This window comes from Mesotoga sp. BH458_6_3_2_1, assembly GCF_003664995.1.
GTDB lineage: Bacteria > Thermotogota > Thermotogae > Petrotogales > Kosmotogaceae > Mesotoga.
In genome coordinates this window covers 57,672-115,342 of sequence record NZ_JFHL01000018.1, presented here as the reverse complement: position 1 = coordinate 115,342, position 57,671 = coordinate 57,672, and the positions used below count along the sequence as shown (strand labels likewise).

Sequence of the window (57,671 nt, the reverse complement as noted above, 5' to 3'; positions counted from 1 at the left end):
TATCACACATTTCGGCGATTACTCCCAGATCGTGCGTAATGATTATCGTGGCTGTGCTGAACTTATCCTTCAGCTCGTTCATTAGCTCCAAAACCTGGGCTTGAATAGTTACGTCAAGCGCTGTCGTGGGTTCGTCAGCAATTAGGAGCTCCGGGCTACAGGCGAGCGCCATAGCAATCATTACTCTCTGCCTCATTCCTCCCGACAGTTGATGAGGAAATTCCGTGACTCTCTTCTTAGGCTCCGGAATCCCGACAAGCCGGAGCATCTCCACGCTCCTCGTCATTGCCTCCTCCTCACTAAGGCCTTCGTGCAGTCTATATACTTCGGAAATCTGCCATCCGATTGTGTAGAGAGGATTCAAAGAAGTCATGGGTTCCTGAAACACCATTGATATCGACTTGCCTCTAATCTTCTGAAGCTCTTCCTTACCGAGCGTCGAAATGTCCTTCCCTCTGAAAGCAATTTTTGTATCTTCACCGAGAAATGCGTTCTTTGGGAGCAACCTCATTATTGAGAAAGCTGTGATTGTCTTGCCACAGCCAGATTCCCCTACGATCCCGAGAGTCTCCCCCTTTGATAGACCAAAGGAGACCCCGTCTAGAGGCGTTATCCTTCCAAGCTGAGTTTTAAAGGAAATCTTCAAGTTGTCAACTTCGAGAATTCTTTCCATGATTTTCAACTCTCACTCACAAATTTGGGATCCAGAGCATCTCTAAGTCCATCTCCAAGAAAGTTCACGTTCAGTACTGTGATGAATATGAAGAAGCCCGGGAAGACGGTAAGCCACCACGGATTTACCCCAGTAGTTGTGCCTAGTATGTAGTTCATTGCTCTCTGAAGCATATTGCCCCAAGACGGCATGGGAGGCTGAATACCAAGTCCTAGATAACTCAGCGATGACTCTGCAAGTATTGCATACGACATGTTAAGTGTCGCAGAGACGATTACTATCGGTATTACGTTGGGAAGAACGTGTCGGAGGATAATTCTGCCGTTTTTCACTCCCATAGCTCTTGCAGACATAACGTACTCCGTTTCTCTTATGGAAAGCACGAGTCCCCTGACTAATCTGGAAACACCCATCCAGCCGAAAACTGTCAGGACTAGAATGATATTCATAATTCCCGAACCGAAAACAAGTGTAAGAGTGATCAGGATCGGGAACATTGGTATAGAAAGCATTACATCGACAAATCTCATTAACAACCTGTCGACAAGGCCTCCGTAGAAGCCCGAAAGTAGTCCAACAACTGTTCCGATTAGGGTGGTTATCACTGCAGAGGCTAACCCGACAAAGAGAGATATTCTTCCGCCGTACATTACTCTAACCAGCACATCATGACCCAGCTCGTCTGTCCCAAAAGGATGGCCCTCTGTCAGCGGCGGCGAGAAGAGATAAGAGAAGTCCATATCTTCGTATCCCACATCGACGAAAAGCGGGCCAAATACGGTGAACAAAATCACACCGACAAGCACAAATGCACCGAACATGGCAAGTTTGTGACTCTTGAACTTTGCCCACACCAACTGCCTGTAACTGTTTATATGAACCGGCCGCGCCTTGTCTTCGATTTCATCTAGTTTCCTTTTGTAGAAGAATTTTGACATGACTAAGCTCCCTTCCTGCCCATCCTGATTCTGGGATCAACCATCACATACAGGAAGTCAGCAACGAGATTTGAAATGAGGGTTATGATAGCCAGGAACATCAGGCAACTGATCGCCAGATTGTAATCGCTCGATATCACTGCATTGTACATAAGTCTACCCATTCCAGGCCAGGAAAAGACAGTCTCGATAATCAATGCTCCGCCGAAGAAGTAAGGAATATCGAGTGCGATTATCGTAATAATCGGTATCATCGCGTTCTTCAAAGCGTGTTTGATGATGACCTTTCTATCGGGAACCCCTTTCGCATACGCAGTTCTAACATAATCCTGATCAAGGACTTCCAGAAGGGATGTTCTTATGTATCGCACCCACGAAGCAACCTGCACTAATCCCAGTACAAAGGCTGGGAGCACGAGGTGCCTAAGTCTATCTACAAAGACATTCCATGAACCGGTGATACCATACGTCGCCATACCAGACACTGGAAGCCAACCAAGACTTACACTGAAGATTATGATCGCAATTAAAGCAAACCAGAATCCCGGCAAAGAGATGCCTATGAAGGCAAAAACAGTTGTTGTGTAGTCGAAAGCCGAATACTTCTTGACTGCCGAGAGGATTCCTATCGGAAGAGCTACTACAAGTCCTATAAGCCAGGCCGTAATCGTTAGAATAAGGGTATTAGGCAGACGAGAAGTTATGAGATCAATTGCTGGCGTTTTGTACATACTGGAATATCCCAAATCTCCGGTCATGACACTCTTCAGCCAGGTGAAGTATTTAACAGGAAGCGGATCGTCGAGATGATAATACTCTCTAAGCTCCCTCATCCTTTCAGGATCGTTAGTCATTACCCTCGGATTCTGCATCCTCATCTGCAAGAGAGGATCGCCGGGCATAGAGTTCATAATTACGAAGATGATTATTGAGATTGCAAAAAATATTGGAATAAGCTCCAGGAACCGTTTCAGGAAATAGACTTTCACGACCTCTAGCTTCTCCTTCTTTGAATGTGATCTGCGACATTAAGTCCTGCGATAAGCTGGACGCTGACCAGGCTCTTTATTGGAATAGTCGTATAATCAAGATTATTCTCGAGATACTCAATCTTTCTCTCAAATGCTTCGTCCACCGTTTTCACGATTGCCGACAGCTTTTCAGATCCGTCATCATTTTCCTTGACCAATCTTCTTAGCATCCCTAGCATCAAGGATTGATAGAACTGGCTGACTATCTTATTATCAAAGACCTCTGCCATGCTTGCCTTTCTCTCAAGAGACTGATCATTCTCAATCCAATTCTTCTGCGCTTGTAGTTGATCGGGATAGGTTTCAAGAACATTCTTGAAGACTCTGTAGAACGGGGAATTTCTGTCTTTAACGCAAGGTTCAACTGCTTTCATCACTTCGCTGACAAACTCAAAGTTCTCGACGGACCTTTGATAGTTGAATCTCTGCGCTTCCTTCCTCGTAATGTCTGCTTCAGACATGTCTTCGACCCTTGCATCATAGTAGTATGGCATCTCGCAAACCAAAGAAAACGTATCGGCTACGGATGAAGCAAAATCATCAGAACTAGTACCGGCTTTGATGACGTCTGCCGGGTCTTTGTCTGGGCCAAGATTCTTCTTTAGGTAATCATACTCTTGAGCCATTCCGAAAAGCTTGAAAATAGCAGGTTCGAGCTGCTCCAAAAAAGGTGCTTCCGGCTCTCCTAGAGAAAGTGGCAAACCAAACAAACCTGGAAGCTTGCTGAAAGTCTCATGGAGTTCTGGGACTGCGTCACTCACATAATAATAGACCCCTCCAAAACCGGAATTGTGAAGAGAGTACATGAACTCGGGCTTCTTATCTTCAATAAGCTTCATAAGCACTTTCGTTTCTGGCAGCGGAGAATGGAAATGAAGCGTCTCATAATCGACGGGGAAAGTCCATTCAACCTGTTCATGACCGGGCGGTCTGTAGAAGTTACCTGCATACTTTCTTATAGAGGAAGAGTCTTTGAACCATCCTTCGTTGAGCTTCGTCCCATCCACATCGATAACTTTTATCAAATGCCAGGTGTAGTCGAACTGATTGCGAAAAACATCATCACTGGCAAGTTTTTCGCTAAGGAAATCCAGCATCATAGCACCTATCGGTTCGTTCGGGTGGGGACAGCCGAATAGTAGAGCATTCTTCTTGCCACTTCCGATTTCCAGAACGTAAATCGGATTTCCGTTACGCGATTTCCCCGCTTCATATACCCTGACTTTCCCTGGATACCTCTTTGCAAGCTCTAAAGACCTTTGGTCCATCTCTTCAACCGTAAAGAATTCCTTGTAGTCAGGAACGGAATCTATTAGCTCGGTATATTTCATGTCAAAACCTCCGAAAAATAGTCTGAAAGAATATGGGGGAGAAGCCTCTGGCTTCTCCCCCAGGAGAGCTTATTACCTATCAATATACCAGTTCTGAATTATCCAACCAAGACCGTTATCGTAGCCCGAGTTGAAGCTCTTGATATACGATTTTGCAAAATGAGGGGTTGGCGCAACAACTAAAGGAAGAACAGGGAGCTCCTCTGTCCAAAGCGCAAAGTGCTTTTCATAGAGTGCAAGCTTCTTCTCTGGATCGAGCTCTCTGGATGCGGCAACTATTAGTTCATCGTTTTCAGCGTTTGCCCAACCGGTATAGTTCATACCACCCCAGTAGTTCTCGTCGGAAGGAATCTGGTCGGTCGTCCAGTAGTTCGCGGCCTCATCGCTGACTCCATAGCCCCAACCGGAGATATGTGCATCGAAATCTCCGTAGGGGAAGATTTCGGTCCAGATTACCAGCGCTGGCATTACATCGATTTCTACTTCCATTCCAATTTGCTTCAACATTCCCTGAATCATCTGGGCCATCATCTGATAATCACCGCTACCGGAAGCAAGAGAAAGACTGAATTTCAAAGTCTTTCCATCCTTTTCGTAAATACCTTTGCTGTTCAGTTTCCAGCCCGCTTCTTCGAGCAAAGCCTTTGCCTTTGAGGGACTGTACTCGTAATGCCTCACAGCCGGATCTTCGAGCGCTTCTCTCATCTGATGCAGATCTGTTATCCACGTATCCACCACTTCAGCCAGTCCGGTGTATACTACATTGCTTATCTGCTCTCTGTTGATACCATAGAGAACGGCCTGCCTCACCCTCTTATCTCCAAAGATCGGATGGGGTTTTGTTGTATCCTCAGGATCTCTCAGGTTAAGATTCAGATTGTCGTAAGCAATGTTCGGTGTATAGAAGACGTTGAACATGTCGGCTCGCTCATTCTCAAGCTGGACCGACTGCTTCAGTGTAAGAGTATATCTTCCGAAATCTATCTCTCCGTTGAGTGTAGAAGCGAAGATTACGTCCATATCAGGAATGATTCGCATAACTATCTCATCAATGTTGGGTCTACCCATATAGAACTCATCAAAAGCTTCCAGAATCACGTATTGGCCCTCGACATACTCTTTGAATTTGTAAGGACCGGTCATGATCGGGTTCTTGTTAGCTTCTTCAACAAAAGCGTCCCAGTTTCCACAATCCTTAGCCTCTTCGTAACTATTCCTGAAAACGTGCTCTGGAAGCTGGAACCACCCGAAGTAATAGGCGTAAACAGAAGAACCCAGCTCTGCATTACTCAGAGGTTCGGGGAGAGTAATAGAGTAAGTGTAATCGTCGATAACCTCCACTTCCGAAACTGAACTCTCGAAGTAGTTAGTCGTAACCGGGGCGCCACTGTTCATGACTTCCCACTGGAACTTCGCATCATGGGCAGTCACAGGCTCTCCATCGTGCCACTTCATTCCCTTTCTCAACTCGTAAGTTATCGTAAGCGAACCGTCTTCATTTATTACCATCAGTCCGTTTTCTAGACTTGGCATTCTCTTCACCATTCTGGGGAAGTAGAAACCGTCCTTATCTGTACCGGTAATACCATCGCCCATGATATTACAGATAGTCCAGGTCAAACCGGCAGAAGTGAATAAAGTGTTGAAACCCGGAGCATCGGCAGGGACGGCTGTCGTTGCTAAACCGCCAGCCACTGGGGGGTTCAAAGCCATGTAGATAGAAACAGCCGCTTCCTTTCTTGTAATGGGGGAATTCGCCTCTATCGCGTGGCCATATCGGAAATCAAGTAGTTGATGATTGCTCCTGTAAGCAACTGTGAGCGCTCCCCAAGCTTCCTTAGGAGCATCCCACTCGTCAAGGGCTGTCGTACAGATTTCATCGTAAGCGGCGGCTTCGGACTTCAGATCAAGAACCTCAACCATCGCAACTGCAAAGTTCGCCCTCGAAACCTCGCCAGTGCCTTCGATAAGTTCTCCCTTACCAGGGAATGCCTTTTCAACTGCAGTTCTGAACTCCGAAAACGTCAATGGAGATTCATCGACGGAAGACAAAATACCTTTCGATTCAATTACTGGTATCGCTTCTTCCGGAAAAACCTGACCTAACAAAAGTGATGAAAAGAAAAAAATCAGCATAAGAACAAAGAGCTTTTTCATCCCGTAACACCTCCAAGAAAGATGATGTGGATCATGAAGATTTTATGCAATTATATACTAGATGCTCATTACAAAGGGCTTAAAGAGGAAATTCACACGTATTGTTACCTTTTCTAACAAGTTTATACCAAATCATTTACCTGGCTGTGAAGAAGAGTTCTTCATAGGCGCTCATAACTTCTTCGGTGTATCTACCACGAACTTTGAAAGTGACTTCATCGATCGTTTTTACTGGCATAACACGGGAAACCGTACTCACAAGGAAAACCTCTTCTGCGTTTAGAAATTCTTGGACGGTGACTCGCTTTTCAATAATCCTGTGACCGAGTTTATTTATGATTTCAATTACCTTCCCCCTGGTAATACCAGGAAGGATATTATCGACATTGGGCGTTAAGAAGATCCCATTATCTACAAGAAAGTAGTTTGAACTACCCCCTTCGGTCACGAATTTCCTTCCATCTTCTTCTCGATACATCAGTGCTTCATATCCTCCATTGGCATAGGCAAAGTTCTTGGCAAGAACGTTCGGTAATAGATTGATCGTCTTGTGTTCACAAAGCCTATGGCGCAAGTCCGGGTAAGTTAGGAGTTTAACGCCTTCCTTCCAGCTGGTTGTGTCAATCTTTCTCAGAGGCAGAGCAAGCATGAAAAATGTACTGGATGTATCCTTTGGAGGGTATCTATGCTCTCTGTGAGGGTCTGTACCCCTCGTCAGCTCTATATATAGCTCACCATCTTCGATTGAATTTCTTTTTATGAGTTCAAGTGCACTTTTCTTCACTTCTTCCGGAGTGAATCGCATCCCTATGTCGAAAAATTCAGCGCTCTTCTTCATTCTCGAGAAGTGCTCTTCAAAAAAGAGAATTCTTCCTTCGATCGTCCTTATAACCTCAAAGAGTCCGTCTGCAAAAGTCAGTCCCCTGTTCTCCAACTGAATAACTCTGCTTTTCTCCTGCACAAAATCACCGTCAAGAAATGCCCACATAGAAACCTCCCCGAGTTTTAGTACCTTCCTGAGACTATTATGCATCAAACAGACCATCAATTTACGGTATGACAGCTGAACAATGTTAGAATATAACGGAACTGTAAGCAGACTTTTCATTTGGAGGTTTTCTAAATGGACAACATTTTGGAGATCTTTCCAGGAGGGGCTTCGGGGTTCTTCGGAAATAAGATATTTGACATTGTTGCGATTTCAGAAGGCCTATTGCTGGTGCAGATAACAAAAACACTTGTAAATGAAGCCGTTAATAAGGCGAGGGAAGCTTCTAAGGAAAGCAATGAAGGTTTTCTTAAGAAGATGGCATCCGTTATGTCCTCTGGCTCAACTTTGCTGGAAAGATATGGTGAAAAGTCAAAGGAAGAGATAATCAACGAGACGCCGGGAAATCTCTCTATTCCAAAAGCGTCACTAAAAAAGGTGAAGATCTCCAGGAAAACGGACTCTTCGCAGGGAAGTGCTTTTTCAGATAGTACGGAAATTAAGATTGTCTGGACAGAAGGCAAAATTAAACTGACCTTCAGTAAGATCTTGAACGTGAAGGAAACAAAGCGGTTTTTCAAAGACACGTTCGGTATATAGTGATTCTCTCAAAGGACAAATCCCGTTCGACTATGGTCTGAGGCAGGAGGTTTACAATGAGAAAAATAATGTTGCTCTTGGCAATTGTGATTGTTCTTGCAGTCACAATGCTCGCCAATAATGTACTTGAATTCCCCAATGCTGATATCTATTACCCGGAGGGGTATGAGAAAGTTGCCGTTTATTTGGGCAACACCTTCGAATCGATACGGCCAAAGGCAATCGAACTTGTCGGCAACGATCCGGGAAGAATAAACATCGTGCTCGCTGACTTTGGGGCAAATACGAATGGGCTGGCTCAAGCTCAGAACCATAAGACGATTCAGGTCTTTGTGTGGCCTGCCGACACAATACTATCGACCAGAATGAATGTATCTAATCTTTACAGACAGCTTCTTATCCACGAATTCACTCATATTGCTCACCTAACTTACACAACGGGTATACCCGCTTTCATCTCTAGAGTGGTCTTAGGAACGGAAATGTTTTCTCCTCAGCAGCTTTCACCGTTTGTGGAGGGAGTTACTTTGTTCGCAGAATCGTCAAATTACTTCTCAGAGGGAAGACTGAACAATCCAATGTGGGGAAGGGAAATGATCTATCAGAACATGAAAGCAAACTCCTTCCCAGGTCTGGACTATGCGTTGTCCGTATCGCGAGAAGACTACCGAGGAGGAGCACTGTATTATAACTATATGGCCAGCTTCTATGACTATCTCGTTAGAAGATTCGGCATAGAATCAGTCAAGGAGTTTCATGGCCAAGTCTCCGGAAGACTTCCAGTTTTCGGACCCATCAACGCCTCAAAAATCGCATTCGGCGAAGCACTGGACGGGCTCTACAATGACTGGAAAGAAGAAGTCGGAATCGAAGCCACAAAGTATGCCACTTTGACCGAGGTGAGAACAGTGGCCAACGGTCAGATATTCGATATGACGAAGACTGAAAATGGCATCGTCTTCTCCTATTCGATTTTCGGTGAAGTAAGTTCATGGAATGGCTCTGTTGAAAGAGGAATTGAAGAATATGTAGATGGCGGCTTTTCCAGGAGACTTTCTGACTTTAACGCTCTGAGCTTAAAATGGCACGAAGGGAACATCTACTTGATGACTTCGGTAACCGAAAGGAATACAACGTCCAGAGAAATTTGGTCTCACCGACCCCCTCTTTCTGTTAGGCTTCTAGACAAAGGGATGATCACTGCCTTTGATATCTACAACGGAAGATTGATCAAAGCACTGTACGACACAAAAACTGAACTATCAACCATATATTTCGATGAGATGCAACTCATAACAGTTCCATGGCTCGTCAAAGATATCGTTGTTCTTGATGATGGAAGTCTGGTTATGCTTATATCAAGGAATGGCATTAACGGAGCCATTGCGACCTTCACTGAGGGAGAATTCAGAGTAATTCTGGACGATCCCTATCTCAAGGGAAGGGGTATTGACTATCACGAGGGAAAGGTAGTCTTTACAGCCGCCTATGAAGAAGGATATATGGATGCTTTCGCTGTGGAGGTAATATCAGGAGAGGTTTTCAGACTAACCGAAGGCGCCAATCTTGAAAAGGCGGTGGTGCTAAATTCTACAGTGTACGGATTCGGACACTCCCGAAGAGAAAAGGGAATGTCTATCTATGTATTCGGTCTTGAAAGCACTCCTTACAGCGTTAAAGAAGTAGAGCCCGATGACTTCGAGCCAGCCTCTGTGGAGTATACAAGCGGCGATTATCTGAAGAAGACCTTCCTTCACTTTCTGAATCCCATTTTAAGAGCTCCGCTTGTATCGTACGATGGAGAAAACTTCTCCCTGGGATTTTTGACCTTACACCTCTCTCATGATTCTAATCACTCTATGACACTAATGCCTTCATTTACATTTGGCACTGAAAAACCTTCCTTCACTGCTGAGTACACCGGCCAGTTGTTTGAAGGAATAAATGCGATGCTGAGAATAAATCTTGGCCTCCCTGAAGTTCCCATTGCTAATGCGGGTCTTTCTGCTGAGCTTTTCCAGATGCCACTCAATCCTTCTACAAGGTTCAGATCACACGCTTATATTGGATTTGACACCTCGGGAGGCATCACCACATCTGTTCCCTTAAGTCTAGGAGGAAATCTCTTCTCGATTTCGCTGGAACCGGGGATAAGACTTTCCGACGGAAAGATCACGCCACTGCTTGTCGTGGATGCTGGATTCTCTCCTACCCTAGGTACATCTGTCGGTCTTGGTGTCGGCTTCTACGATGATTTCTACTGGTATGCGAACGGTGCTCAACTCTTGCATAGGATAGACTGGGGCTGGAGTCCTCTTTTCTTCTTGAAAGAGTTGGGAATTGGTGGTGTGATAAGCGGAACAAACACCAGTCTAGATCATTCCGCTCTTTACCTATTCATAAATGTCGGTTCAACAATAGGTATCGGAGACATTTTCCCCAAGATAGGCATTCAGTACAGTGACTCGCGATTTGGAATCTACTTTGGACTGGATAATCAACCGTAAAGAGAGATTTCCATAAATCAGCCAAAAACTGCTTAAAGGGAGCAGATAAGAAAGGGGAATCTTCCCCTTTCTCTTTCTGGCAGCCACTGATTTTCAGAACTGCGCAACAAGTACTTCCCTCCAAATAGCTTGTAAACAAACTCTTCTGGAAAGACAGGATCAACCCATTCATGCTAGGAGGCACTGGGCCTCTTTTCTCAATTTGCAGAATTCCAGATTCCTATAAGATTCTCCATCTCAATAGCGACAAAGAATTCACCCGTTTGAGTAGAAAACCATAGCAACTATCTCGAGGCTACTCACTACCGACATATGACTCTCAATGAACAACCCGGGTCATCTAGTTAACTTTTGAAAAGAACTCGAAATCTGCCTGCCAGTCCACTTCGCTTAAGCCGCGACTACGGAATGAGGTATAATGCTGTTATCGGAGATAACAAAAAGAAAGGGGGAAATGATTATGAAGATGATGGGATACTCGGCATTTCTTATAAGCGATTCAGGATCAGTCTTCATCGAAGAATCAAAGCACGAAGGGATAACGTTCACTTTTCCTTCCGATCCAGTTTTTGCGAAATACAAGGACCGGCTCATGGCTGTAGTCGAAGTGAAGATGGAATCGTCCAAGTTTTCTCTAACCAAAAGCAAACTCGATCTTAGCTCTGTTAAGCTTCAAGGGGTAAAAGTTGTGGATGACAAGTTCTATGAGGATTCAATTTCCCTTTGGGCCTTCGAATCGAGAACTCTTGGAAAGACTATGAGAGTGGTCTCAGATGGAGAAGCATCAAAGATTCCTGCAAAAAGAGAAACCGATTACGTCGTTCCGATAATCGTTAATACAATAGAGTTCTCTTCGAAGGAAGAGCACGTTGGAAGATTTGTCTTTCCGTTGCCAGATGAATGGTTTGTTCTCTCTGGAGTCCACTTTGGCCAGGATGGCGTGAAGATTCGCAAAGAAAATTCGAAGATAGATTTGGATTCCTTTAGCACCGAGATAATCGTTGGAGAACTGAAACAACACAGAGTCTTCAACGATAACTTGTGGGATCTTTATCAGCTGTACAAGTCTCTAGAGAGCTTTGAAACTAAGAATGAATCGCTCCCAGAACCGCTTGGAGAAGAAATGCCTGTGTCCGATCTCGATCTGGAAGACAGTATTCCAGAGAGTGCGGACCTTTACCTTGCGGGGGACAGAAAAACAACGAACTCCCTCCATCGCGAAGTAGTTATCCAGTCAAGTATAGAAAAGATTGGAACTTTCAGCAAGAAGAAGGGCGTTGTTCTAAGAGTCAAGAACAATTCAGATCTTGGGACAGTTAAAGCAGTGCACATCTCTTTCAGACTATTGGATCCAATGGGTAAAGAGCTCTACGTTGCCGAGAAGGAACTCGATGGACTTAGTGTTGGACCTGGAGAAGCAAAGAAACAAGATTTTACTGACTTTCCGGAATTTACTGATCAACAACTTGAAAGAGTAGCAGTTAATCTGATAAGCATTTCATGGAGTAATGGGCTCAAAACTCTCACTTCTTCTGAATAATTGAAAGATTCCTGAGCTTCCTGTACTCAGCCGCCTGGAGAATTTCCATAACCCTCATGACCTTGCTGTCGTGAGGGTTTGGGGCTTTGCCGGCTTCGATTTCCCGAAGTACTTCATCTAGCTCGTTAAGTTGAAGTCCAAAGGCAGTCTCATCATTGACTCCCGGAATCAGATCGGGACTCGGTGGTTTTTCGATTATCCTCGCCGGGATTTTTAAGTCTCTTGCAAGATCCATTACCTCAGTTTTGAACAAATGTTTTATCGGCTCTATGTCACTTGAATCGTCTCCCCACTTAACATAAAGTCCGCAAAGCCATTCGGTCTTGTTTGTCGTGCCAAGTACAGCGTAACCTCTTTTTTCGGCCTCCAGATACAACGAAACCATCCTGACTCTGTGCTTGGCTCTATAAAAGGCCAGTCCCCTTTTGAATTCTTCATTGCCTCTGTCGGCCAAGTCATCGAGGAATGGATCTGAAGAAAGCTGTTTCCACTTATCCCTTACATACTTTTCCTTAACTGACTGAGGTATTAGAAGGGCCGGCGGTTGGAGTTTATAGCAGCCAACAGAACGGAGAACTGAACTTATGTTCTTGACTTTGAAGTCTATTCCGAGAAAACGAGTTACGAGCTTCGAATCCTCCAGGGTATCCTTCGAAGAGTCGCGCTCGGGCATGAGAAGGCCAAATACGTTTTTCTTGCCCAGGGCGTCGACGGCTAGCTTACCTACCACCGCAGAGTCAATTCCTCCGCTTATACCTATCACAGCCCCTCGATAACCCCACTTCAGAACAGTGCTACTTATGAAATCGACAATTTCTCGCATATGATCACCTATGAAGATTATACTAGACAATTCCTTCGTTCTTGGAAACTGAATATTCGACTCAGAGCGCCGACCGGAAAGTCTCACATCGAAGAGGTTTCAGTTGCCAGAAATGTTAGACTGATTTGATAGAGCAATCTCATATTTGGAGTAGGAGGAGAGAAAGATGAGAAAATTCATGTTTATTCTTGTGTCAATACTAATCGCTGGAACCGTCCTGGCATCGAACCCTCTTAACCTTTATGGAAGGGATGCAGAGGGAAGAAATGGAGTTGTTGCGGCCGCAAAACCCGAAGCCTCAGAAGTCGGAATCAGAATTCTGGAATTGGGCGGTAACGCTGTTGATGCAGCAGTCGCCACAGCCTTTGCATTAGGTGTTCTGGAACCTAACGCTTCAGGTATCGGCGGGGGAGGCTTCATGATAATCAAGCTTGCAGAGATGGAAGAAGCTGTAGTTATTGATTTCAGGGAAACTGCTCCTGAGGCAACAAGCCCCACTTTCTTCAATCTCGACAATAGTAATCGTCCAGTAAACAACGAAAGCCTCATTGGGGGAAAAGCGGTTGGAGTCCCTGGAGAAGTAGCGGGACTTCTTTACGCTCTCGAGAACTTCGGGACTATGTCGAGAGCGGAAATAATACAGCCCGCTATTGAATGGGCAGAAAGAGGTATCCCCGTTACAGCAAACCTCTTTTCAATCATCAACGACAACTACGAGAAACTCATTTTGATGGAGAATGGCGCCGACCTATACTTCCTGTTCGGAGGCATTCCTTACGAAGTTGGAGAGGCAATCATACTGCAAGATCTAGCCGATACCCTTCGTCTAATCGTTGAAAAGGGAGAAAGCGCAATCTATTCGGGAGAAATAGCGGAGAAGATAGTGGCAGAAGTCCAGAAGCGCGGTGGAGTAATGACACTAGATGATCTGTCGAACTATGAAGTGAAGGTCCGTAAGCCGGTCGAAGGTACTTACCGCGGCTTCACCATCCTGTCTGTTCCGCCTGCTAGTTCAGGCGGCACACACGTTATTGAGTTGCTGAATATTCTTGAGAATTTTGATTTGAAATCACTAGGAGACAATACTGCCGAAACCCTTCACATATGGTCGGAAGCCATGAAGCTTGTTTTTGCAGACAGATCGAAGTATATGGCAGATACGGATTTCGTAGAGGTGCCTCTTGAAGGCCTGACCTCCAAAGAATATGCAAAAACACTCTCTGAAAGGATTGATCCTCACAGTTTACTAAACGATGTTGAGGCAGGCAATCCCTGGCCATTCGAAAGTGGAAGCACGACTCATCTATCCGTTATGGATAAAGACGGAAACATGGTGGCAATGACAAAGTCAATAAACTCCTTTTTCGGATCAGGCGTTGTTGTTCCGGGTACTGGAATTCTATTAAATAATCACATGGACGATTTCGTCAAAGCACCTGGCTCTGCAAACTCAGTAGAACCTGGTAAACGGCCTCTCAGTAGCATGAGTCCTACACTAGTTCTTGATCATGAAGGTAGACCATACATGACAATAGGCGCACCGGGTGGGACGAGAATCATCACTACGGTTGCTCAGACGATAAGCAATGTAATAGATCACGGAATGACAATTCAGCAGGCAATCCTTGCGCCGAGGGTATTTCGAACTGAAACGGGACCTTTGTCAATTGAGGGAAGAATATCCATTAACGCCTACAAGAAACTGATTGAAATGGGTCATGAAATCAGTATTCATGATGACTATGATCCTTATTTTGGTGGGGTTCATGCCGTTTTGTTCAACAGGGATATTGGGATACTCTTTGGAGGAGCAGATCCCAGAAGAGACGGCCAGGCTGTCGCATATTAAATTAGTATTTTGGGGATTTTCGAAGGTTCATCGAAGATAATTCGGAGTTTCACTACAGTAATACGATTAGTGAGTGGATCAAAAGCAAACCGCTTATTAAGAGTGTTTTGGACACTTGTTTTTGGAATTAAACAAGATTATAATCTTTTCATAACGTCATAGTAGAGGGGGTGAGCGGTGTGTTGAAGGAGTTTAAGAAGTTTATCAGTCGGGGTAACGTAATCGATCTGGCAGTTGGTATCATTATCGGTGGCGCTTTCCAGGTAATTGTGAAGTCACTGGTTGACGATATTATAATGCCCATTGTAAGCCTGTTCCTTGGGGGTATTGATTTTGCCAATATCTTCATCAGCCTATCCGGAGAAAGCTACGCAACTCTGGCAGAGGCAAAAGAAGCTGGCGCAGCAACTTTAAATATCGGTCTTTTTATCAACGCAATCATAAACTTCATTATTCTTGCCTTCGTAATCTTTATGATTGTCAAACTCATCAACAAGATGAGAGAGAGACAGAAGAAGGAGGAGGCAACGGCAGCACCGACGACCAAGATCTGTCCTTTCTGTCACACATCGATTCCTATCGATGCAGTGAGGTGTCCTAACTGTACATCTGAACTTGGAAAGAAAACTTGAGATAGTAATTAGAACAAGCGGCCTTGCGGCCGCTTTTTTATGTGTTTCCATTCGTGATCGTTTTATGAATCGATTTGCCAAAAAAATCCACCGCTTCAGAAATGGGGAACGCGAAAACTCTTGAGATGATGGTACAATCTTTCTATCTAGATCCGGAGGTTCAAGATGCAGCTTAGAAAAGTTTTCGCGCTTTTGACTGCGCTTTTTATTGTTCTTTGTTTTTCGCTAACCGGGTGCATTAAACCCGAGGTTTACTACTCTCTTTCGGGCCAGGTCATTCCTTACTTTCCAGAAACCTCAGTTCTTGGTAGTTTTCAAAGAACTGCAGCATACTTTCCCATGTTTTCCAGTAAAGACATCGAGCAGGGTTTCATTAGTAACCAATTCGTTGTCCTATTTGATAGAGGGTTTGATTCAGGAATAATCTCAGGCGTTTCTGGAGTAGAGATCCTTGATCATTTCATTTCAAGAGACGGTTCTTTTGGCTATGCCGTTGTGAAGACAAACGATCCATCTTCTCTGTCTGGAATTGAAGGAGTCAAGTCAATCGAACCGGAGAGGATTTTCACTCTTCAATCCGAGGAGAGTGTCCCCAACGACCCGCTGTATTCGGGTCAATGGAACTATCCGATGATCCAGATGCCTCAAGCCTGGACTATTGCTAAGGGTTCTTCCACTGTCGTTGTCGCAGTAATAGACTCTGGTGCTAGGTTGGATCATCCAGATTTGGAAGGTATCTTTCTTCCGGGATACGATCTAATAAACGATGATGATGACCCTACAGATTATGATCCCGTTAAATCCCATGGAACCCATGTTACAGGTACGATTGCCGCGAAAACGAATAATTCTCTGGGGGTTTCAGGGATGACATGGGGAGAGCATTGCACTATCATGCCAATAAAGATTTTCGAAGCTGGGGAAACCACGGCAGGAATACTCGCTAGCAGCATTATCTTCGCAGTAGATCACGGCGCAAAGATAATTAACATGAGCCTGGCGGGTGGGGATGCTGACGTAGTTGCTGCAGCTGTAAAATATGCTAAAGAAAATGAAGTCCTAATGATTGCAGCTTCAGGAAACAAACCATATCAACGTTATCCGGCTTTATATGATGAAGTGATATCAGTTGGCGCGGTCGACAATGATATGCGATGGGCAAGCTACTCGAATTACGGAGTTTATCTCGACCTTGTCGCCCCTGGTGGCTCAAGCAGCGCTCAGATACTAAGTACCGGATACTCGACAGACGAAGGAAACACATACTCATATATGCAAGGAACATCCATGGCGGCGCCACATGTAACGGGGCTTGCAGCTCTCCTGATGGCACAAGGGTACTCAGGCAGAGACTCTTCCGGCGAAGAGATTATCAGGAAGATCCTTCGGGAAACGGCCCTTGATCTAGGAGAACCGGGATGGGATCAGTACTACGGATACGGCCTTATTCAGGCATTCGATGCTCTAAACTTCAATGAAGAGCGGAGACCTCTCTTGATTCAAATCCTCTCCACTTCGGGCCAGGTTCTGAAGGAAGCCGAAGTTGAGGGAAACGGTTCATTCTACGTAAATGGACTCACCGAAAACCACATTAAAATAAGGATCTGGAGAGATTTCAATGGAAATAAAGAGATCGATAAAGGCGACCTCCTGGGCTATTACGGCTTTTCAGGATCCGGTGCAACTACTGCCTGGCACCCGACAATAGATAACGCCGAGACTCTGTCTTTTTTCAGCAGCGGGCATAATGAGCTCGAGACTCCGATCCAGTTCTTTCCAGTCAACGAATCGTCCGGTTATTAGAATCTGAAAAGGGCTCCTCTGAAGGAGCCCTCTCAGTTTTGTCAGACCTTTGTAAGTTCCTTTGCAAGTACTCTTACCGGTGTAGAATTTCCCAGGTTATCAGAGACTGGGCAACGATCTTCCACAGCCTCTACCCATTTCTTGAGTGTCTCTTCATCTACATCTGCGTCGACTTTCATCTCTGCAGTTATCTCCTTGTAACCCGCTCTGTCTTCATACGATTTACCAAACAATCTTGCCGGATTCAACGGACCATAAACCTCGATCTCCAGCTTATCTATCTGGAAGCCCATCTCCTTTGCTACAAGATGTCCGACTACGTTCAAACAGCCGGCTAACGCGGCCAAAACATACTCGACAGGATTCGCACCCTTATCGTCACCACCGAGATTTGGTGGCTCATCAACGATCATAGTGAAATTTCTTGCTCTTACGGCAACTCTCGCCGGACTTTCCGAAACTGCTCTTACTCTGAAATTCGCATCTGGCATATACTTACCTCCTAATTTGTTATATCTTTCACAAATATTCTAACAGGATTGAAGCCCTTCTCAGTTAAGCCGATATAAAGTATCAGTTAAATACTCGCAAGAATGACGGATCAAAGCTGTAGAAAGGCAATCAACAGGGGTCCTTTGTTATTTGCCTCCTGGTTTTGAGCTCATAAACTGAAGTATTGCTCTTTTCGAAACGGAATGGATGGACAAATTACTGTCTGAAGCGAGAGCCATTAAGAAAAAGAACATGAAAGAATGATCTCTCTGCACAAGCCAAAAGACTCTGATTGAATAAAGATCTTAAGCCGAAATTCAACTGCAATCGTGACATCAAGAAATGTTGAATTTGCTCAAAACTCTTCATTTAGCGGTATCCACCGCGATTCACTTTTTCCTTATCTTGTATCCGTCTCGTTCATCTAGAACTTCATACCCCTTTTCGGAAATCATGCCCCTCAGTTCATCTGCCTTCTTCCAGTCCTTGTTTCTTCGAGCCTGGTCCCTCTGATTTGCAAGCTCTTCTACTTCTTCGGGGATTACTTCAGTTTCGATTTCGGAAAGACCTAGCGCAAGGACTCTGTCGAATTCGCCGATCAAAGAGAGTTTTTCGCCAGGGCGGAGATCGTCGCTGTCAACAACCTTCCACAACACAGCGAGTGCCCTAGGTGTATTCAGATCGTCGTTTATTGCTTCATGAAATTCGTTCAAGAGCACTGAATTGGGTTCACTAAAAGGTGCTTCTGATTCTTTCAATTCTCCTATCCTAGTGACAAGCTTCTTCATGGCGCTTTTCGCTCCATCAAGAGCCTCAAGCGTGAAAGCCAACTGCTTCTTGTAGTGAGCTCCCAGAAGGTAGTATCGATACTCTGCAGGATGGTAACCCTTGTCGATCAGCGTCTGCAAAGTAATGAAGTTACCCAAGGACTTAGACATCTTCTCTCCCTCACCAATAACAAGGAATTCCGAATGGAGCCAGTAATTAACCCATTCATGACCGAAAGCGGCCTCGCTCTGGGCAATCTCGTTTGTGTGATGAATTGGAATATGATCTATCCCACCCGTGTGGATATCGAACCTTTCACCAAGGTACTTTGAAGACATCGCAGAACACTCGATATGCCAACCTGGGAAACCTTTACCCCACGGAGAGTCCCACTGCATTGCGTGGCTATCGTACTTGTATCTAGTAAACCACAGGACGAAATCAAAGGGGTTTCTCTTATAGGGATCGCTTTCCACTCTTGAACGCATCTTGTCCTCATCAAGCTTAAGCCTTGCCAGCTTGCCATAGTCCGACAGTTTCGAAGTATCGAAATATACGTTCCCACCAGCAATATATGTGTATCCGTTGGATTCTATCTTGCGTATCATGTCTATCATATCGTCTACGTGCTCGGTTGCTCTGCAGGTAACAGTTGGGAAGATGATCCGCAGTCTCTCGAGATCATTGAAGAAAGCCTTGGTATAGAAGTCAACTATCTCCCATACGGTTTTCCCCTCGCGCCTTGCACCAGCTTCCATCTTGTCCTCGCCTTCATCCTCATCTCCGGTCAAATGGCCCACATCAGTAATATTCATGACATGATTGACCTTGTACCCATTGAAGAGAAACATTCTCTTGAGGGTGTCGGCAAAGACGTACGCCCTCAGGTTGCCAATGTGAGCGAAGTTATAAACTGTGAGTCCACAAGTATATAACCCCACCTCGCATTCTCTTAGTGGCTTGAAGACTTCCTTTCTTCGGGACATTGTGTTCGTAAGTCTAATTTCCATCCTCTGCCTTCCCTCCTTCCCGAAAACTGAGCTATATGTTCATTATAAGATCGTTTCTGGTTTTCATCTCTTCGGTTTTCGGCCCATATGAGATGTAGTCTATCTCGACACCGGTTTCTCTTTCGATAAAAGTCATATACTTCAGGAAGTTTATGTGATCAGTAACGGGCCATCCACTAACAGTTTCGTAAATTGGTTTTGCTCTGAAAAAGTCATATGAAGTGGAAGGCAATTCCTTTACGACTCCATCTACATCATACGCCACACAAACTTTCACTTCATCCAGTCCGTTCAGTACGTCTCCTTTCGTAATAACGAAGCCCGTCAGACCAGACCTGATTTTTGCATATCTCAGAGCTGGAAGATCCAGCCAACCTATCCTTCGTGCTCTACCCGTTGTTGCACCGAATTCCTTTCCTCTTTCCCGAAGAAGCCCACCCACCTCTGTGGACTCTTCTGTTGGAAAGGGGCCGGCTCCTACTCGAGTTGTGTAGGCTTTGAGAACCCCGTAGACACTGTCCAGTTCAAAAGTAGAGAAACCTACCGAGGATACTCCATGAGCCATACACGCCCCCGATGTCACAAAGGGATACGTTCCAAAATCCAGGTCTAGAAGAACACCCTGAGCTCCTTCAAACAAGACGGAAGTACTCCTGAAAACTCTATACATGTCTACCGCACTCGTGAAATTGACGCTGAGCCTTTCAAGTTCAGCTTTAAGACCTTGCAAGTAGACCAACATTTCCTCTATAGAGACGGCGAAATCCCTGTTATACTTGCTTTTCTTCATATGATATATCGCTTCGAGTCTTTCTCTCAAGAGTACCTCGTCAAAGAGAACGAAGAGCTTCAGCCCCTCTCTCGATGCCTTGTCGGTATAAGCAGGTCCTATACCTCTTCCCGTTGTGCCGATCGGTACCTTGCGCATCTCCTCAAGCAACAGGTCTTCCTCTTTGTGCCAAGGAAGAACGATGAAGGCTTCGGGATCAAGATAGAACCTACTGGAGATGCCTGGGAAATCTCTTTCCAGAATTTTCAGTTCCTCAATCAGCTGCCCAACATCTATTACCATTCCTGCACCAAGAAAGCCCTTTGAATCAATCACGGGATTTATTGAGGGCAAAAGATGGTTCACATACTTTTTATCTCCAACATAAATGGTATGACCGGCATTTGCGCCACCGGAAAACCTTACTATCCACTCAAAATCCCTGGAAAAGTAATTGACAACCTTTCCTTTTCCTTCATCGCCCCACTGGGCTCCAACAACGGCCAGTTTTTTCACTCGGTCAACCTCCATTAAGAACTCTTTTAAATACGAAATCAACGTTTCTCAAAAAATACTCAGGACTGAAGAGTCTACTGATCTCTTCTGAATCCATAAGCCCTGCGATTACTTGATTAGTTAGAACCAACTGTTTGAAATCAAGACTTCCATTCCAGCAATCCATTGACAACTCCTGAACCAACCGGTAAGCTTCTTCTCTCGACATACCTCTTTCAATCAGGGCCAACATAATTCTCTGGGAGAAAACAAGATTTCTGGAGGCTTTGAAGTTTTCTCTCATTCTTTCGGGATAGATGACAAGATTGCTCACCAGATAAACAGACTTCTCAGACATATAGTACAGAAGCATTGTCGCATCCGGCAGGACTACTCTCTCGACACTGGAATGGGAGATGTCCCTTTCATGCCAGAGGGCGATATCTTCTAATGAAGCACCTGCGTAACTCCTTATCAAACGTGCCATGCCGGTGAGTCTTTCACATATGATTGGATTCTTTTTGTGAGGCATAGCGGAAGAACCCCTCTGACCTTTCTTAAATGGCTCTTGAACTTCCAAGACCTCCGTTCTCTGGAGATGCCTAAACTCGACAGCCATTCTCTCTATTGAAGACGCCGCAATTGCCAGCGCCGAAAGAAACTCGGCGTGAATGTCCCTCGGGATAATCTGGGAGGAAACAGCGGTCGGCCTCAGGCCAAGCTCGCCCAGAGCCATACTCTCGATCTCCGGCAAGATATTGGCGTAGTTTCCGACGGCTCCACTCAGCTTCCCAACTGAACAACCATCTATAGCTCTGTTCAGGCGAAGGATTGCCCTCTCAATTTCAACAAAGAACGATAGAAACTTCAACCCAAACGAAGTGGGTTCAGCATGTATGCCGTGAGTCCTACCCATACATACTACATTTCTATAGGCAATTGCTTTTTCTTTCAGTGCTCTCGAGAGCTGTTCCAGAGAGCTGACAATAAAACGTCCGGACTTTCTAACGGCCAGTGAAAGAGCGGTGTCCACGACATCGGATGATGTCAATCCAAGATGGAAGAAACGAGCTTCATCCCCCATTCCCTGTGTCACGAACTTTATGAAAGCAATGACATCGTGATCTACTTGTTTCTCAATTTCGGAAATCGCTTCCAAATCGATTCTTGCAGCGGACTTTATCTTTTCAAGTGTCCCTTGAGGTATTCGCCCTGTCTTTTCATAGGCATTGACGACGGCAAGTTCCACTTCGAGCCATCTTTCATACTGGGCTTCCAGTTCCCACAGTTCTTTCAGGGGGGAAAGCGCGTATCTCTCTATCATAATCTACCTCCCATCCAACAGATAATAGTTTACATCAAGGCAACTACCATTGTTTTTCATAAGTGTCATTCTATGAAAAAGGTTATGATCAAGTCGAAGCTGATATGAAGAAAATCGAGAAACATCTTTGTCCAGCTTCTGACGGGATTTGACAAAAGCAGACTGGTTATCATATCCGAAGAACCAACTCAGAATTAGATAGAAATAGTGGAGCTTCTAATGGGAGGCTGTCTCTTAAGGGTCAATAAATCAGCCTAACGGTCCATTCAAACAAGGCGCTGATCTCCTCCCCTTTCGAAACCACGAAGTCAATTATCTGATCTGCTGTTTTTGGTAATCTGAGAAAGTAATTACCAACTCCACTCTGCTCGTATATAGCAATTACACCTCTTGCCTCTCCTCCGATAGCCACTCTTGCAGATGAAAAGCCTCCTATCGAATAGTTCATGGCAATAGCTGCTCCCCCCACTGCGAAATCATAAGAAACCGCAAGGCCCCCGCCTGCCAGATACATAGCAATTGCCAATCCGCCAAATGCAGAGAAAAGACTGGCAGACAATCCACCAAGAGAGAGTAGAAGAGAAAGCGCCACTCCTCCAAAGCTGAATACTCCAATTGAAACTCCGCCAATGGCCAACAATCCGATTGCCACATTCCCGATTGCAATAATCCCTTTTGCGACTCCAAACGGGAGCGTGTTAATGTGTATGATTGGCAGACCGGCAACGGTCATCTTTGAAATAAACTCATAACCGGCGTAGCCTTTGAGACCGTAAGCGCGAGAAACCCTCATGCGAACCTTGGGATAAGTCGACTTCCTTTCTTCAATGAATTCTCTGGCATACGCAGCGGGATCTCCCAGCACTTCAAAAGGGTTCCCTTTACCACTGTCGAAGACCTTGTTCTGGATATCGTAGTTCATCTCTCTTCCAATTCTCTCTTTCATCTCTCTGTCTACACTAATAGTGCTCAATGCGATTCGCAGATACTGAGAGATTCTCTTCTCGCTAATCATCTCTTCCCCCGTTTTCAGGCCCGACAAGATGGAGAGCTTCTGGATCAGTCATACGCCTTCATTATCTCTCTATCCTCTTTCATCAGGTGTTCTGCTTTGGAATACATATTTGACTTTTCCCAGAATGAAAGCTTCTCGTGGGCGGTGAGATACTTCATTGGGATGGGATGAGTCCCGATCACGACAGGAATCTCATAATAGCTCTCGATGAACTCCTTAAATTGACCGAGTCGCGGACAAGGGGGATAGCCCACCACCATTCCCGTAGCAAGATGAATAACCTCGGCTCCGTTCTTCATCATTTCTTGAGGCACGTATTCTACGTTGCCCCCCGGACAGCCCCCGCAATAAGAATAACCGACAAGAACCAATTCTTCTTCGTCAGGATAAATGGAAAAACCACCCACATGTTCTCTCATTGCCCTGAGACATTTTCCTCCCCCACAACTCTGATAGCGACCACAGATAATTATTCCAATTTTCTTCACAAAAACACCCCTCTCTAATGTGAAATACTTATCATCATCATTATAGCAATTCATAATGCTTATACTAATTCGATCATTACTATTGCCTATCGCCAGAAATAGCTGTATAATTCAACGGTTCATTTTTTTGGAGGTCGATATGAAGGATTTCACAAAGCGAATGCTTTCCATTGCGATACCTATAACACTTCAAAATCTCATATCTACCGGCCTCAATCTTGTTGACAATCTTATGATTGGTCAATTAGGTACAACCGCAATAGCTTCCGTGGGTCTGGTGAATCAGGTGGTCTTTATCCTCAATATTCTCACCTTCGGGGTGTCTAGCGGAGCCGGAATATTCGTTTCGCAGTACTGGGGTAAAAAAGACGAAAAGAACATTGAGAAGACGCTTGGGCATATTCTTTACATAACCATGGGAGCCGCCATCGTATTCTTTGTACTGCTATTCTTTTTGCCCGAAAGAGTATTGATGATCTTCACTACCGATACTGAAGTAATAAGAACCGGCGCGACATATGCAAGGCCTGTAGCCTTTTCAACATTTTTGACATCGTTTTCCTTTATTATCGCAATGGCTTTGAGAACAGTGGAAAAGGCCAGAATCCCCATGTATGTGAGTCTTGTCGCTCTGTCGATCAATACAGTGGTGAACTACGTGCTGATTTTTGGTTTTGGGCCGATTCAACCTCTAGGTGTTTATGGAGCATCACTTGCAACTCTCCTGTCAAGATTTGTGGAGTTCGTGATTTTTGTTAATATTGTCTTGCGAAGGAAAACCCCTGTAAGGCTTTCAAAGTTCGCCTTAAAGTTCGAAGCACCGTTTTTCAAAAGGCTTATGAAATACGCTACTCCGGTTATAGTAAATGAATTTTTGTGGAGCCTGGGTATTACAATGTACTCGCTCGTTATGGCAAGAATGGGTACTGAGTTTATAGCTGCCAGGAATATCTCCAGCACCATCGAAAACTTCGGGTTCGTCATTTTTGGTGGATTAGCTTCAGCGACAGTTGTGATGGTAGGAGCAGAACTTGGAAGAAACAATTTCACTCAGGCAAAGTATAACGCGAAGAAGCTGCTTCAGCTCACTGTGATGACCGCAGTGGCAACCGGCCTTATCATCATTCTGCTTTCAAGGATTATTGTGAATTTTTACAATATCGATCAGGGACTTAAGAATATTGTCCTTACAATAATTATCATTGTGGGCATCTCCCAGCCAATCAAAATGTTTAATGCAGTGAACATCGTCGGAGTTCTCCGAAGCGGAGGAGACACCCGAGCAGCTATGCTCATCGAGATTACATCGCTTTGGGGAGTGGGAATTCCTCTTGTGGCCGTCACCGGACTGGTATTGAAATGGCCACTCACTCTCGTCTACATCGCTATGATGGTTGAAGAGCTCTTCAAGGCAATTCTGGGAGTCAGAAGGACTTTGACCTGGAAATGGCTGAAAAACGTTGTTGATTAGTATCATCTGGAATCAAAAAAAGGCCGAAAAACAGTCTCTTCGGCCCTTGATAGACTTGTCACGCAATTTGCTTCTTGCTCAGGTTTCCAAGAACCTAAGAAAGAGCTGAGCGTAAATTCTTGCCACGAGAAGAACATCTTCAATCGATATCCTTTCATTTGGCTGATGGGCAAATTCAACATTTCCGGGCAGCAAAGCTCCGAAAGCCACGGCATTTGGTACTGCTCGGGCGTATGTTCCTCCACCAATAGCTATCGGTTCTTCATCGTGTCCCGTCACTTCCTTATACACCTCTCTGCACATCTTTACCAATTCTGAATCGGGAGATACATAAAGCGGCTTCTGGTGATGGTAGGTTTCGACCCGGAATCCATTGAAAGCCTCTTCAATCTGCGATCTTATCATTGCTTCATTGAAGAAAACCGGATATCTGATGTTAATTACCAGCTTCAGGACTCCGGCTTGAAGCCTGAGAGTTCCGATATTGAGAGTCAATTCACCGGACATCGAATCCCTTCCGGAAATTCCTAACGATTCACCATAGAATTCGTAACCAATCTTGTTTTGTATTGTACTTAAGAGCCTCTTCATTTCAGAATCTTCCAGAGGAAGCTCCGAGAGAAGATCTACTAGAGCTGCCATTGCGCTCTGCCCTTTGTATGGGGTGGAACCGTGGGCAGAGACTCCCGTTATCGAAATCTCAACCCTTCTATCCGACTTATTTATCTTTAGCTTAGTATCATTTTTCGGTGAGAAGGAGCTAATTTTCTCTAGAATCTCATCGTCCGTACCCTTGAGAACGACCTTTGCTGACGAAGCAACCATATTGGCTGCTTCTCCGGCAGTCAAGTTCTCGATTACCAGCCCTTTATCTCCACTGATGGCGGGTGCTGAAATTCCATAATTGACTATTCCTTTCTCCGCAAAAATCACAGGAAAATCGGCATCGGGGGTTACGGACAAATCTGGGATCTCTTCGTGCTTAACATAGTACTTCATACACTCCCAGCCAGTCTCTTCGTTTGTTCCGAAAATCAGCCTAATTCTCTTGGAGGGCTTTTTTACATAGTTCTTTATTGCCTTGAGGGCATAGAGTGCTGCCATCATAGGGCCTTTGTCATCCTGAGTTCCTCTTCCCCAGATCTCTCCGTCTTTCACCATTCCACTGTAAGGTGGAACATCCCAGCCCTCTCCCTCTGGAACTACATCAAGGTGACCAAGAACACCGAAAGTCTCGCCCGATCCATAATCTACTATGCCCACATATCCATCGGCGTTTCTTGCCTCAAAACCTAACTTCTGAGCCAACTTTATAGTCTGATCAAGTGAATCCCTTACCCCTTTGCCGAAAGGGCCGCCTTCCACCGGAGTATCCTGAACTGACTTGATCTTAACTGAATCGGATATTGATCTTACCAGTTCCTCCTTCAAGGAAATCACAATTTCGTCAAGTTTCCTATCCACTTTTCCTCCTCCTTACACTATTATCTCCTTTATTTCCTGTGACTCTCCTCTTCTGCAAATAAGCGTTCCCTCACTACTTGCCACCACAATGTAGTTCTCAATCCTTGAGACTGCAAGTTTCTTCTGGGTATGGTTGATTAAGAGACAATTCTTGACATCTCTTAGAGAAAACTCGCCTTCTACTGCATTCCCATTCTTGTCTTTAAGCAGCAAATCATAGACCGCATCCCAAGATCCAATATCATTCCAGTAGAAATTGGCCGGAACGGTCGCAACTTTTGTCGATCTCTCCATCAAACCATAGTCTATTGAAATCTTAGGAAGCCTCTCGTAAATCTTCTCAATGTCTTCAGGCCTCTCTTCAATCTCGGAGACTGCAGAGAACAGGTCCGGGAAGTTCGTTGAAAGCTCGGAGTCGAAGATTTTCTTTCTCCACACAAACATACCCGAATTCCAAAGAAACTTGCCAGACTGAAAATACCTTTGAGCAGTTTCATAGTCAGGCTTTTCATGGAACTTCTTCACCGAATAGACTTCCTCATCACCGCCTACGACGTTTCCCCTTTCAATGTAGCCGTAACCAGTATATGGGCGAGTCGGGGTTATCCCTATAGTAACTAGCGATTCATTTGATTCCGCATACTTAATTGCCTTTCTCAAAGTCTTAAGAAAGCTCTCTTCATCTCTGATCACATGATCAGCAGGAACAATAACCATTATATCCTCAGCAGAGAATCTACTGCTACCTAAAGCAATCGCTGGAGCTGTATTTCTTCTCATAGGTTCGAATATGACGTTGTCACTCGGGAAGAGGGGCAAGTAGTATTGCATTAGTGGAAACTGCTCCCTTGTTGTGATAATGATTATTTCATCGGTAAGCTTTTCCATTCGTTCAATAGTCTCTTCGATCATAGTTTTTTTTGAACCAAACTTCTGGAACTGCTTCGGTCTCTTTCTTACGCTTACCGGCCATAGCCTCTCCCCTATGCCGCCAGCCATAATAAGTGTCTTGACCACGCACACCTCTCCTTCCTGCAAGATCTTGTTATCTATAGCATACCAGAAAGGTAGAGCTTTACCTGGCGAAGGCGGGGAGGTAATTTTTATGAAAAATCGTGTATAACGGAATAGGAAGAGAGACATAAAAAGATGTGTTCGACTCTGTAGGATTTTAATCATCGGCTGCAACCTTTGATGAAGTTGCAATTTAGAGGCAGAATTGTATAAAGGGGGTATTATCTTGACAAAGGCTATGATCAGAATTCGAATGAGCCTTCAAGATGCTCATTACGGAGGCAATTTGGTTGATGGTGCGAAAGTTATCCAGATGTTTGGTGATGTTGCTACTGAGTTGCTGATAAGAAATGACGGTGATGAGGGCTTATTCAAGGCCTATGACAACATCGAATTCCTTGCTCCTGTCTATGCAGGAGATTACGTTGAAGCGACAGGAGAAATAGTCTCAACCGGCAACACATCTAGGAAGATGATTTTCCAAGCCTTCAAGGTCGCTCAGACGAGGTCGGATATAGGTGATTCGGCGGCCGAAATCCTCACCGAACCGGTCCTGGTGTGCAAAGCCAGCGGAACATGCGTAGTTCCGAAGAACAGGCAGAGGAAGAACAATGAATAAACTAATAATCACGGCTGCCCTGACCGGTGCGGAAGTGATGAAAGAACAACAACCGGCTCTCCCGGTTTCTCCAGAAGAAATCGCATCTGAAGCTTATGAATGCTTCCTTTCAGGAGCAAGCATAGTCCATATTCACGCAAGAGATTCTTCTGGAAAACCAACCCAGAACCGAGAAGTGTACAGAGATATCATGGAAAGAATAAAAAGTAAATGCGACCTGATCTTTCAACCATCAACCGGCGGAGCTGTGTGGCACAAGGCAGAGGAGAGAGCTGAACCGCTCGAACTGGATCCGGAGATGGCAACTCTTTCTACCGGTACGTGCAATTTCGGGAGTGATGTCTTCTTTAACTCGGAAGAGACTATTGAATACTTCGCAGATAAGATGAAGAAGAGAAACATCAAACCCGAGATTGAAGTATTCGAAAGAGGTATGATTGAAAATGCGCTTAGATTGCGTAAAAAGGGTCTGATAGAGAGTCCGATTCACTTTGACTTTGTCCTTGGAGTCCCTGGGGCTAGCCCCGGAAACATCGAAGATTTGATCCATATGATTAACTCAATACCATCAGGAAGTACCTGGACGGTAGCCGGTATCGGAAGAAATGAGCTTCCTCTTGCAACGTTCGCTATACTTCTTGGGGGACATGTAAGGGTAGGTTTTGAAGACAACATCTACTATGCAAAGGGTGAACTTGCTCTTTCTAACGCGCAGTTAGTCCAGAGAGTTGTGAGAATTGCAGGAGAGCTCGGCAGAGACGTCGCCACTCCCGCTGAAGCAAGAGCAATACTTGGGATCAGGAGGAAAGACCTATGAGAGGATGTCCTTATGGAAGCCACAGAGTAATTGAACCTATTGGGTTCCTCCCTCAAGCGGCCGCAAAAATTGATAATTCAACGGAGCTATATGACAACGAAATTCTCGTCGATGTGGAGACTTTGAACGTTGATTCTGCGAGTTTCACGCAAATAAGAGAAGCGTGTGAGGACAATGAATCGAGAATCTCACATATGATAATGGACATAGTTAAGGACAGGGGAAAGCTACAAAATCCTGTAACCGGCTCCGGAGGGATGCTCATAGGAAGGATATCTCGAATTGGAAAAGATCTTTCTGAAAGAGATTTGAAAGTTAGCGATAGGATAGCTTCACTTGTTTCGCTTTCTCTGACACCCCTTAGAATCGAGAGAATTCTTAATGTCCATCTTGAAAAGGATCAGGTAGACATTGTGGGAAACGCAATCTTGTTTGAAAGTGGCATCTACTCGAAGCTGCCCTCTGATATTCCAGCAAAGATGGCCCTTGCGGTTTTGGATGTTGCCGGGGCACCAGCACAGGTCGACAAACTTGTTGAGAACGGCATGAATGTAGCTATACTGGGAGGTGGGGGCAAATCCGGCGTTCTGTGCTGCTATCAGGCAATGAAGAAATGTGGTGACTCGGGAAAAGTGATTGTAGTAGAATATTCAGAAGAGAATGCCGAGAGGATCCGCGAGTATAAACTGGCACATGAAGTAGTGATTGCCGATGCAACTAAACCGCTTGACGTGTTTGAGAAAATCAAAAGAATTACAGATGAAAACCTCTGCGATGTGGTTATCAACAACGTTAATGTTCCTGGGACAGAAATGGGATCGATTCTCGCGGTAAAGAACGGAGGTATTGTCTACTTCTTTAGCATGGCGACTTCTTTCACAAGAGCAGCTCTTGGTGCCGAAGGTGTGGGAAAGGATATAACAATGATTATTGGAAATGGCTACACGAAAGGTCACGCCAAGCTTGCACTAGATATTTTGAGAGAATCAAGAGAGATTAGAAGGCTTTTTGAGAAGCTATACATTTGAGGTGAAGCAATGAGAGATTACAGGGAAATTTCAATGTGGAAAGATGTTACTCCTGCTCAGTGGAGTGATTGGCGCTGGCAGGTAGCCAACAGGATCAAGACTGTTGAAGCTCTCAGGCAGATAATCGGAATCACCGAAGAAGAAGCACTCGGAATTGCCGAATGTCTTAGAACGCTTCGAATGTCAATTACACCCTACTATGCAACTCTCATGGATCCAATCAATCAGAGATGTCCAATTAGAAGGCAGGCAGTTCCTACGGACAAGGAACTAAGAATCGACAGATGGGATATGATTGACCCACTTCATGAAGACGAAGACTCTCCGGTTTCCGGGCTTACTCACAGATATCCCGATAGGGTCCTCTTTCTAATCACGGACCAGTGTTCGATGTACTGCAGGCATTGTACACGACGAAGATTTGCCGGACAGCTCGACAGACCCAGAACCAGACAGGAAATCGATGCGGCAATTGAGTACATCAGGGAGACTCCTGAGGTTAGAGATGTGTTGCTTTCTGGAGGGGATGCTTTACTTGTGGGGGACGATTATCTTGAGTATATTCTAAGTGAACTGAGAGAAATTCCCCACGTCGAGATCATAAGAATTGGTACAAGGACGCCTGTCGTACTTCCTCAGAGAGTGACTCCCGAACTCGTAGAGATGCTGAGAAAATACCACCCGATTTGGATTAACACCCATTTCAACCATCCACTAGAAATCACTCCCGATTCTACTAGAGCATGCGAAATGCTAGCAGATGCAGGAATACCGTTGGGAAATCAATCTGTTCTCCTTCGAGGAGTGAATGATTCACCCTACATAATAATGGAGCTCGTACACCAGCTTGTCAAAATACGAGTTAGACCTTATTACATATATCAGTGCGATCTTTCTCAAGGAATTGGCCATTTCAGAACTTCCATAAGGAAAGGAATAGGAATCATGGAGTCTTTGATTGGAAATACTTCGGGACTATGCGTTCCAACATTCGTGGTCGATGCCCCCGGAGGAGGCGGTAAGATTAGAGTGATGCCCCAATACAACATCTCCGAGTCAGATAGAGTAGTCGTTCTAAGAAATTATGAAGGTGTAATCACCACATATCATGAGCCGGAGGATACTTCCAGTGACGTTGATGACAGGCTCTACAGGGAGAAGTATGAGTTCACCGGCGTCTCTGATCTTCTTTACGGAAATTCGATGAGTTTCGAGCCTACGACACTCCAGAGAAGAGACAGAATAAGAAAGTGGAAGGAGAAGAAGGTGAAGAAATGAGATTCGAAGATTTCTTTGTAGGTCAGTGCTTCTCTACCAACAGAAGAATCACTTCAGCCATGGTGGACTCCTTTGCAGAGTTGACTGGAGACAGGAACCCTGTTCACACAGACGATGAGTTTGCAAGAAACTCGCGGTTTGGGAGAAGAATTGCTCACGGTATGCTCTCGGTAGGGATCATTTCGGCCATTCTCGGAAACGAATTCCCAGGACCTGGTTCCATCTACATGAAACAGGAAGTGAAATTTCTTAAACCCATTTTCCTGGAAGAGGAAGTGAAGATAAGTATAGAGATCCTGGAGAAAATCTCTGAGAAGAAGAGATTGGTAGTAAAGACAACTGTCGAGAAAAGAGACGGAGAGAAGGCCGTTGACGGTGAAGCCCTTCTGCTTTTCACGGGAGAATGAAGAGCCCGACCAGCATTTCACTGTTAACCGAGAAACTGAGAGTAGTGTCGATAATTGGCCTCGAGAAAAACACAGGCAAGACAGTGGTGCTGAACAAGCTGTTGAAGGAATTCGGAGAAAAGGGGATTACTGTAGGACTTACATCGACCGGACTCGAAGGTGAAAGAAGAGACCAGATATACCTTAATGAAAAACCCGAGATAAGTCTAAAAAGAGGAACGTATTTTGCAACTTCTGAGAAAGACTTCCGGAGTAGACAGTTTTCAGCTACTGTAATTGATCTAATGGATTACAGATCCCCTCTTGGAAAAACCGTCTTTGCAAGAGCCGAGACCGATGGGAAAGTCATTTTATCGGGACCATCGATTTTGCAGTACCTTCTTGAAGCTGTAAGTATCATGAAATCATATGGCTGCGAAAGAATTCTGATAGATGGTTCGACGTCACGAATGAGTCCAGGAACTCCTCTTGTTTCCGATGGAATAATCCTTGCCACAGGAGCGGCACTCTCAATGAATATGGAGGAACTGTGCCGAAAGACTTTCTTTGCCGTAAAGTTGATCTCGCTAAAGGCAACTGAACCGAAGTTACTGAGTCGCATGCTCTCACTCAAGGATGGAGTGTGGATAGAGAATGGCGGGAGATTCGAAAAACTGTCTTCCTCTGCATTAACCACATCGTACCCAAGAGCGAGAATAGCGGGGAAAACGATCTTCATCGATGGATCGCTGACATCTTCCGTTCTTCTCTCTCTATCAGAGAGAGGAACGAGAGTGGTGGTGAAGGATTTTTCGAGGATCTTTGTCGACGAAAGGAGCCTAATGAATTACGAAAGAGCCGGTGGCCGACTGGAAGTTCTCCATCCAGCAAATCTTATTGCCGTAACTGTGAATCCATTTTCTCCAACAGGATTCAAGATTCATTCAAGAGAACTTATAAGAGCACTCGAAAAGAAGATCGATGTGCCCATTGTCGATGTTATGGAGGAGATTCCAAAGTGAAATATCTAGATTGTGGATTTGAATACATAGTTTCTCTCATAGACCCTCTCACTCCCATGGGTAGAGAGCAGCTACGCAATCTCAACTTCATGACGAGTGCAAACGAGATAATTGAATCTCACCAAAGACAGCTTGATATGGCTGAGAAGGAAGGAAAGGTTGCTTCTTTTAAGCTAATTCTTTCAAAAATCAGAGATATCAGGGGTACGCTTTCGAACCTCTCTTCGGCAAATGTCCTAGATGATATTGAACTGTTCGAAGTAAAAAGCTTCACTTATTGGTGCGGAAAGCTTAGGGAGAAACTGGGGAGATGCGCTTCTTGGATGGAACTTCCTGATCTTTCTGTTGTGTTTTCGATTCTAGATCCAGACAATTCAGGAACCGAAAGCTTCCATATCTCCGACAACTGCGACGATTCTCTAAGCGTAATCAGAAAGGAGATCCACAGACTTCAGCGAATCGAAGTTGAAGATAAGGAATCGGAACTCAACCAGCTTCTACAGGAAAACTTCGAGATCGAGAACAGAGTGAGAGCCAGACTTTCTAAGAGACTTCTCGAAAACTGCGAAGCACTTGATGCAGCGATTAAGGTTATTGGAAATATAGATTTCACAATCGCTCTCACCGAACTCAATCGGAAACTTGGCTTGGAGAAGCCGGATATAAGCTCAGGGGAGTATGAGTTTCGAGATCTTGTAAACCCAGAAATATCTAGAAACCTTAACCTGAGAGGCAGAGAATTCCAGCCCTTTTCCGCAAAACTGGGAAGGAAAGTAGTGATTATTGGCGGAAATATGACCGGAAAATCCGTTCTTCTCAGGACAGTCGCACTCCTTCAAACAATGTTCCAGCACGGCCTTTTTGTTCCAGCAAGAAATGCGCTCATTCCTGTTTATGATACGGTCATTTATTTCAGTGGAGACAAACAGTCTTTTGTAGACGGGCTTTCTTCGTTCGCAGGGGAAATCGAACACCTTAAAATGGCAATCGAAATTGTCGATTCAGACACTAGCGGCCTGTTTCTTTTTGACGAAATAGGAAGAAGCACAAATCCAGTTGAAGGACCTGCATTTCTCATGGCCTCTGCAGAATACCTTCACCGAAACGAAAAATGTCGATCCGTTTTCACATCTCACTATGAAGAGGCGCTTGGCATTGAAGGTGCACAGATGTTCATAATTAAAGGTGTAGATCACGAGAAGGTAATCAAAGAAAAGGGCAGGGATGTCTCTTATTACGTGGATCACTCACTTGTAGAAATGGGAAGTACCGAGTCCTTTCCAAAAGAGGCAATAACAATCGCCCGTCTAATGGGACTTGACAGAGAGTTTATCCAGCTTATCAAAAGAAAGATGGAGGGAGGTTGTGAATGAAAGGGAAATTGAATCTTGACGAGAGAAAAGTTGCAGAGGCAAGGGATTACGCCGAAACAATTTCCGACGGCATACATGATTTCGTTATTCAACACACAACGGTAAGTGTCGAGAGAGCAGTCTGCCGGCTGCTTGGTATAGATGGGGTCGACGATCACGGAATCCCGATGCCGAATATTGTCGTAGATCACCTCAAGTCGGCGAATCTAATAGAAGAAGGTGCCGCATACGTTGTTGGCAATGCCCTGCTGGTAACCGGTCTTACACCTCAGAGGATTGCTGAGGAAATTTCTCGAGGAAGAATGGATCTAAGAAGCATTGATTATAAGCCTCACAATGAGGTTTTCGACGGTATCGATGAATTGGTGAGTAAGACTGTTGAGAAAATTCGGTCAAATCGCGATAAGCGCGTGTCTTTGATTCGAGAAATTGGTGAAGGAAGAAAACCGTATCTCTACGTCATTGTAGCTACGGGAAACATATATGAAGATGTGGTACAAGCAAAGGCAGCTGCAAAACAAGGAGCAGACATAGTGGCAGTAATCAGATCGACTGGTCAGAGTCTACTCGATTATGTTCCGTATGGACCAACAACAGAAGGTTTTGGGGGTACATACGCTACCCAAGAAAATTTCAGAATAATGCGGTCTGCGCTTGATGAAGTTGGAGAAGAGGTAGGAAGATATATCAGGCTCTGCAATTACTGCTCTGGACTTTGTATGCCGGAAATTGCGGCAATGGGAGCTGTCGAAAGACTTGATGTCATGCTGAACGATGCCCTCTACGGCATCCTGTTCAGAGACATAAACATGAAAAGGACCATAATCGACCAATACTTTTCAAGGGTCATTAATGGATTCGCCGGAGTAATAATCAATACCGGTGAAGACAACTACCTGACTACTGCCGATGCATATGAAGAAGCCCACACTGTACTGGCTTCCCAGTTCATAAACGAAAGGCTGGCGCTGATGGCCGGTATCCCTGAAGAGCAAATGGGACTTGGGCACGCCTTCGAGATGGATCCATCAATAGAAAACGGCTTCCTATATGAGCTCGCTCAAGCGCAGATGAGCCGGGAGATATTTCCAAAAGCCCCGTTGAAATACATGCCACCAACGAAGTTCATGACAGGAAACATTTTCAGAGGTTACGCTCAAGATACTCTTTTCAATGTGATTTCCATCATGACTAATCAAGGCATTCAACTGCTGGGAATGCTTACCGAAGCGATTCACACTCCTTTCATGAGTGACAGGTATCTTGCGATTGAGAATGCACGCTACATTTTCAACAATTTACGTGATCTTGGTGATGAGATAGCATTCAAAGAAGATGGCATTATCCAGGCAAGAGCCTCCACCGTGCTAAAGGAAGCTTTGGTCCTGCTAAAAGAAATCGTTTCCGTAGGTCTCTTCGAAGCGCTGGAAAAAGGTATATTCGCAAATGTTAGAAGATCGCAGCATGGTGGAAAAGGATTGGACGGAGTCGTCGAAAAGGGTTCCATGTACAGAAACCCATTTATCGAGAAGATGCTTGGAGGAAGACAAAATGGATGAATTCTCAGTAAATAAAGAGGAGAGAGTCTCAAAAATCGACCTGAGTAGAATAACTCCATATGGGGATACAATGAACGACGGCAAAGTTCAGCTGAGTTTTACCCTTCCTGCTCCATTTGGTCCCGAAGCAGATGAGGCGGCGAAATTGCTGATGAGAAAGATGGGGTTGAAGAACCCCCAGATTGTTTTTTCAAAGGAGATGACGTCTGACTTCACTTTCTTCGTCGCCTATGGTGAGTCCTCCTATACTTTAGACTACACATCTATCCGGGTCCCCAAGATTGCTTTAGAAAAAATGTCTATGGAAGAGATCGACAAATTCATCGAAGAGCGAATAAGGAGAAAGATAGTTGTAGTAGGAGCTAGCACCGGAACTGACGCTCACACGGTAGGTATCGACGCGATAATGAACATGAAAGGTTTTGCAGGTCACTACGGACTGGAAAGATACAAGAATATTGATGCCCATAATCTCGGTAGTCAGGTTCAGAATGAGGAGCTAGTGGCAAAGGCAATTGAACTTAGTGCAGACGCAATTCTAATATCACAGACAGTTACAGCAAAGAATGTTCATCTCAAGAATATGACTTCGCTGGTTGAGCTTCTTGAAGCCGAAAACCTTAGAAAGAGAGTCATTCTTGTAGCCGGTGGAGCAAGAATAACTCATGAACTGGCAAAAGAACTGGGATACGATGCCGGGTTCGGTCCCGGGACTTTCGCAGAAGACGTCGCTTCCTTTATAGTTCACAGACTTGAGTCAATGACCTGAAAACTTGTGATAAAATCTACCATCGAAGCATGGGCGGAGGTAAACGGATTTGAAAACCCTCGTAGTAGTTAATCCAAATGCTAGTCATGGTGAAGCCGGCAGAGATTTTGAGAACAGCATCTCCACATTGATTCGTGATGAAATCGGTGACTACGACCTCCACGTGACAACTTGTCCAGGAGATGCTATGGACTACGTTTCACACAACTCTGACTACGAAAGAATAATTAGTGTAGGAGGAGACGGAACTCTAAACGAGGTAGTGAACGGAATGACAATCGGCAAATCTCGGGCTTCAGTGGGAATCATCGCCATCGGTTCGGGCAATGACTTTGCAAGAGCTATTGATCTCAAACATGACTACAAGGAAATGGTCAAGATTGCTTCTGGAAAGAAAACACGCGAAATAGACTTACTGAAGGTTTTCTATAGAGATTTCACCGGCAACAAGTCTCTCAGGTATGCAGTAAATGTCATTGGAGCGGGATTCGATGCCGCAATAACAGACAGAATGAACAAATCAAGATTCAAGACGAGCGGAAAGATGGCTTATCTGCTCTCCTTCCTGATAGAGTACGTAACCTCAAAGACCTATCCTTTGAGTTTCGTTGTTGAAGGGGAAGAAGTCTCCGGCAGTTTCTTCTTTCTTACAATGGCCAATGGGAACTACTTTGGCGGAGGAATGAGAATAGCGCCCAAAGCTGTTGTGGATGATGGACTCGTTGATGTCGTGGGCGTGTCAAAGATGTCTAAAATTCGTTTGCTTTATCACTTTCCAAAGATCTACCGCGGTGAACATTTAGCCGTTGACACCGTTAGCTATCGGACCGCCAAGAACATCTCCGTGAAGAGTGACAGAGATGTCATTATTCAGATGGACGGAGAAGTTGTCGGAGGTCTTCCCATGGAAGTCTCCGTTTGCGATAAAGCTCTGAAGATCGCCTCAGTCTGAAACCTTCAGGTTCATGATTGCACTTTCAAATGAAAGAAAAGAGCTGAAGTCAAAGGACTTGCCCTCAAATACATACTCCCCATTGCCTGTATAAGGCAGGTCCGTTTTGACATTCTTGATCGCGGCGTTTGCTCTTAGAATTGATCTGATAGTATCAGGAACATAAATCTCAGAATTGATTATCGCCGCATTGACCTTTATGTCTGTGGGTCCAACTTCAGACATATTGAGTTCTGCCTTGATAATTGCTCCGTTAAGTCTTAGTTCATCAACTTTCAGTTCTTCTAAATTGAACCTGCTGTTAATGACCGCGCTGTCAAATTTTAGGACATAGTTATAATTGGGGTTCAACTTCATCACAACAGTACTTGTTCCTAACCACGAAACGTTCGAATCTGGCCTAATAACAAACTTCTGAGATAGCTGAGTTTTGTCTTCTTCGATCCTGAGATTCGAACCACGCACAGTGTAATCGATGACGGCAGCCGTTGACGATGCCGCTTCTTCTAAGGCCTCTACGGTGATATTAGCCATCGCAAGGTTTAACTGAATCTCAATGCTCCTGGATGATTCCAAAGCCTCAAGGGTTACAGTGTCTTTCACCGCTCTCTCGCCAGACAAAAAAGGAGACGGCCAGAAGAAGATGAACAGCACAAAGATTATGATCAGCAAGGCATTCAAATATCTGATCCATCTAAGTCCCTTTATACTTGAGAGAATACTCAATCCGACAAACACTAGGATGATAGGCCAGTAATTCGCAAGGTTGACAAAAGCATTTAGAAGTGTGTCGCCGGTAAATATCCCAAAAATCAGCAATACCCCAACTAATACAAAGATCAGTCCCATCGCAATTTTCATAGAATCATCTCCTGCTGATGGATTTGTAAATGACAAAACCTCCGCCTGCGATTAAGACCACTCCTATTACCAGCTTCCAGAAAACACCACTGAAAATGTTCCATGGGGTGAAGGATCCCAATAAGAGAGCTATTCCGAAGACAATGAGAATTCCTGCAATTATCAGTTTACTCTTGTCATCGGATATGCCCGTCTTCTCCCCTTCTTCAATCGGCTTCCCTTCCTCATCCATTATTACAACATTGTTTTCACTGTTTATCGGAGCTCTGGGTACAATAAACATGCCAATAATGTATATTATTAAGCCAGCTCCGCCTGCGAAAACCAGTGCTACAAACACTAACCTGACTATCACCGGATCGATTCCAAGATACTCTGCTATTCCTGCAGCCAGACCATCTATAACTTTGTCCTTTCTAGACTTGTAAAGCCTCTTTTCCAAGCTCACACAACCACCTCCCGCGATGACTTCTGTGCAATAATACTACAAAAACCTCATACATTATAATACGATCTAATCAATTTCCACAAACACAAAGCCAAATGGGATTTCCAATACTTTTCGTATGACTGCTTTCCACTTCTGCAGGGGAAATATTCAAGAACATCGAATTCTGATGATGGACCCGAGGTTAGGGATGAACAGCCTCTTCATCGAATACTTGCGATTTACTTAGCAAAACGATTTTAATCACCCTCCTTCAAAGATAATTCCTTTCATTCAAAGATAACTGGGTTTTGCATTCGAGTTTATACATGATACACTCTAGTTAAACGATTAACTAAACGTTTAACTAGCAATCGAGTGAGGGTCGTTGAATGGCTAATATGAAAGATGTTGCCAAACATGCTGGAGTATCGGTGGCCACAGTATCAAATGTAATATCTGGGAAGAAATTCGTGAGTCCTGAACTGAAGAGCGTTGTCCTTGATTCCATAAACGCCCTTCAATACAGACCAAGTAAAATTGCTAGAAGTCTTAGAATTCGAAAGTCATTCCTGGTTGGACTTCTGGTTCCGGATATTACTAATCCGTACTTCGCCGAAATCGCAAGGGGTGTGGAAAGCGTCGCACTCGATCACGATTACCAGATGTTTCTCTGTAACAGCGATGGAAAGAGTCACAGAGAAGAAGAGACGTTGATTTCCTTCCTCGGCCACGGAGTGGATGGTGTGATCAATGTTGCACCCAGAATGGAAGAGGGGCTTCTAGCCGATCTTTCAGATGGAATGCCCATGGTGATTCTTGACAGGCATCTCACAATCGAGAATCCGCTAATTGACGTAATCTACACCAATAATTTCAAAGGTTCTGCTCAGTTAGCCAGACACTTACTAAATAAAGGGCACAAAAGATTTGCCTGCATAGCTGGACCAAGAGATGTACCCAGTGCAGTAAGAAGGCTTCAGGGATTCTGCAGCGAACTTGAGAAAGATGGAATACGCGAAGGAGATATAAGAATCTATTATGGTGGCTTCAAATATGAGGACGGATTCAAGATAATGAAGCAGCAAATATTGAAGCTTAAGAACAGACCAACTGCTGTCTTTGCCGGGAATGACATGATGGCGTGGGGGGCAATTGAGGCAGCAAAACAGCACGGGTTGAAGATTCCGAAAGACATCTCAATTGCAGGGTTTGACAATGTTCTTTACTCATCACTAGTAATCCCGGCAATGACGACTGTGAATCAGCCCAAGTATGAAGCTGGAAGGGCAGCAATGAAGTTGCTTCTTGAGAAGATCATGAAAAAGCAGAATGGGGAAAGCGTCCATACGAAAAAAATGGAGCTGGATTCACAGCTTATAGTGAGGGAATCAACTGAAATATGACTAATCAATGGAGGTGAAGGAATGAAGACAAAGGGTATTCTTCACAACGATCTTGCAAGAGAAGTGGCAAGACTTGGCCACGGAGACATGTTAGTTATAACAGACAGGGGCTTTCCGTTCCCAAGGCACGAAAACACAATTTGCATCGATGTATCGGTAGGAAGAGATCTCCCCAGGTTCGTAGATGTCGTTAAGGTCGTCCTCGAGGAACTTGAAATCGAGAAGGTAATTATCGCTGACGAAACCAAATCGGCAAGCCCGGAAATCTATTCACAACTGAAGGAAATTGTTTCGCAAGTCAAGAACAAAGGGAACGCTATAGTGGAGGAGAATATCCCTCATCCAGAATTCAAGGATCTAGTTCTAAATGGCGGTCTCCAAGGCAAAGAAGTAAAAGTATTCGTCAAGACAGGAGAGTTTACTCCATACGCAAATATCATACTGGTTTCCGGTGTAGATTTCTAGAGATCTTCTCTTCTTCATCGATCAAGGATACTGTTTTGCAGCTGCGCCGAAAGACAAAGAGGTGGTAATCGTGAAAAGAAACAAGGAAGTTCTTGAAGAAATATTCAAAATCGACAAACCCATCATTGGAATGATACACTTACGTCCCCTCCCAGGTTCTCCAAGATACGATTCTGCCAGGTTTGGAATGAAGGAGATACTTAGGATCGCCGTTGAAGAGGCAAGAACCATGGAGGATTGCGGTGTTGACGGACTCCAAATTGAGAATATCTGGGACTTCCCCTATCTTAAGGGAGAAAAGATTGGCCATGAAACCTCTGCAGCCCTGGCAGTGGCGACTCAGAAGGTTCGGGAAGCCGTCAGAATTCCAGTGGGCGTGAACTGCCATCTCAATGGAGGCAAGGTTTCGCTTGCATCGGCCGTTGCAGCAGGAGCCAGATGGATAAGAGTCTTCGAATGGGTGAATGCATATGTTTCTCACGCCGGCTTGACGGAAGGTATCGGAGCAGAACTCGCAAGATACAGAAAACTTCTAGGTGCAGAAGACGTAAAGTTCATGTGCGACGTCAATGTCAAGCATGGAAGCCATTTCATCATTTCAGACAGAAGTGTGGAGGAACAGGCCCACGATGCAGAGTCTGAAGGCGCAGAAGTATTGATAGTTACGGGATTTGAAACCGGACAAGCACCCGATGCTAAGAAAGTAAGGAGTTTCAGCGATACAGTTGGCGTTCCCGTAATAATCGGTAGCGGTTTAACGGAAGATAATGTGAGTGAGCTCCTTAGATTCTCTGATGGAGCAATTGTTGGCAGTTACTTCAAGAAGGACAACAACTGGAAGAATCCTGTTGATCCCGACAGAGTAAAGAGGTTCATGAAAAGTGTTGACTCTCTTAGAAGGGAGACTAAAGATGATTGACTTTGACTTCAACGGAGAGATTCTGTGCATGGGAAGTATGAATATGGATCTTGTTATGGTAATGGATAACCTTCCCGAGCCTGGTGAGACAGTTCTTACGGACAACTTCAGTACTTATCCAGGTGGTAAAGGCGGCAATCAGGCGGTCGCAGCTGCAATGAATGGCGCCAAAGTGCAGATGTTCACTAAACTTGGCGGTGACGGATTTAGTGAAGAGCTGAATAAATTAATGAGTGAAAAAGGAGTCGACACTTCCCGAATTCTAAGAGATCCAGAAAGAACAGCAGGAATAGCAATGATACGAGTTGACAAGAAGGGCCAGAATTCGATTTCATTTACTCCAGGCAGCAACGCATTACTCTCTCCCGATGATGTAGAGAGAAACTCGGATCTCTTCGAATCAGGAAGAATTCTCCTGCTAACTATGGAGATAGCAGAAGAGACTATCTTTAGGGCAATAGAAATGGCTCACGAGAAGGGAATGTTTACCATTGTCGATCCTGCGCCTGCCCCAAGACAGGGATTTCCCGATTCCATCGCGTCTTTGGTTAATCTCATAAAACCAAACGAAACGGAAGCGAGGATACTCACCGGCATAGAAATACATGACAAAGAGTCTGAACGGAATGCTCTTAAGAAACTTAAGTTGCTGGGTTTCAGATTACCGATAATTACTTTGGGTGAAAAGGGAATTGTTGGCCTCGACGAAGACTGCTTCATAGAGCTCGATCCCTTCAAAGTCAACTGCGTTGATACTACTGCTGCTGGAGATGTCTTCTCGGGAGCACTGGCGGCAGCTCTTTCAAAGGGTAAAAGCCTTAGACAGTCTCTAGAATGGGCAAATGCAGCTGGAGCGTTAAGTACAACAACTTCCGGCGCCCAGACTTCTATCCCTTCGTCTGAGAGCGTACGAGATTTGCTGAGAAAGCGGGTGTGAGAAGTGCCTGAGACTGTCCTGAAGCTCGAAGGAATCCACAAGTCTTTTGGAGGTATTCACGCACTAAAAGATGTAAGCTTCGAACTGGCAGAAGGTGAAGTCCACGCGCTTCTTGGGGAGAACGGTGCCGGAAAATCAACGTTAATCAAGATCCTTACAGGTGTTCACAAAATGGATTCGGGATCGATTCAAGTGAGAGGGAAAAGCGTCACGATCGAAGACCCTGTAGATGCTAGACACAAAGGAATCGGCGCAATATATCAGGAGCTTAGCCTGGTTGACTCTCTTACGGTTGCAGAAAACATTTTCCTTGGCCACGAGCCAACCACATCTTTCTTTGGCTCCATCAAAAAGAGAGAGCTTATGGATAAAGCGGCAAAGTATCTTTCCTCCTTTGCAATCGCAGTGGATCCGAGTGCTTTTGTGGGGGATTTGGGGCTTGGCCAGAAAAGGATAGTAGAAATCATCAAAGCTCTCTCTATCAATGCGAATATTCTTCTTCTAGATGAACCTACAACCGGTATGAGCAGAGCAGAAATTGACACACTCTTCAAAATCATGGATGACCTGAAGAAGAAAGAAGTAAACATGATCTACATATCCCACCACCTAGATGAGGTTTTTCGCGTTTGTGATAGGGCGACCGTATTAAGAGACGGCCAGAACGCTGGAACATTCGACATTGATTCGGTAGATCTAAAAACTCTTGTCAAATCAATGCTTGGAAGAACACTAAAAGAGGAGTTTCCCGTTCGTGAAGGAGCCCCGTCAGAAGACATGCTCCTTGAAGTGAGAGAGTTCAAGACAGAGAAGATGTTTGCACCAATCAGTTTTTCTCTGAGAAAAGGCGAGATACTGGGAATTACGGGAATAATTGGCTCTGGAAAGAGTGAGCTAGCACTTGGACTCTTCGGAGCCGACAAATCTCTGCGGGGTGATATTTCGATCGACGGCAAGGCGGTAAGTCTGAAGTCGCCTGATGATGCAAAGAAACTCGGCATTTCCTTCATCCCTGAGGATCGAAAAGGTCAGGGCCTTTTCCTAAGGCTTAATGTAGAGCACAATATCTGTGTTGCAAATATCGATCTTGCCATTAGCAAAGGGGTAATTTCCAACAAGAAGAAATCACAGCTCGCAAAGGATACATCTGAAAAGTTGAGAGTGCGACCGCTAGATATAAAGATGGCAGTTCAAAATCTTTCCGGCGGCAATCAACAGAAAGTGGTTATTGGGAAGTGGCTGTGCGGTGAACCCGATATCTTGATTCTAGATGAACCGACCCGCGGAATCGATATTGGCGCAAAGACTGAGATCTATTCTCTGATAAATTATCTTGCCGACCGCGGCACGGGAATTCTGATATTGTCTTCGGAGTTCAGGGAGATGAATGCGATCTGTGATCGAATACTTGTTATAAGAAAGGGAGACATTGTGGCAGAGTTAGTCGGCAAAGAATCTTCAACAGAGCAGTTGTTGACACTGGCACTTGGAGGTTAGGGCAGATGGAAAACACAATTGAGAAAACAGATAGATCAGCGTTTTGGACCAAATTCCTGAAGATGCTCAAAGGAGAGTTGGGACTGATTCTAATTCTTGTGATCCTTATGGTAGTCTTCTCATTGATGTCTCCCTTCTTCTTCAATTCGAGAAATCTGCTGAACGTAACCAGGCAGGTGTCGATAACTCTAATAGTCGCCATTGGAATGACCTTCGTCATTCTAACCGGAGAAATAGATCTTTCTGTAGGTTCTTCCGCGGCATTGGTAGGAGTTGCAACCGCAGCGGTTCTGACTGTTACGGGCTCAATATTCCTTGCTATCATTGCGGGATTGGCTATGGGAGTCGGTATAGGCCTTACAAATGGCGTTCTCGCCGTTTATGGAAGAGTTCAATCCTTCATAGTAACGCTTGCCATGATGGGAATTGCCAGAGGAGCCGCTTTGGTGTGGACGGGAGGGAAACCTATATCGAGATTGCCGGTTGATTTTGGAATCATGGGTGCCGGTTATCTTGGACCGGTACCGGTTTCAACGATAATTGCTGCCGGAGTCTTTGTTCTCGCATTCTTTATTCTGAACAGAACAAAACATGGAGTGTACATGAAATCAATCGGAGCTAATAAGGAGGCCGCAAGGCTTTCGGCTATTCCCGTAAAGAAATACAGAGTACTTGCCTTTGCTATCTCCGGTTTGATGAGCGCACTCGGCGGCATTCTCATAACTTCCAGATTGCTCTCGGCGCAACCAAATGCTGCAGAAGGGCTTGAGATGAATGTAATCGCTGCGGTGATACTTGGCGGAGCCTCCCTTTCAGGAGGAGTGGGAACCGTGTTGGGCACACTCCTAGGCGCCATGGTAATAGGTGTTATTGATAATGGAATGAATCTAGTTGGAGTTTCATCGTTCTTTCAGCAAATCGTTAAAGGAGTCATAATACTCGTTGCCGTACTTGCAAAACGTAGTGATTAAGATTACCTATCAAAAAGGAGGGGTAACATGAAACGAATGCTTTTAGTAGTTTTGATGGTTGGATTGCTGGCACTAACTGGCCTTGCGGCCAAGACCATTGGATTCTCAGTCTCCACGCTGGCGAATCCCTTTTTCGTAACCATGAAAGAGGGTGGAGAGGCAAAGGCAAGCGAACTTGGGTTGGAACTGATCGTTCTTGACGCACAGGACAAACCGGAGACTCAATTTGCTCAGATTCAGGATCTCATAACGAGAAGGGTTGATGTGCTTATCATTAATCCAGTTGATTCAGATGCGATAGTCTCGGCAGTTCTGGAAGCAAATGCGGCTGGAATCCCGGTAATTACAGTTACTAGACCTTCTAACGGAGGAGTTGTAGCACAGCACCTGGATATTGATAATAAAGAAGCCGGAATGCTTGCTGCAATGGCAATGGCGGAAGCACTTGATGGAAAGGGAAGAGTTGCAGTTCTTGAGGGAATTCCCGGTGCGCCCTCGGCAGTAGACAGACAAGCGGGTTTCATCGACGAGATAAAGAAGTACCCAGGTATTGAAGTCGTTGCATCACTGACAGCAAACTACTCGAGGGAAGAAGGTGCAAGAGTTAGTGACGACATTCTTCAGGGGAACCCGGTTCTGGATGGAATTTACGGCCACAATGACGAAATGGCTCTAGGTGCTGTAAGATCGGCGATTGCAGCAGGAAGGCTGAATGAAATCAAAATCGTCGGAATCGATGCAACTGACGATGCGATTGCTGCAATAAAAGCAGGCGAGATGGTTGCTACAGTCCAACAGCAGCCCTACCTACAGATGGAGATGGCAGTAATTGCCGCTCAGAGAATCATCAACGGCGCAAGTGTCGAAGCAAAGGTTATCATTCCTCTGAAACTAATAACTATTGACGTTCTTGACTAAGCTGCAATTTTTCTTGAGAGCGGCGAGATGCCGCTCTCTTTTTTTATTCTTCGGTGATTCTTCATCAACCACGATTGATAGATAATATATCAATGAAAAGTCAATTGATTATTCGCTTCTTTTGATCTTGTGCAGATGGCTTCTGCAGTAACTTAGTCTTATAAGAGAAGCTTCATGAGATCTAACCAAAACGGCCCGATTCAGGATACTCCTTTTAATCTCGACTTAACATGACCGTTCGGTCATGTTAGCGAACGATGGGTCTGGCAATGTATAATATGACTGACCGGTCATATGACTATGTGGTCATTAGGAGGTGAGTAAATGCCGACAGAGACATTTTTCAATCTGCCTGACGAAAAGAAGGAAAGAATAATCGAGGCAGCCGTAGATGAATTTGCCGAGAATGGTTTTGAAAACGCCAAGGTAAATGAAATAGTAAGAAAATCCTCCATTCCTAAAGGTAGTTTTTATCAGTACTTCAGAGACAAGAGTGATATCTTCAAGCATATACTGGACATTGTCTTTGAAAAGAAGATGCAGATGATGACCGGTATAAGGGACTCTCTTGAGAAATCAAGTATTTTCGAAATTCTGAGAATTATGGTTGGAGCCGGAATCAAAATGGCCGAGGATGATCCCCGGCTTTCAAAAATCAGCGATGACTTGGTCGCAAACAAATCATTGATGAACAAAATCCTGGGAGAGTACGCTCCCTCAAGCAACGACCTGATCAGTTCTTTGATTAAACGGGGTAAAGATAGCGGTGAGATCGCTGAATGGGTCGATCCAGAAATGACTGCGAAGCTCATAACTGCTTTTATGCTCTCGCTGAGCGAAATGGTCAGATCCGACAGTGAAGGAATGATTTCAGAACGGGCAAGAGATAAGTATCTTTCACTTATCAAGTTGCTTGAATACGGTATGAAAAGGAGAGTAGATTATGATTGAAGTAAATAACCTATATTACTCGTACAGTAATAATACGGAATATGCGGTGAAGGGCATTTCATTCGAAGTAAAAGAAGGTGAAGTTTTCGGCTTCTTGGGTCCTAACGGGGCAGGAAAATCGACAACCCAAAAGATATTGACCGGCCTGCTGCCACTCCAGAAGGGCTCTGCAAGGGTCATGGATGTAGATGTTTCACAACTCACCTCAGAATTCTATAACAGGGTCGGCGTATCTTTCGAAAATCCGAATCTTTATCTCAAGCTTACGGGTCTCGAAAACCTTGAATACTTCGCTAGCCTTTACGATGTACCCACGGCAGATCCAATGAATTTACTGGAAATGGTCGGTCTCAAAGAAGCTGCCAAAAAGAAGGCGGGGGAGTACTCGAAGGGAATGCAGCAAAGACTTGTCTTTGCCCGTTCTCTCATTAACAGTCCGAAGATCTGGTTCCTTGACGAGCCCGTATCGGGGCTCGATCCCTCGACTTCCGCATCAATAAGGAAGGTAATCAAAGAAAAAAACAGTGAAGGCACGACGATTTTCCTGACGACGCATAACATGCATGTAGCAGATGAACTGTGTGATAGAGTGGCATTTATCGTTTCTGGAGAGATCTCCCTTATTGACTCTCCAAGGAACCTGAAACTGAAGTACGGGAAACGTTTGGTAGAGGTCGAGTACAAAGCAAATGGTTCACTCAGAAAGGAAAAGATCTCGCTGACCCAACCGGCCGACAGAGAAAGGCTGAATTCTCTGCTCAACTCTGAGGTAATCGAGACGATTCACTCTAAGGAGGCCACTCTCGAAGAGATATTTATAAAGGCTACGGGAGAGGAGTTGAAGTAATGAGACTCTTCACAAACATTTTGAAGGAAGTCAAACTTGGATGGAGAAGTCACTTCTTCTTGTTGACTGTGGGACTGGCGATGGCTTATTTCCTCTTGATGACCTTCTTGCTCCCCGAGGATCTCTCAACTAACATCGAGCTGGTCTTGCTAACTGAGAATGATGAACTGGCGACCATGTTGCAACTCGATTCCAGTGAATCACAGGCCTCACTATCCATAGTAAATAGCCGGGAAGAAATGGATAGTTTAATGAACGGGAGATTCAACAGCATCGGTATTATAGTCAAAGGCAGTATTTCTTCTCCATCGATCGAACTAGTATTCCAGGGTCATGAAGATGCTGAGACTAAAGAATTCATTAAACTCTTCGTTGCAACCTTTTTGGCTGGTCCTGATGTTGAATTTACCTCTGAAAGAGACATTGAGTACCTTCACGAGATTCAAAGCACTTCGGATAAGATTCCCTTCAACAAGTCCTTCCTACCCATATTCTTGATGTTCGAAGCGGTGATGATGGGAATGATAATGGTATTTGCAATGGTATTTAGCGAGAAGTCGCAGAAGACTCTCCACGCATATTCGGTAACGCCCGGTAAGATCTGGGAATACCTGGGAGCGAAAGTAATACTTCTTGCGCTTCTGGGAATTGTCTTTACCTTTATTCTTACTCCGCTGGTTGTTGGCCTTGGAGCCGATTACTTCATACTCATAATAATTGTAGTTGTCGGCAGCTTCCTATCAACTTCTGTCTCCCTCATAGTGGCAAGCTTCTACAAGAACCTATCTCAGTCAATGGCCGCTATGCTTGCTCTGACAGTGGTTTTTACGTTGCCTATGCTATCGTACTTTTCAGAAGGCTTTTCTCCATGGTATCTGAGAATTCTTCCAACCTATCCCATTCTATTTGCTTTGAAGGGGGCGGTTTTCCCAGAGTTTAGTTCATCTGAGATTTCTGGCTTGATTCTAGTTGCGATCGAAGCCGCTGCTGCTTTTCTGATTGCAGTGACGACCTACAAACTCCGACTGAGAAAAGGTTAGGTGGTGTAGAGATGAGCCTTAAGAGAATATTCAATATCTTCAGAATCGATGTTGTAAATGGTAGCCGGGATAAGATAGTAATATACATACTCCTGACTCCAATTATCTTTTCATTCTTCTTCAGGGTAATTGCTCCTGGGTTTCAAACCCTTTCTCTGAATTTCGTTACTATCAGCGGGCAGGAAGAGACTGCGGAGATCCTAAACAAGTTCGGCGATATTGAATTTACTGTATCTGAAGCTGAGTTGAAAGAAAGAGTCGAAGAAGCGACCGATGTTATCGGCATATATTATGACGGAGAATCATTTAACCTCGTTCTTCAAGGAAACGAATCGAAGGAAATCGAAGAAGCCGCGAAACTAATTTTGTCAGGAATTCAATTTGAAGTATGGAGATCGCTCGAAGTTGAGGAGAGCAATAAAGGAAGGTTCGTTCCTCCGATTACGGTGTTTGGTTTCAGCTTTGTAGTCATAATTTCTTTTGTTCTTGGCGGTATGGTTATAGGATTCAACATAATAGAAGAGAAAGAGTCCGGAGCTATGAGGGCTCTCATGGTAACTCCTATCACAAAGAATGAACTCATTTTCGGCAGAAGTATCATGGGAATTGTGATTCCTCTATTCCATGCGCTAGTTGCGACCTTGATATTCGATATCCCCAGCATCGACTATCTAAAACTGATGATCGTTTGCGTTGTGAGCTCGATGATCGGAATAGTTTTCGGCTTTCTCATCGGTGTGGTTTCATCCTCTCAAATGAGCGGCATTGCAAACATGAAGATTAGCGGTTGGCTTTTGCTTATGCCTGTGATGCTAGCTTTTATTCTTCCAGAGAGAGCGCAATGGATATTCTTCTGGTCCCCTACTTACTGGTCATTCGTGGCGTTACGAGATATTCTGAACCTGAGCTCAAAATGGAGCGGTTTTGCTTTTCAGATTTTCTGGATCTGTCTTACGACAGCTATATTATTCCTTTTGATGAAGAGTAAGATAAAAAGGGGACTCCAGACTTATCAAAACTGAGGCGGGGAATTCCCCCGCCGCTCTCTTTCCACTGAATAAATATTTTTATGGAGCAAAAAATTAAAGACAACACGATGCTATAAGTGCAAGCGTCTTCTAAGCGCTCTAGGAACGATCTGAGATGATTAGGGTCCATCTGATGAAAACAGCAAAAATCAATTCAGTTTCTCACAAAATTCTTCCGTTTTCCTCCTGTTATTTGAGCCAGATATGATGCAAGAATTGAGTCCGATTTTAGCTATAATTTTAGAGAATAGGGGAATTTCCTCCTTTTCTCTGTATTCTGCCGTAAGAAAAACAAATATACTCGAGGTGAGTGAAATGATTGAAGGCAAAGAAGTCGCCTCAGCAGGTAAGTTAAAATACGGAATGGTAGGTGGGGGCGAAGGTTCGTTTATTGGTGATGTTCATAGAAAAGCAATAGCAATGGACGGTCTTGCGAAGCTTGTTGCTGGCTGTTTCTCGATCTATTACGACGACACAGTTAGAACCGCAAAGAAACTCTGTGTTTCTGACGACAGAGTCTATAAAGATTTCAAGGAAATGGCCTCCAAAGAGTCTGCTAGAGAAGATGGAATAGACTTTGTGAGTATCTGCACCCCAAACGCTACTCACTTCCCAATCGCAAAGGAATTTCTCGAAGCAGATATTAACGTCGTTTGTGAGAAACCTCTTACAGTTGATGAAACAGAAGCAAAAGAGTTGGCGGATCTTGCGAAAGAGAAAAACCTTCTCTTTGCGGTCACTTACGCTTATTCCGGTTATGCAATGGTCAAACATGCCAGAGAAATGGTACAAAGGGGCGATATTGGAGAAGTCCGAGTTGTAATGGGCGAGTATGCACAGGATTGGCTGGCAACTCGATTAGAAGACACGGGCAACATGCAGGCTTCCTGGAGAACCGACCCCTCTCAGACAGGTAAATCAAATTGCGTCGGAGATATTGGAAGCCACATTGAAAACACTGTGGCTTACATTACAGGCTTGAAACTGAATTCGATTTGCGCAAGTCTGGACTCATTTGTTCCCGGCAGGGCGCTGGATGACAACGCAGAAATTCTCGTCAGGTTCGAAAATGGGGCTAGAGGAGTTTTCTGGGCATCACAGGTCGCAATCGGTCACGACAATGGTCTTAAGGTAAGAGTTTTCGGAAGCAAGGGTTCTATAGAATGGGATCAGGAAAATCCTAACTACCTGAAGGTCGCGTATGTGGGGGGACCTGTTCAGATTCTTTCAAGAGGCGGAGGTTACATGCTCCCGTCAGCGGCAAACGTCTCCAGAATACCTGCGGGACATCCCGAAGGGTACTACGAAGCTTTTGCGAACATATACAGGAATTTCGCAACGACTCTTATAAAAAAGAAAAATGGAGAAGATCTCTCTGGCGCCGACTTCCCCACAGTAGAGGATGGTCTGGCAGGAGTTAGATTCATTGGAAAGGCAGTCGAGAGCTCCCAGAAGGGAAGCGTTTGGCTAGATCTGTAATTAGGAGGCTTAAGTATGGGCAAGAGACCTGTTACGCTATTTACCGGTCAGTGGGCCGATCTCACTTTCGAAGAAATCTGTGAAAAGGCCAGTTCATGGGGATATGATGGTTTAGAGATAGCATGTTGGGGCGATCATATGAATCTCGAGATGGCTGCGAAGGATCCTAAGTATGTCGATGAAAGAAGGCGAATCCTCGAAAAAAACAATCTGAAGTGCTGGGCCATCGGAGCACACTTAATGGGGCAATGTGTAGGTGACCTGTACGATGTCAGACTTGACGGCTTCGCACCGGCAAGCTGTGAAGGAAATCCCGAAAAGATTCGAGCATGGGGTATCGAACAGATGATGTACGCACCGACGGCTGCGAAGAATATGGGCTGTTACACGGTGACCGGCTTTACGGGTTCTCCTGTTTGGAAGTTCTGGTATTCATTCCCCCAGACAACGGAGAAAATGGTGGAAGATGCTTATAAAGAGATAGTTGATCTCTGGACTCCGATTTTCGATAAGTTTGATGCCGAAGGAATTACCTTCGCTCTCGAAGTTCATCCCACTGAGATTGCATTCGATTATTACACTGCAGAAAGGTTGCTCAAAGCATTCAATGGCAGAAAGACGCTTGGCTTCAATTTTGATCCAAGCCACCTCATCTGGCAGGGAGTCAAACCCCACCTTTTCGTAAGGGACTTCGCTGAAAGAATCTATCATGTACACATGAAGGACGCTGCAGTGACACTAGACGGAAGGGCAGGGATACTTGGATCGATGATGACCTTCGGTGACACTAGACGCGGATGGAACTTCAGGTCACTCGGTCACGGTGACGTTGATTTTGAAGAGATCATTAGAGAACTGAATGACATAGGTTATAGCGGTCCCTTATCAGTAGAATGGGAAGACAGCGGAATGGAAAGAGAATTCGGAGCGAAAGAAGCAGCTGATTTTGTGAGGAAAGTTGACTTTGAGCCTTCAAACGTCGCTTTTGACGATGCAATGAAAAGTTGAGGAGTGACCTAATGGGTGATACCCTGATAAAGACCCAAGGAATTTCAAAGGAATTCTCAGGGGTTAGAGTTCTCGACAATATTGACATCGAAATAAACAAAGGAGAAATCTTCGGGATAATCGGGGAAAATGGCGCCGGCAAGTCTACGCTTGTCAAGATTCTCAGTGGAATCTACACACCTACAGAGGGAAAAGTCTTCTTTGAGGGTAATGAAGTAGATATCAAGGACCCCTTGCATGCAAAAGTGATAGGCATCTCCATGATTCCGCAGGAATTCAATCTGATCAACGAACTCAACGTCTATGAAAACATCTTTCTAGGCAGTGAGATTACGCGCAAAGGCTTCCTCAAAAAGAGAGAGATGAAGAAGAGGACCGTCTCACTTCTGGAGGAGCTCAAGAAATCAATACATCCCGAGGAAAAAATTGAAAGGCTAAGCGTAGCCCAAAAACAGATGGTTGAAATAGCTAAGGCAATTGCTTTTGATTCTAAGCTCCTGATAATGGATGAACCGACAACAGTCCTAACTCTAAATGAGATTGAGACCCTTTTTGACCTAATGAGGAATCTCAAGGAGAGCGGCGTCACGATTATCTACATATCTCACAAACTTAAGGAAGTTAGGGAGATCTGTGATAGGGTTATGGTTCTGAGAGATGGAAAGACGATTAGCATCAGCCAAACTGACGAGGCAGATGAAGAAGAAATGGCAAGGAGGATGGTTGGTCGTGAACTGAGCCAGGTCTTTCCAGAGAAGGTTTCGCCATCTGAAGAGATTGTTTTTCAAGTTGAAAATGTTACTTCACATGGCCTTCTGGAAGACATTTCCTTCGGCCTTCGCAAAGGCGAGATTCTTGGCTTTGCTGGTCTGGTGGGCGCTGGAAGGACAGAGCTTGCCGAGACGATCATTGGCATCAGGAAGAAAGACTCTGGCAAGATCAGCATCAACGGAAAATCCGTCGAGATTAAGTCTCCCATCGATGCCGTGAAGAACAAAATAGCTTACTTGTCTGAAGACCGCCAGGGAAGTGGAGTCCTCACTTCGTTCGACATGATAAAGAACACCACCCTTATTTCACTGCCTGCCTACTCTAAGATACTGATCAACAACAAGTTGGAGAAGGAGAAGACAAAGAAGTACGTCGACAAATTCAACATCAGGGCAGCCTCTCTGAAGACGAGGCTGGAGTTCTTCAGCGGTGGTAATCAGCAGAAAGTGTCTCTTGCCAAATCCCTCGATCCGGAGCCTGAAATATTCATCTTTGATGAACCGACGAGAGGAATTGACGTCAACGCGAAAAGAGAAATTTACAGATTCATGAACGAGCTAGTTATGGAAGGTGTATCCTGTATTCTAATATCCTCTGAACTTGAAGAAATCATAGGCATGTGTAATCGCGTGATCGTTATGAAAGAAGGAAGGATTACGGGAATTCTTGAAGGAGAGCATATTAATGAAGAGGAGATAATGCTTCACGCCACTGGACTCAAGGGGGTTGCTTAGATGGCAAGAGAAAATGTTGGTAGACGATTCGAATACGAGAAGTTTGGTCCGTTAATAGCTCTTGCGATTCTATTCGTGATATCCGCTTTCGCCAGCCCGTATTTTCTTCAGACTCAGAATCTTCTAAATATTTTGAGGCAGGTTTCTTATACAGGAATCATAGCGCTTGGAATGACGTTCGTTATCATCTCCGGAGGAATAGATCTTTCAGTTGGGTCGATGGTTGCTCTGGTAGGTGGAGTCGTGATTCTTGCACTTAATTGGCTTGTTGGGGTATTTGGTGCAGGGGGGGAAGCATGGGCAATACTCTTGGCGCTTCTCGTCGGTTTGCTCTTTGGCGCAGGCCTGGGTGCACTTAATGGATTGATGGTTACTCTCGGAAAGATTGCCCCTTTCATTGCCACCCTGGGCACTATGGCCATATTCCGATCAATGGCGTTGTATATCGGAAGCGCAGGTGTCTTCAGATCGGAAAGCAGACTCTTTCCCGATCTAGGAATGGGAAGAGTGCTGGGAATACCTAATCCAGTCGTTGTATTCATAAGTCTCGCAGTCGTGTTCGCAATTATACTCAATAAGACTCGCTATGGAAGATACCTCTGTGCCGTTGGCTCCAATCCAAAAGTTGCAAAATACTCAGCGATAAAAGTCAATCTAACGAGATTTATCTCGTACGTTGCCGTCGGAATTACCGTTGGATTCTCGGCCGTTTTTCTATCCGCAAGGCTGAATTCTATGAGTTCTACAAATGGTGGTCTAAACTATGAACTGGATGCTATCGCTGCAGTCATAATCGGTGGGACACCAATGACGGGTGGGTCAGGCTCGATCTTGGGAACAGTAATCGGAGCGATCACTCTAGGAATAATCAACAACATGCTGAATATGCTGGGAGTCTCACCTTATCTGCAAGGAACAGTCAAGGGAGTAGTCATAATTGGTGCGGTTTTGATACAGAGAAAGAGAGCTCAATAACCCCGTTGGGGCCAAAGGAAATAGGAGGTGTTTTTTGTGAAAAAGGCATTAGTTCTCATGATTCTTGTTGTGTTTGTACTCTCGGCTTTTGCAGTGGCCGCCGAGAAGATTAAGATTGGTGTCGCCATCCCAAGTGCAGATCACGGCTGGACAGGTGGAATAGTATGGTGGGCACAGAGAGCAATAAAAGACTGGAACGAGAAGGATCCCGATGTTGAGTTCTTCCTAGTCACTGCTGATTCTCCCGCGAAACAGGTTGGAGATGTTGAAGACCTCATGGTAAAGGGCATCGATGCTCTTGTAATTCTTGCTCATGATTCCGAGCCACTCACACCGGTAGTTGAGAAAGCTTACAACAGCGGGGTATTTATTGTCTCCGTTGACAGAGGCCTCACCAAGCCTGTCGAAAACGTTTATGTTGCCGGTGACAATCCCGGTCTTGGAAGAGTATCTGGTGAATGGTTAGCACAGGCTTTAAATTACAAGGGCGATATAGTTGTTCTTGAAGGTATTCCATGCGTAATCAACAGCGAAAGAGTAGATGCGTTTAATGAAGTAATAGCAAAGTATCCTGATATTAAGATCCTGGATTCTCAGCCGGCTTACTGGGATACCGCGCGTGGACTTGAAATTATGGAAAACTACCTTCAAAAGTATCCTAAGATCGACGCTGTTTGGGCGCAGGATGATGACGTTCTTGTTGGAGTTCTTCAAGCCTACAGGGAATCTGGAAGAAATGATATTAAGCTCTTCCTTGGTGGCGCAGGATCAAAGGAAATGATAAAGAAGATCATCGACAATGACCCTCTCGTAAAGGCAGACGTTACATATCCACCGTCTATGATCGCTACCGGTATTTCGATGGCTGTATTCGCAATGAGGGGCCAGCCTCTCGAAGGCTTCTATCAACAGCAGATTCCTTCAAGAATAATCCTCGCTGCCGAACTGATTACAGCTGATAACGCTGAACTTTACTACGAACCTGATTCAATATTCTAGGTTTTTTGGATCAGTAAGAGATTCCCGGAGATCTTCGATCTCCGGGTTTTTATTGGCGAAGATAAAAAGCACTTTCAAATCTATTTTGAGCCAATAATAAGCTATTGATGGATTCTCAGATATTGAATCGCATTGATGTACCAAACTTTGTAGCCCTCTCTCATGTCATAACCATTGAGGAAAAAGAGGGGGCGATAGAATGAAGGGTTTTGGGGCAATGGTTCTTTTCGTTTTGGCTAGTGCAACTGTCTTTTCAAACGGAGTTGTGGTTCCGCCATATCCAGTTGAAAGGGATCTAGGCGGATTTGTTATGAACACTCACAATGTTCATATAAAAGTCGAAAATGGAATTGCAACTGTGGTTATCGAGGAGGAGTTTGAGAACACATCTAAGAGATTGCTTGAAGCGGTTTATCTCTTTCCAATACCCTCTTCGGCCGTGATTAGCGACTTTACTATGAAGATTGGAGATCAGGTTCTCAAGGGAGAAGTGCTGCCAGCCGATCAGGCACGAGAAATCTATCAGGAAATTGTCGCAAAAATGAAGGACCCGGCATTGCTCGAATACGTTGGAACTCAACTGATCCGAATGAGCATATATCCCTTTGAACCGGGAGAGAAACGCCAGTTCCTGATCCAATACAGTCAACCACTTGAGATTTCTTCAAATTCCTATTCGATGGTCTATCCCTTAAAGATTGATAGCTTTCTCTCTGCACCGATAGGAACCGTCAGCATCAGAGTTTCGGTTCCATTTGAGATTGCAGAGGTCTATTCACCGACTCACCCATTCAAAGAGATCATAAGCCCATCGGGCAGAGATTACATCTTTGACGCAAAGGATTTCATGCCAGGTTCGGACGTGGCCCTAGTTCTAACATCATCGGAAGACGAGATCCCTTCATCCCTTGCCACCCATTGGGATAACGCCATGAATGAAGGATACTTCCTTCTCACAATTATTCCCAGACTGCAAGAAGAAACAATCATTCCCAAGGATGTTGTCTTCGTTCTCGACATTTCTGGCTCGATGTACGGAGAGAAGATAGAGCAGGCAAAAAGAGCTCTGGAGCAGGTCCTTCAGATGCTTCGCTCCGGTGACCGATTTGCGATTGTGACTTTCGATGGCCATGTCCACAATCTCACGGGAGGCCTGCTTGATGCATCGGAAAGGGCTGTTTGGATAGAGAATGTGAGGCGCATTCAGGCAGATGGAATGACAAATATCTATGATGCTCTTCAAACGAGCATAGACATGTTCAGCAAAGACGACCAGGGAAGATTCAAAGTGATCCTCTTTCTCACAGATGGTGCTCCCACCGAAGGAATTATAGATACAGGGAAGATAATCAACGATGCAACTCCCGAAGCTAGAGCCAGAAATGTCCACCTGTTTTCTTTCGGAGTAGGAACAGGCGTCGTGGCCGAACTGCTGGACAGACTGGTCCAGGAAAATGCCGGAAGAGTGAGTTATATCGTCGAAGGCGAAAACATAGAGGGAAAAGTTACCGATCTATATAGAACGATCGAGACGCCGGCTCTGGAAAATGTGAGTATAGCCATTGAAGGATCGGAGGTTGTAAAGGTTCTTCCGACTGGGCCGCACTCTCTCTTCTCAGGACAGGCTCTAAGACTCTCCGGCATTTACTTTGAAGAGGGCGATCTAAAAGTAATCGTCGAAGGCACAAGAGGCGCGGAGAGATACAGATACGAGTATCTATTCAGAGTTTCAAAGAATCCTGTCAACCCATTCATCGCAAAGATATGGGCACAGAAGAGAATCGCCCATCTTGCAAATATCTACAGGTATGATTCCTCTCTCTCGGAAGCAGCAAAAGAAGAAGTGAAACAGGAGATTATTTCTCTTTCGAAGAAATTCAACATAATCAACGAGTTTACCTCCTACCTGATTGCACCTGAGCGAGTACAGACCTCTACTGTGGGAGATAGGGGCGGTTTTAGCGGAGCCCCCGCTGCAGATGCCGTAATGGCTGCAAAGTCTGTTGCCGAGATGGAACAAGATCAGTTTGTCGAAGGTGAAGCCTCTGACTACAAGTTTGTTGACAGCGTAGGATTTGCTCTTGAAGAGGAGACATGGATTCAGGACGACGAAAAGGTCAATACACTTGAACCGATAAGCCTTGTTGCTTACAGCAAAGCATATTTTGAATTAGCTGACAGAAGCGAATGGGTTGAAAAGGTTTTTGCTCTCGGAGAGAAAGTCAAATTCATCTTCGACGGAATCCTTTTCGAAATTTCAGAAGAAGGAATAGAGAGCGTTGAAGAGCTGGACAAAATTCTGAAGTAGGCCTTGTTCTCTTATAGGAAGCCCGATTAAAACCATGTCGCTAAAGGGTACCTAAGACAACTGCGTTCCTCTTAATCGGGCTTTAGTTCTTAATGCTCATTGGTCTTTTGTACGTATTAGCGCCATTGCTTACAAAGTGTCATTT

Annotated in this window: 51 protein-coding genes (1 of these 51 only partly in view); 34 read left to right on the top strand and 17 right to left on the bottom strand. The window is 44.8% G+C overall.

Translation table 11 applies throughout. The features are described from left to right. From Y697_RS09405 to Y697_RS09380, 6 genes are all read right to left on the bottom strand, one after another. Positions 1–673, bottom strand: partial view of an ABC transporter ATP-binding protein gene (locus Y697_RS09405; protein WP_121551372.1) — the 5' portion only. It extends 311 nt beyond the left edge of the window; only the first 673 of its 984 coding nucleotides appear in the window; its start codon is at positions 671–673; the stop codon falls past the left edge of the window. 5 nt (positions 674–678) lie between these two features. Beyond that, the gene (locus Y697_RS09400) at positions 679–1,611 is read right to left on the bottom strand and encodes an ABC transporter permease (RefSeq protein ID WP_121551371.1); all 933 of its coding nucleotides are present in this window, start codon (positions 1,609–1,611) and stop codon (positions 679–681) included. A 2-nt stretch (positions 1,612–1,613) separates the two neighbouring features. Beyond that, a complete protein-coding gene (locus Y697_RS09395) occupies positions 1,614–2,600 on the bottom strand; it encodes an ABC transporter permease (RefSeq protein WP_121551370.1) in 987 nt (328 codons plus the stop codon). 5 nt (positions 2,601–2,605) lie between these two features. Next, a complete protein-coding gene (locus tag Y697_RS09390; RefSeq protein ID WP_121551369.1) occupies positions 2,606–3,973 on the bottom strand; it encodes a M14 family zinc carboxypeptidase in 1,368 nt (455 codons plus the stop codon). A 72-nt stretch (positions 3,974–4,045) separates the two neighbouring features. Continuing rightward, entirely contained in the window at positions 4,046–6,130 is a 2,085-nt protein-coding gene (locus tag Y697_RS09385) for a peptide ABC transporter substrate-binding protein (RefSeq protein WP_121551368.1), read from the bottom strand. Positions 6,131–6,266: 136 nt separating this feature from the next. Beyond that, complete coding sequence (locus Y697_RS09380; RefSeq protein WP_121551367.1) at positions 6,267–7,118, bottom strand: aminotransferase class IV; 852 nt, start codon at positions 7,116–7,118, stop codon at positions 6,267–6,269. Positions 7,119–7,253: 135 nt separating this feature from the next. Between Y697_RS09380 and Y697_RS09375 the strand changes: the two genes are divergently transcribed. From Y697_RS09375 to Y697_RS09365, 3 genes are all read left to right on the top strand, one after another. Further along, on the top strand, positions 7,254–7,718 hold the full coding sequence (locus tag Y697_RS09375; protein WP_121551366.1) for a hypothetical protein: 465 nt from the start codon (positions 7,254–7,256) through the stop codon (positions 7,716–7,718). 56 nt (positions 7,719–7,774) lie between these two features. Further along, the gene (locus Y697_RS09370) at positions 7,775–10,225 is read left to right on the top strand and encodes a hypothetical protein (RefSeq protein ID WP_121551365.1); all 2,451 of its coding nucleotides are present in this window, start codon (positions 7,775–7,777) and stop codon (positions 10,223–10,225) included. Between the two features lie 460 nt (positions 10,226–10,685). Then, on the top strand, positions 10,686–11,765 hold the full coding sequence (locus tag Y697_RS09365; protein WP_121551480.1) for a hypothetical protein: 1,080 nt from the start codon (positions 10,686–10,688) through the stop codon (positions 11,763–11,765). Here the strand turns inward: Y697_RS09365 and nadE are convergent. Further along, on the bottom strand, positions 11,749–12,588 hold the full coding sequence (gene nadE, locus Y697_RS09360; protein WP_121551364.1) for an NAD(+) synthase: 840 nt from the start codon (positions 12,586–12,588) through the stop codon (positions 11,749–11,751). The genes Y697_RS09365 and nadE overlap by 17 nt on opposite strands. 166 nt (positions 12,589–12,754) lie before the next feature. Here nadE and ggt point away from each other — a divergent pair, with 166 nt between their 5' ends. The 3 genes from ggt (at position 12,755) to Y697_RS09345 (ending at position 16,872) form a co-directional block, all read left to right on the top strand. Continuing rightward, positions 12,755–14,437, top strand: coding sequence for a gamma-glutamyltransferase (gene ggt / locus Y697_RS09355; RefSeq protein WP_121551363.1), 1,683 nt, complete (start codon positions 12,755–12,757; stop codon positions 14,435–14,437). A gap of 179 nt (positions 14,438–14,616) precedes the next feature. Further along, positions 14,617–15,069 (top strand): large conductance mechanosensitive channel protein MscL, encoded by a 453-nt coding sequence (gene mscL / locus Y697_RS09350; RefSeq protein WP_121551362.1) that lies wholly within the window; start codon positions 14,617–14,619, stop codon positions 15,067–15,069. Positions 15,070–15,234: 165 nt separating this feature from the next. Next, positions 15,235–16,872, top strand: a complete 1,638-nt coding sequence (locus Y697_RS09345) for a S8 family serine peptidase (protein WP_121551361.1) — start codon at positions 15,235–15,237, stop codon at positions 16,870–16,872. Between the two features lie 41 nt (positions 16,873–16,913). On the opposite strand, the gene Y697_RS09340 is transcribed toward Y697_RS09345, so the two are convergent. From Y697_RS09340 to Y697_RS09315, 6 genes are all read right to left on the bottom strand, one after another. Continuing rightward, positions 16,914–17,363: an OsmC family protein gene (locus Y697_RS09340; RefSeq protein ID WP_121551360.1), complete on the bottom strand. Its 450-nt coding sequence runs from the start codon at positions 17,361–17,363 to the stop codon at positions 16,914–16,916. A 390-nt stretch (positions 17,364–17,753) separates the two neighbouring features. Then, positions 17,754–19,142 carry a cysteine--tRNA ligase gene (gene cysS, locus Y697_RS09335; RefSeq protein ID WP_121551359.1) on the bottom strand — a complete coding sequence of 463 codons (1,389 nt, stop codon included), beginning with the start codon at positions 19,140–19,142 and terminating at the stop codon, positions 17,754–17,756. A gap of 31 nt (positions 19,143–19,173) precedes the next feature. Beyond that, positions 19,174–20,427: an adenylosuccinate synthase gene (locus Y697_RS09330; RefSeq protein WP_121551358.1), complete on the bottom strand. Its 1,254-nt coding sequence runs from the start codon at positions 20,425–20,427 to the stop codon at positions 19,174–19,176. Positions 20,428–20,431: 4 nt separating this feature from the next. Next, on the bottom strand, positions 20,432–21,730 hold the full coding sequence (purB, locus tag Y697_RS09325) for an adenylosuccinate lyase (protein ID WP_121551357.1): 1,299 nt from the start codon (positions 21,728–21,730) through the stop codon (positions 20,432–20,434). 241 nt (positions 21,731–21,971) lie between these two features. Beyond that, the gene (locus Y697_RS09320) at positions 21,972–22,745 is read right to left on the bottom strand and encodes a hypothetical protein (RefSeq protein WP_121551356.1); all 774 of its coding nucleotides are present in this window, start codon (positions 22,743–22,745) and stop codon (positions 21,972–21,974) included. 44 nt (positions 22,746–22,789) lie between these two features. Continuing rightward, entirely contained in the window at positions 22,790–23,233 is a 444-nt protein-coding gene (locus Y697_RS09315) for a CGGC domain-containing protein (RefSeq protein WP_121551355.1), read from the bottom strand. A gap of 139 nt (positions 23,234–23,372) precedes the next feature. Here Y697_RS09315 and Y697_RS09310 point away from each other — a divergent pair, with 139 nt between their 5' ends. Further along, positions 23,373–24,704: an MATE family efflux transporter gene (locus Y697_RS09310; protein WP_121551354.1), complete on the top strand. Its 1,332-nt coding sequence runs from the start codon at positions 23,373–23,375 to the stop codon at positions 24,702–24,704. Between the two features lie 78 nt (positions 24,705–24,782). Here Y697_RS09310 and pepV read toward each other — a convergent pair whose 3' ends face one another. Together pepV and Y697_RS09300 are read right to left on the bottom strand one after the other, a co-directional pair. After that, on the bottom strand, positions 24,783–26,168 hold the full coding sequence (pepV, locus tag Y697_RS09305) for a dipeptidase PepV (RefSeq protein ID WP_121551353.1): 1,386 nt from the start codon (positions 26,166–26,168) through the stop codon (positions 24,783–24,785). Between the two features lie 12 nt (positions 26,169–26,180). Further along, a complete protein-coding gene (locus tag Y697_RS09300; protein WP_259462421.1) occupies positions 26,181–27,185 on the bottom strand; it encodes a mannose-1-phosphate guanylyltransferase in 1,005 nt (334 codons plus the stop codon). Between the two features lie 235 nt (positions 27,186–27,420). Here Y697_RS09300 and Y697_RS09295 point away from each other — a divergent pair, with 235 nt between their 5' ends. Genes Y697_RS09295 through Y697_RS09250 form a run of 10 tightly spaced genes read left to right on the top strand, consistent with a single transcriptional unit; the run spans position 27,421 to position 36,985 of the window. After that, positions 27,421–27,801 carry a hotdog domain-containing protein gene (locus Y697_RS09295; protein WP_183083778.1) on the top strand — a complete coding sequence of 127 codons (381 nt, stop codon included), beginning with the start codon at positions 27,421–27,423 and terminating at the stop codon, positions 27,799–27,801. After that, entirely contained in the window at positions 27,794–28,618 is an 825-nt protein-coding gene (locus Y697_RS09290; RefSeq protein ID WP_121551351.1) for a 3-keto-5-aminohexanoate cleavage protein, read from the top strand. Before Y697_RS09295 ends, Y697_RS09290 begins: the two co-directional genes overlap by 8 nt. After that, entirely contained in the window at positions 28,615–29,646 is a 1,032-nt protein-coding gene (locus Y697_RS09285; RefSeq protein WP_121551350.1) for an L-erythro-3,5-diaminohexanoate dehydrogenase, read from the top strand. The genes Y697_RS09290 and Y697_RS09285 overlap by 4 nt, the downstream gene beginning before the upstream one ends. 9 nt (positions 29,647–29,655) lie before the next feature. Further along, on the top strand, positions 29,656–30,924 hold the full coding sequence (ablA, locus tag Y697_RS09280) for a lysine 2,3-aminomutase (RefSeq protein ID WP_121551349.1): 1,269 nt from the start codon (positions 29,656–29,658) through the stop codon (positions 30,922–30,924). Continuing rightward, on the top strand, positions 30,921–31,331 hold the full coding sequence (locus tag Y697_RS09275) for a MaoC family dehydratase (RefSeq protein ID WP_121551348.1): 411 nt from the start codon (positions 30,921–30,923) through the stop codon (positions 31,329–31,331). The genes ablA and Y697_RS09275 overlap by 4 nt, the downstream gene beginning before the upstream one ends. Continuing rightward, positions 31,328–32,332: a hypothetical protein gene (locus Y697_RS09270; protein WP_121551347.1), complete on the top strand. Its 1,005-nt coding sequence runs from the start codon at positions 31,328–31,330 to the stop codon at positions 32,330–32,332. The genes Y697_RS09275 and Y697_RS09270 overlap by 4 nt, the downstream gene beginning before the upstream one ends. Further along, complete coding sequence (locus tag Y697_RS09265) at positions 32,329–33,705, top strand: MutS-related protein (protein ID WP_121551346.1); 1,377 nt, start codon at positions 32,329–32,331, stop codon at positions 33,703–33,705. Before Y697_RS09270 ends, Y697_RS09265 begins: the two co-directional genes overlap by 4 nt. Then, entirely contained in the window at positions 33,702–35,264 is a 1,563-nt protein-coding gene (locus Y697_RS09260; protein ID WP_121551345.1) for a lysine 5,6-aminomutase subunit alpha, read from the top strand. The genes Y697_RS09265 and Y697_RS09260 overlap by 4 nt, the downstream gene beginning before the upstream one ends. Next, positions 35,257–36,033 (top strand): OAM dimerization domain-containing protein, encoded by a 777-nt coding sequence (locus Y697_RS09255; protein WP_121551344.1) that lies wholly within the window; start codon positions 35,257–35,259, stop codon positions 36,031–36,033. The genes Y697_RS09260 and Y697_RS09255 overlap by 8 nt, the downstream gene beginning before the upstream one ends. 49 nt (positions 36,034–36,082) lie before the next feature. Continuing rightward, positions 36,083–36,985 (top strand): diacylglycerol kinase family protein, encoded by a 903-nt coding sequence (locus Y697_RS09250; RefSeq protein WP_121551343.1) that lies wholly within the window; start codon positions 36,083–36,085, stop codon positions 36,983–36,985. Here Y697_RS09250 and Y697_RS09245 read toward each other — a convergent pair. Both Y697_RS09245 and Y697_RS09240 read right to left on the bottom strand, forming a co-directional pair. Beyond that, positions 36,977–37,846, bottom strand: coding sequence for a hypothetical protein (locus Y697_RS09245; protein ID WP_121551342.1), 870 nt, complete (start codon positions 37,844–37,846; stop codon positions 36,977–36,979). The two genes, Y697_RS09250 and Y697_RS09245, sit on opposite strands and share 9 nt — an antisense overlap. Positions 37,847–37,850: 4 nt before the next feature. Then, the gene (locus tag Y697_RS09240; RefSeq protein WP_121551341.1) at positions 37,851–38,294 is read right to left on the bottom strand and encodes a PspC domain-containing protein; all 444 of its coding nucleotides are present in this window, start codon (positions 38,292–38,294) and stop codon (positions 37,851–37,853) included. Between the two features lie 371 nt (positions 38,295–38,665). Here Y697_RS09240 and Y697_RS09235 point away from each other — a divergent pair, with 371 nt between their 5' ends. From Y697_RS09235 to Y697_RS09150, 17 genes are all read left to right on the top strand, one after another. After that, entirely contained in the window at positions 38,666–39,679 is a 1,014-nt protein-coding gene (locus Y697_RS09235) for a LacI family DNA-binding transcriptional regulator (RefSeq protein WP_121551340.1), read from the top strand. A gap of 21 nt (positions 39,680–39,700) precedes the next feature. Next, positions 39,701–40,144 (top strand): D-ribose pyranase, encoded by a 444-nt coding sequence (gene rbsD / locus Y697_RS09230; RefSeq protein WP_121551339.1) that lies wholly within the window; start codon positions 39,701–39,703, stop codon positions 40,142–40,144. Between the two features lie 70 nt (positions 40,145–40,214). Next, the gene (locus tag Y697_RS09225) at positions 40,215–41,063 is read left to right on the top strand and encodes a BtpA/SgcQ family protein (RefSeq protein ID WP_121551338.1); all 849 of its coding nucleotides are present in this window, start codon (positions 40,215–40,217) and stop codon (positions 41,061–41,063) included. After that, complete coding sequence (gene rbsK / locus Y697_RS09220; RefSeq protein ID WP_121551337.1) at positions 41,056–42,000, top strand: ribokinase; 945 nt, start codon at positions 41,056–41,058, stop codon at positions 41,998–42,000. Before Y697_RS09225 ends, rbsK begins: the two co-directional genes overlap by 8 nt. Positions 42,001–42,003: 3 nt before the next feature. Then, on the top strand, positions 42,004–43,497 hold the full coding sequence (locus Y697_RS09215) for a sugar ABC transporter ATP-binding protein (RefSeq protein WP_121551336.1): 1,494 nt from the start codon (positions 42,004–42,006) through the stop codon (positions 43,495–43,497). 5 nt (positions 43,498–43,502) lie between these two features. Beyond that, the gene (locus Y697_RS09210) at positions 43,503–44,468 is read left to right on the top strand and encodes an ABC transporter permease (protein WP_121551335.1); all 966 of its coding nucleotides are present in this window, start codon (positions 43,503–43,505) and stop codon (positions 44,466–44,468) included. Between the two features lie 27 nt (positions 44,469–44,495). After that, on the top strand, positions 44,496–45,386 hold the full coding sequence (locus tag Y697_RS09205) for a substrate-binding domain-containing protein (protein ID WP_121551334.1): 891 nt from the start codon (positions 44,496–44,498) through the stop codon (positions 45,384–45,386). Positions 45,387–45,710: 324 nt separating this feature from the next. Next, the gene (locus tag Y697_RS09200; protein ID WP_121551333.1) at positions 45,711–46,337 is read left to right on the top strand and encodes a TetR/AcrR family transcriptional regulator; all 627 of its coding nucleotides are present in this window, start codon (positions 45,711–45,713) and stop codon (positions 46,335–46,337) included. Then, a complete protein-coding gene (locus Y697_RS09195) occupies positions 46,330–47,184 on the top strand; it encodes an ABC transporter ATP-binding protein (protein ID WP_121551332.1) in 855 nt (284 codons plus the stop codon). Before Y697_RS09200 ends, Y697_RS09195 begins: the two co-directional genes overlap by 8 nt. Further along, on the top strand, positions 47,184–48,224 hold the full coding sequence (locus Y697_RS09190) for an ABC transporter permease (protein ID WP_121551331.1): 1,041 nt from the start codon (positions 47,184–47,186) through the stop codon (positions 48,222–48,224). Before Y697_RS09195 ends, Y697_RS09190 begins: the two co-directional genes overlap by 1 nt. A gap of 11 nt (positions 48,225–48,235) precedes the next feature. Continuing rightward, positions 48,236–49,246 (top strand): ABC transporter permease, encoded by a 1,011-nt coding sequence (locus tag Y697_RS09185; protein WP_121551330.1) that lies wholly within the window; start codon positions 48,236–48,238, stop codon positions 49,244–49,246. 321 nt (positions 49,247–49,567) lie between these two features. Beyond that, entirely contained in the window at positions 49,568–50,731 is a 1,164-nt protein-coding gene (locus tag Y697_RS09175) for a Gfo/Idh/MocA family protein (protein WP_121551328.1), read from the top strand. Between the two features lie 15 nt (positions 50,732–50,746). Beyond that, a complete protein-coding gene (locus Y697_RS09170; RefSeq protein ID WP_006487882.1) occupies positions 50,747–51,739 on the top strand; it encodes a sugar phosphate isomerase/epimerase in 993 nt (330 codons plus the stop codon). 11 nt (positions 51,740–51,750) lie between these two features. Next, positions 51,751–53,244 carry a sugar ABC transporter ATP-binding protein gene (locus tag Y697_RS09165; protein WP_039882292.1) on the top strand — a complete coding sequence of 498 codons (1,494 nt, stop codon included), beginning with the start codon at positions 51,751–51,753 and terminating at the stop codon, positions 53,242–53,244. Then, a complete protein-coding gene (locus Y697_RS09160; protein WP_006487886.1) occupies positions 53,245–54,219 on the top strand; it encodes an ABC transporter permease in 975 nt (324 codons plus the stop codon). 36 nt (positions 54,220–54,255) lie between these two features. Continuing rightward, positions 54,256–55,218, top strand: coding sequence for an ABC transporter substrate-binding protein (locus tag Y697_RS09155; protein ID WP_006487888.1), 963 nt, complete (start codon positions 54,256–54,258; stop codon positions 55,216–55,218). A 199-nt stretch (positions 55,219–55,417) separates the two neighbouring features. After that, on the top strand, positions 55,418–57,526 hold the full coding sequence (locus Y697_RS09150; RefSeq protein ID WP_121551327.1) for a VIT domain-containing protein: 2,109 nt from the start codon (positions 55,418–55,420) through the stop codon (positions 57,524–57,526). The last annotated feature ends 145 nt before the right edge of the window (positions 57,527–57,671 follow it).

What these genes read in the sequence shown, in the direction of transcription:
- Y697_RS09400 (WP_121551371.1), bottom strand. Translation starts at nt 1,611, where the DNA reads ATGTCAAAATTCTTCTACAAAAGGAAACTAGATGAAATCGAAGACAAG.
- Y697_RS09390 (WP_121551369.1), bottom strand. Translation starts at nt 3,973, where the DNA reads ATGAAATATACCGAGCTAATAGATTCCGTTCCTGACTACAAGGAATTC.
- Y697_RS09385 (WP_121551368.1), bottom strand. Translation starts at nt 6,130, where the DNA reads ATGAAAAAGCTCTTTGTTCTTATGCTGATTTTTTTCTTTTCATCACTT.
- Y697_RS09380 (WP_121551367.1), bottom strand. Translation starts at nt 7,118, where the DNA reads ATGTGGGCATTTCTTGACGGTGATTTTGTGCAGGAGAAAAGCAGAGTT.
- Y697_RS09375 (WP_121551366.1), top strand. Translation starts at nt 7,254, where the DNA reads ATGGACAACATTTTGGAGATCTTTCCAGGAGGGGCTTCGGGGTTCTTC.
- Y697_RS09370 (WP_121551365.1), top strand. Translation starts at nt 7,775, where the DNA reads ATGAGAAAAATAATGTTGCTCTTGGCAATTGTGATTGTTCTTGCAGTC.
- Y697_RS09365 (WP_121551480.1), top strand. Translation starts at nt 10,686, where the DNA reads ATGAAGATGATGGGATACTCGGCATTTCTTATAAGCGATTCAGGATCA.
- nadE (WP_121551364.1), bottom strand. Translation starts at nt 12,588, where the DNA reads ATGCGAGAAATTGTCGATTTCATAAGTAGCACTGTTCTGAAGTGGGGT.
- ggt (WP_121551363.1), top strand. Translation starts at nt 12,755, where the DNA reads ATGAGAAAATTCATGTTTATTCTTGTGTCAATACTAATCGCTGGAACC.
- Y697_RS09345 (WP_121551361.1), top strand. Translation starts at nt 15,235, where the DNA reads ATGCAGCTTAGAAAAGTTTTCGCGCTTTTGACTGCGCTTTTTATTGTT.
- Y697_RS09340 (WP_121551360.1), bottom strand. Translation starts at nt 17,363, where the DNA reads ATGCCAGATGCGAATTTCAGAGTAAGAGCAGTTTCGGAAAGTCCGGCG.
- cysS (WP_121551359.1), bottom strand. Translation starts at nt 19,142, where the DNA reads ATGGAAATTAGACTTACGAACACAATGTCCCGAAGAAAGGAAGTCTTC.
- purB (WP_121551357.1), bottom strand. Translation starts at nt 21,730, where the DNA reads ATGATAGAGAGATACGCGCTTTCCCCCCTGAAAGAACTGTGGGAACTG.
- Y697_RS09320 (WP_121551356.1), bottom strand. Translation starts at nt 22,745, where the DNA reads ATGATTAGCGAGAAGAGAATCTCTCAGTATCTGCGAATCGCATTGAGC.
- Y697_RS09310 (WP_121551354.1), top strand. Translation starts at nt 23,373, where the DNA reads ATGAAGGATTTCACAAAGCGAATGCTTTCCATTGCGATACCTATAACA.
- Y697_RS09295 (WP_183083778.1), top strand. Translation starts at nt 27,421, where the DNA reads ATGATCAGAATTCGAATGAGCCTTCAAGATGCTCATTACGGAGGCAAT.
- Y697_RS09290 (WP_121551351.1), top strand. Translation starts at nt 27,794, where the DNA reads ATGAATAAACTAATAATCACGGCTGCCCTGACCGGTGCGGAAGTGATG.
- Y697_RS09285 (WP_121551350.1), top strand. Translation starts at nt 28,615, where the DNA reads ATGAGAGGATGTCCTTATGGAAGCCACAGAGTAATTGAACCTATTGGG.
- ablA (WP_121551349.1), top strand. Translation starts at nt 29,656, where the DNA reads ATGAGAGATTACAGGGAAATTTCAATGTGGAAAGATGTTACTCCTGCT.
- Y697_RS09275 (WP_121551348.1), top strand. Translation starts at nt 30,921, where the DNA reads ATGAGATTCGAAGATTTCTTTGTAGGTCAGTGCTTCTCTACCAACAGA.
- Y697_RS09270 (WP_121551347.1), top strand. Translation starts at nt 31,328, where the DNA reads ATGAAGAGCCCGACCAGCATTTCACTGTTAACCGAGAAACTGAGAGTA.
- Y697_RS09260 (WP_121551345.1), top strand. Translation starts at nt 33,702, where the DNA reads ATGAAAGGGAAATTGAATCTTGACGAGAGAAAAGTTGCAGAGGCAAGG.
- Y697_RS09255 (WP_121551344.1), top strand. Translation starts at nt 35,257, where the DNA reads ATGGATGAATTCTCAGTAAATAAAGAGGAGAGAGTCTCAAAAATCGAC.
- Y697_RS09245 (WP_121551342.1), bottom strand. Translation starts at nt 37,846, where the DNA reads ATGAAAATTGCGATGGGACTGATCTTTGTATTAGTTGGGGTATTGCTG.
- Y697_RS09235 (WP_121551340.1), top strand. Translation starts at nt 38,666, where the DNA reads ATGGCTAATATGAAAGATGTTGCCAAACATGCTGGAGTATCGGTGGCC.
- rbsD (WP_121551339.1), top strand. Translation starts at nt 39,701, where the DNA reads ATGAAGACAAAGGGTATTCTTCACAACGATCTTGCAAGAGAAGTGGCA.
- rbsK (WP_121551337.1), top strand. Translation starts at nt 41,056, where the DNA reads ATGATTGACTTTGACTTCAACGGAGAGATTCTGTGCATGGGAAGTATG.
- Y697_RS09210 (WP_121551335.1), top strand. Translation starts at nt 43,503, where the DNA reads ATGGAAAACACAATTGAGAAAACAGATAGATCAGCGTTTTGGACCAAA.
- Y697_RS09205 (WP_121551334.1), top strand. Translation starts at nt 44,496, where the DNA reads ATGAAACGAATGCTTTTAGTAGTTTTGATGGTTGGATTGCTGGCACTA.
- Y697_RS09200 (WP_121551333.1), top strand. Translation starts at nt 45,711, where the DNA reads ATGCCGACAGAGACATTTTTCAATCTGCCTGACGAAAAGAAGGAAAGA.
- Y697_RS09195 (WP_121551332.1), top strand. Translation starts at nt 46,330, where the DNA reads ATGATTGAAGTAAATAACCTATATTACTCGTACAGTAATAATACGGAA.
- Y697_RS09190 (WP_121551331.1), top strand. Translation starts at nt 47,184, where the DNA reads ATGAGACTCTTCACAAACATTTTGAAGGAAGTCAAACTTGGATGGAGA.
- Y697_RS09185 (WP_121551330.1), top strand. Translation starts at nt 48,236, where the DNA reads ATGAGCCTTAAGAGAATATTCAATATCTTCAGAATCGATGTTGTAAAT.
- Y697_RS09175 (WP_121551328.1), top strand. Translation starts at nt 49,568, where the DNA reads ATGATTGAAGGCAAAGAAGTCGCCTCAGCAGGTAAGTTAAAATACGGA.
- Y697_RS09170 (WP_006487882.1), top strand. Translation starts at nt 50,747, where the DNA reads ATGGGCAAGAGACCTGTTACGCTATTTACCGGTCAGTGGGCCGATCTC.
- Y697_RS09165 (WP_039882292.1), top strand. Translation starts at nt 51,751, where the DNA reads ATGGGTGATACCCTGATAAAGACCCAAGGAATTTCAAAGGAATTCTCA.
- Y697_RS09160 (WP_006487886.1), top strand. Translation starts at nt 53,245, where the DNA reads ATGGCAAGAGAAAATGTTGGTAGACGATTCGAATACGAGAAGTTTGGT.
- Y697_RS09150 (WP_121551327.1), top strand. Translation starts at nt 55,418, where the DNA reads ATGAAGGGTTTTGGGGCAATGGTTCTTTTCGTTTTGGCTAGTGCAACT.